Annotated in this window: 55 protein-coding genes and 3 pseudogenes (1 of these 58 running past the window's edge); 48 read left to right on the top strand and 10 right to left on the bottom strand. The window is 49.5% G+C overall.

Translation table 11 applies throughout. From position 1 onward, the window contains the following. The 33 genes and pseudogenes from I8U21_RS12640 to I8U21_RS12480 form a co-directional block, all read left to right on the top strand. A protein-coding gene (locus I8U21_RS12640; protein ID WP_181732596.1) for a 2-oxoacid:ferredoxin oxidoreductase subunit beta crosses the window boundary here: on the top strand, positions 1-287 show its 3' portion. The gene continues 580 nt to the left of window position 1, outside the view; only the last 287 of its 867 coding nucleotides appear in the window; the start codon falls outside the window, past its left edge; it ends in the stop codon at positions 285-287. A gap of 95 nt (positions 288-382) precedes the next feature. Next, positions 383-1,123 (top strand): MBL fold metallo-hydrolase, encoded by a 741-nt coding sequence (locus tag I8U21_RS12635; RefSeq protein ID WP_181732595.1) that lies wholly within the window; start codon positions 383-385, stop codon positions 1,121-1,123. Between the two features lie 80 nt (positions 1,124-1,203). Beyond that, positions 1,204-1,779 (top strand): xanthine phosphoribosyltransferase, encoded by a 576-nt coding sequence (locus tag I8U21_RS12630; protein WP_198054029.1) that lies wholly within the window; start codon positions 1,204-1,206, stop codon positions 1,777-1,779. Positions 1,780-2,058: 279 nt separating this feature from the next. Beyond that, a complete protein-coding gene (gene miaB, locus I8U21_RS12625; protein WP_198054028.1) occupies positions 2,059-3,540 on the top strand; it encodes a tRNA (N6-isopentenyl adenosine(37)-C2)-methylthiotransferase MiaB in 1,482 nt (493 codons plus the stop codon). Between the two features lies 1 nt (position 3,541). Next, a complete protein-coding gene (locus tag I8U21_RS12620; protein ID WP_181732592.1) occupies positions 3,542-3,964 on the top strand; it encodes a YlbF/YmcA family competence regulator in 423 nt (140 codons plus the stop codon). Positions 3,965-4,088: 124 nt separating this feature from the next. Beyond that, on the top strand, positions 4,089-4,661 hold the full coding sequence (cotE, locus tag I8U21_RS12615; protein ID WP_232334012.1) for an outer spore coat protein CotE: 573 nt from the start codon (positions 4,089-4,091) through the stop codon (positions 4,659-4,661). Between the two features lie 165 nt (positions 4,662-4,826). Further along, the gene (locus tag I8U21_RS12610; RefSeq protein ID WP_198054027.1) at positions 4,827-6,218 is read left to right on the top strand and encodes a putative amidoligase domain-containing protein; all 1,392 of its coding nucleotides are present in this window, start codon (positions 4,827-4,829) and stop codon (positions 6,216-6,218) included. A gap of 74 nt (positions 6,219-6,292) precedes the next feature. Next, a pseudogene (locus I8U21_RS15350) lies at positions 6,293-6,394 on the top strand (MutS N-terminal domain-containing protein); the annotation flags it as partial. A gap of 568 nt (positions 6,395-6,962) precedes the next feature. Continuing rightward, entirely contained in the window at positions 6,963-8,465 is a 1,503-nt protein-coding gene (locus I8U21_RS12600) for a reverse transcriptase/maturase family protein (RefSeq protein WP_198054026.1), read from the top strand. A gap of 89 nt (positions 8,466-8,554) precedes the next feature. Then, entirely contained in the window at positions 8,555-11,095 is a 2,541-nt protein-coding gene (gene mutS / locus I8U21_RS12595; protein WP_232334009.1) for a DNA mismatch repair protein MutS, read from the top strand. Positions 11,096-11,124: 29 nt separating this feature from the next. After that, on the top strand, positions 11,125-13,098 hold the full coding sequence (gene mutL / locus I8U21_RS12590) for a DNA mismatch repair endonuclease MutL (RefSeq protein WP_181732587.1): 1,974 nt from the start codon (positions 11,125-11,127) through the stop codon (positions 13,096-13,098). A 2-nt stretch (positions 13,099-13,100) separates the two neighbouring features. Next, on the top strand, positions 13,101-13,883 hold the full coding sequence (locus tag I8U21_RS12585; RefSeq protein ID WP_181732586.1) for a class I SAM-dependent methyltransferase: 783 nt from the start codon (positions 13,101-13,103) through the stop codon (positions 13,881-13,883). Then, on the top strand, positions 13,880-14,809 hold the full coding sequence (miaA, locus tag I8U21_RS12580) for a tRNA (adenosine(37)-N6)-dimethylallyltransferase MiaA (protein WP_181732585.1): 930 nt from the start codon (positions 13,880-13,882) through the stop codon (positions 14,807-14,809). The genes I8U21_RS12585 and miaA overlap by 4 nt, the downstream gene beginning before the upstream one ends. A gap of 42 nt (positions 14,810-14,851) precedes the next feature. Then, positions 14,852-15,094, top strand: a complete 243-nt coding sequence (gene hfq / locus I8U21_RS12575) for an RNA chaperone Hfq (RefSeq protein WP_037996856.1) — start codon at positions 14,852-14,854, stop codon at positions 15,092-15,094. Positions 15,095-15,292: 198 nt separating this feature from the next. Continuing rightward, positions 15,293-16,285, top strand: coding sequence for a stage V sporulation protein K (gene spoVK / locus I8U21_RS12570; RefSeq protein ID WP_181732584.1), 993 nt, complete (start codon positions 15,293-15,295; stop codon positions 16,283-16,285). A gap of 11 nt (positions 16,286-16,296) precedes the next feature. Further along, positions 16,297-17,565, top strand: coding sequence for a GTPase HflX (hflX, locus tag I8U21_RS12565; protein WP_309544826.1), 1,269 nt, complete (start codon positions 16,297-16,299; stop codon positions 17,563-17,565). A 22-nt stretch (positions 17,566-17,587) separates the two neighbouring features. After that, complete coding sequence (locus tag I8U21_RS12560; protein WP_198054043.1) at positions 17,588-18,868, top strand: methionine gamma-lyase family protein; 1,281 nt, start codon at positions 17,588-17,590, stop codon at positions 18,866-18,868. A gap of 16 nt (positions 18,869-18,884) precedes the next feature. Continuing rightward, complete coding sequence (locus I8U21_RS12555) at positions 18,885-19,364, top strand: DUF456 domain-containing protein (protein ID WP_181732583.1); 480 nt, start codon at positions 18,885-18,887, stop codon at positions 19,362-19,364. Between the two features lie 150 nt (positions 19,365-19,514). Beyond that, complete coding sequence (locus I8U21_RS12550) at positions 19,515-19,919, top strand: MerR family transcriptional regulator (protein ID WP_181732582.1); 405 nt, start codon at positions 19,515-19,517, stop codon at positions 19,917-19,919. A 54-nt stretch (positions 19,920-19,973) separates the two neighbouring features. Further along, entirely contained in the window at positions 19,974-21,287 is a 1,314-nt protein-coding gene (gene glnA / locus I8U21_RS12545; protein ID WP_181732625.1) for a type I glutamate--ammonia ligase, read from the top strand. Positions 21,288-21,393: 106 nt separating this feature from the next. Then, entirely contained in the window at positions 21,394-21,828 is a 435-nt protein-coding gene (locus I8U21_RS12540) for a hypothetical protein (RefSeq protein WP_181732581.1), read from the top strand. A 142-nt stretch (positions 21,829-21,970) separates the two neighbouring features. Further along, positions 21,971-22,735: a MurR/RpiR family transcriptional regulator gene (locus I8U21_RS12535; protein ID WP_198054024.1), complete on the top strand. Its 765-nt coding sequence runs from the start codon at positions 21,971-21,973 to the stop codon at positions 22,733-22,735. A 112-nt stretch (positions 22,736-22,847) separates the two neighbouring features. Next, positions 22,848-24,449: a PTS transporter subunit EIIC gene (locus tag I8U21_RS12530; RefSeq protein ID WP_181732580.1), complete on the top strand. Its 1,602-nt coding sequence runs from the start codon at positions 22,848-22,850 to the stop codon at positions 24,447-24,449. Positions 24,450-24,466: 17 nt separating this feature from the next. Then, positions 24,467-25,798 (top strand): 6-phospho-alpha-glucosidase, encoded by a 1,332-nt coding sequence (locus I8U21_RS12525; RefSeq protein ID WP_220215053.1) that lies wholly within the window; start codon positions 24,467-24,469, stop codon positions 25,796-25,798. Between the two features lie 336 nt (positions 25,799-26,134). After that, the gene (locus I8U21_RS12520) at positions 26,135-27,001 is read left to right on the top strand and encodes an HAD family hydrolase (protein ID WP_198054023.1); all 867 of its coding nucleotides are present in this window, start codon (positions 26,135-26,137) and stop codon (positions 26,999-27,001) included. A 100-nt stretch (positions 27,002-27,101) separates the two neighbouring features. Further along, entirely contained in the window at positions 27,102-27,911 is an 810-nt protein-coding gene (locus tag I8U21_RS12515; RefSeq protein WP_220215051.1) for a DeoR/GlpR family DNA-binding transcription regulator, read from the top strand. A gap of 14 nt (positions 27,912-27,925) precedes the next feature. After that, positions 27,926-28,354 (top strand): galactose-6-phosphate isomerase subunit LacA, encoded by a 429-nt coding sequence (lacA, locus tag I8U21_RS12510; protein ID WP_181732577.1) that lies wholly within the window; start codon positions 27,926-27,928, stop codon positions 28,352-28,354. Between the two features lie 11 nt (positions 28,355-28,365). Continuing rightward, positions 28,366-28,884, top strand: a complete 519-nt coding sequence (gene lacB / locus I8U21_RS12505) for a galactose-6-phosphate isomerase subunit LacB (protein ID WP_181732576.1) — start codon at positions 28,366-28,368, stop codon at positions 28,882-28,884. A 28-nt stretch (positions 28,885-28,912) separates the two neighbouring features. After that, positions 28,913-29,404, top strand: coding sequence for a PTS sugar transporter subunit IIA (locus tag I8U21_RS12500; RefSeq protein ID WP_181732575.1), 492 nt, complete (start codon positions 28,913-28,915; stop codon positions 29,402-29,404). Then, complete coding sequence (locus tag I8U21_RS12495) at positions 29,397-29,702, top strand: PTS sugar transporter subunit IIB (RefSeq protein WP_181732574.1); 306 nt, start codon at positions 29,397-29,399, stop codon at positions 29,700-29,702. Before I8U21_RS12500 ends, I8U21_RS12495 begins: the two co-directional genes overlap by 8 nt. A gap of 24 nt (positions 29,703-29,726) precedes the next feature. Then, positions 29,727-31,145 carry a PTS transporter subunit IIC gene (locus I8U21_RS12490; RefSeq protein ID WP_181732573.1) on the top strand — a complete coding sequence of 473 codons (1,419 nt, stop codon included), beginning with the start codon at positions 29,727-29,729 and terminating at the stop codon, positions 31,143-31,145. A gap of 28 nt (positions 31,146-31,173) precedes the next feature. After that, positions 31,174-32,130 carry a 1-phosphofructokinase family hexose kinase gene (locus I8U21_RS12485; RefSeq protein WP_181732572.1) on the top strand — a complete coding sequence of 319 codons (957 nt, stop codon included), beginning with the start codon at positions 31,174-31,176 and terminating at the stop codon, positions 32,128-32,130. After that, the gene (locus I8U21_RS12480; RefSeq protein ID WP_181732571.1) at positions 32,127-33,131 is read left to right on the top strand and encodes a tagatose 1,6-diphosphate aldolase; all 1,005 of its coding nucleotides are present in this window, start codon (positions 32,127-32,129) and stop codon (positions 33,129-33,131) included. The genes I8U21_RS12485 and I8U21_RS12480 overlap by 4 nt, the downstream gene beginning before the upstream one ends. A 35-nt stretch (positions 33,132-33,166) precedes the next feature. On the opposite strand, the gene I8U21_RS12475 is transcribed toward I8U21_RS12480, so the two are convergent. Both I8U21_RS12475 and I8U21_RS12470 read right to left on the bottom strand, forming a co-directional pair. Further along, positions 33,167-33,487, bottom strand: coding sequence for a cupin domain-containing protein (locus I8U21_RS12475; protein WP_181732570.1), 321 nt, complete (start codon positions 33,485-33,487; stop codon positions 33,167-33,169). Positions 33,488-33,584: 97 nt separating this feature from the next. Beyond that, positions 33,585-34,268 (bottom strand): Crp/Fnr family transcriptional regulator, encoded by a 684-nt coding sequence (locus tag I8U21_RS12470; RefSeq protein ID WP_181732569.1) that lies wholly within the window; start codon positions 34,266-34,268, stop codon positions 33,585-33,587. A gap of 277 nt (positions 34,269-34,545) precedes the next feature. Here I8U21_RS12470 and I8U21_RS15225 point away from each other — a divergent pair. The 7 genes and pseudogenes from I8U21_RS15225 to I8U21_RS12435 all read left to right on the top strand — a co-directional run bounded on the left by I8U21_RS15225 (position 34,546) and on the right by I8U21_RS12435 (position 41,681). Then, positions 34,546-35,643: pseudogene (locus I8U21_RS15225) on the top strand (FAD-binding oxidoreductase). A gap of 340 nt (positions 35,644-35,983) precedes the next feature. Continuing rightward, positions 35,984-36,886 (top strand): ubiquinol oxidase subunit II, encoded by a 903-nt coding sequence (locus I8U21_RS12460; RefSeq protein ID WP_232334010.1) that lies wholly within the window; start codon positions 35,984-35,986, stop codon positions 36,884-36,886. Between the two features lie 62 nt (positions 36,887-36,948). Then, the gene (locus tag I8U21_RS12455; protein WP_198054042.1) at positions 36,949-38,853 is read left to right on the top strand and encodes a cbb3-type cytochrome c oxidase subunit I; all 1,905 of its coding nucleotides are present in this window, start codon (positions 36,949-36,951) and stop codon (positions 38,851-38,853) included. Beyond that, a complete protein-coding gene (locus tag I8U21_RS12450; protein ID WP_181732568.1) occupies positions 38,854-39,474 on the top strand; it encodes a cytochrome (ubi)quinol oxidase subunit III in 621 nt (206 codons plus the stop codon). After that, positions 39,471-39,764, top strand: coding sequence for a cytochrome C oxidase subunit IV family protein (locus I8U21_RS12445; protein WP_181732567.1), 294 nt, complete (start codon positions 39,471-39,473; stop codon positions 39,762-39,764). The genes I8U21_RS12450 and I8U21_RS12445 overlap by 4 nt, the downstream gene beginning before the upstream one ends. A 15-nt stretch (positions 39,765-39,779) precedes the next feature. Further along, on the top strand, positions 39,780-40,700 hold the full coding sequence (locus tag I8U21_RS12440; protein ID WP_198054022.1) for a heme o synthase: 921 nt from the start codon (positions 39,780-39,782) through the stop codon (positions 40,698-40,700). Between the two features lie 33 nt (positions 40,701-40,733). Next, positions 40,734-41,681 (top strand): COX15/CtaA family protein, encoded by a 948-nt coding sequence (locus I8U21_RS12435; RefSeq protein WP_181732565.1) that lies wholly within the window; start codon positions 40,734-40,736, stop codon positions 41,679-41,681. A 52-nt stretch (positions 41,682-41,733) separates the two neighbouring features. Here I8U21_RS12435 and I8U21_RS12430 read toward each other — a convergent pair whose 3' ends face one another. Continuing rightward, on the bottom strand, positions 41,734-42,219 hold the full coding sequence (locus tag I8U21_RS12430; RefSeq protein WP_370527090.1) for a cupin domain-containing protein: 486 nt from the start codon (positions 42,217-42,219) through the stop codon (positions 41,734-41,736). Positions 42,220-42,375: 156 nt separating this feature from the next. Then, complete coding sequence (locus I8U21_RS12425; protein ID WP_181732564.1) at positions 42,376-42,531, bottom strand: hypothetical protein; 156 nt, start codon at positions 42,529-42,531, stop codon at positions 42,376-42,378. A 353-nt stretch (positions 42,532-42,884) separates the two neighbouring features. On the opposite strand from I8U21_RS12425, the gene I8U21_RS12420 reads away from it, so the two are divergent. Together I8U21_RS12420 and I8U21_RS12415 are read left to right on the top strand one after the other, a co-directional pair. Beyond that, positions 42,885-43,655, top strand: coding sequence for a class I SAM-dependent methyltransferase (locus I8U21_RS12420; RefSeq protein ID WP_181732563.1), 771 nt, complete (start codon positions 42,885-42,887; stop codon positions 43,653-43,655). Between the two features lie 115 nt (positions 43,656-43,770). Beyond that, positions 43,771-44,868, top strand: coding sequence for a TIGR04053 family radical SAM/SPASM domain-containing protein (locus I8U21_RS12415; protein ID WP_181732562.1), 1,098 nt, complete (start codon positions 43,771-43,773; stop codon positions 44,866-44,868). Here the strand turns inward: I8U21_RS12415 and I8U21_RS12410 are convergent. The 4 genes from I8U21_RS12410 to I8U21_RS12395 form a co-directional block, all read right to left on the bottom strand. Further along, complete coding sequence (locus I8U21_RS12410) at positions 44,835-45,866, bottom strand: multicopper oxidase domain-containing protein (RefSeq protein WP_181732561.1); 1,032 nt, start codon at positions 45,864-45,866, stop codon at positions 44,835-44,837. The genes I8U21_RS12415 and I8U21_RS12410 overlap by 34 nt on opposite strands. A gap of 191 nt (positions 45,867-46,057) precedes the next feature. Then, positions 46,058-46,357 carry a metal-sulfur cluster assembly factor gene (locus tag I8U21_RS12405; RefSeq protein WP_198054021.1) on the bottom strand — a complete coding sequence of 100 codons (300 nt, stop codon included), beginning with the start codon at positions 46,355-46,357 and terminating at the stop codon, positions 46,058-46,060. Continuing rightward, entirely contained in the window at positions 46,348-47,616 is a 1,269-nt protein-coding gene (locus I8U21_RS12400) for a heme-copper oxidase family protein (RefSeq protein ID WP_181732559.1), read from the bottom strand. The genes I8U21_RS12405 and I8U21_RS12400 overlap by 10 nt, the downstream gene beginning before the upstream one ends. Before the next feature lie 5 nt (positions 47,617-47,621). After that, positions 47,622-48,152, bottom strand: a complete 531-nt coding sequence (locus tag I8U21_RS12395; RefSeq protein ID WP_181732558.1) for a DUF2249 domain-containing protein — start codon at positions 48,150-48,152, stop codon at positions 47,622-47,624. Positions 48,153-48,329: 177 nt separating this feature from the next. On the opposite strand from I8U21_RS12395, the gene I8U21_RS12390 reads away from it, so the two are divergent. Then, on the top strand, positions 48,330-48,569 hold the full coding sequence (locus tag I8U21_RS12390) for a DUF2249 domain-containing protein (RefSeq protein WP_181732557.1): 240 nt from the start codon (positions 48,330-48,332) through the stop codon (positions 48,567-48,569). A 78-nt stretch (positions 48,570-48,647) separates the two neighbouring features. On the opposite strand, the gene I8U21_RS12385 is transcribed toward I8U21_RS12390, so the two are convergent. Beyond that, on the bottom strand, positions 48,648-49,937 hold the full coding sequence (locus I8U21_RS12385; protein ID WP_181732556.1) for a hypothetical protein: 1,290 nt from the start codon (positions 49,935-49,937) through the stop codon (positions 48,648-48,650). A gap of 170 nt (positions 49,938-50,107) precedes the next feature. Next, the gene (locus tag I8U21_RS15005) at positions 50,108-52,273 is read right to left on the bottom strand and encodes a nitric-oxide reductase large subunit (RefSeq protein ID WP_309544824.1); all 2,166 of its coding nucleotides are present in this window, start codon (positions 52,271-52,273) and stop codon (positions 50,108-50,110) included. 458 nt (positions 52,274-52,731) lie between these two features. Here I8U21_RS15005 and hemE point away from each other — a divergent pair, with 458 nt between their 5' ends. The 5 genes and pseudogenes from hemE to I8U21_RS12355 all read left to right on the top strand — a co-directional run bounded on the left by hemE (position 52,732) and on the right by I8U21_RS12355 (position 57,549). Further along, positions 52,732-53,763 (top strand): uroporphyrinogen decarboxylase, encoded by a 1,032-nt coding sequence (hemE, locus tag I8U21_RS12375; protein WP_198054020.1) that lies wholly within the window; start codon positions 52,732-52,734, stop codon positions 53,761-53,763. Beyond that, positions 53,763-54,698: a ferrochelatase gene (gene hemH, locus I8U21_RS12370; RefSeq protein WP_181732554.1), complete on the top strand. Its 936-nt coding sequence runs from the start codon at positions 53,763-53,765 to the stop codon at positions 54,696-54,698. Before hemE ends, hemH begins: the two co-directional genes overlap by 1 nt. A gap of 14 nt (positions 54,699-54,712) precedes the next feature. After that, positions 54,713-56,119: a protoporphyrinogen oxidase gene (hemY, locus tag I8U21_RS12365; RefSeq protein ID WP_198054019.1), complete on the top strand. Its 1,407-nt coding sequence runs from the start codon at positions 54,713-54,715 to the stop codon at positions 56,117-56,119. A 21-nt stretch (positions 56,120-56,140) separates the two neighbouring features. Then, positions 56,141-56,899, top strand: a complete 759-nt coding sequence (hemQ, locus tag I8U21_RS12360; protein WP_181732552.1) for a hydrogen peroxide-dependent heme synthase — start codon at positions 56,141-56,143, stop codon at positions 56,897-56,899. A gap of 307 nt (positions 56,900-57,206) precedes the next feature. Next, positions 57,207-57,549, top strand: a pseudogene (locus tag I8U21_RS12355) (DUF4064 domain-containing protein). Positions 57,550-57,671: the final 122 nt, after the last annotated feature.

Genomic DNA, 57,671 nt, shown 5'->3' with positions numbered 1-57,671 from the left:
ATGTTTACAGCCCGTGTGTGACGTACAACAAAATCAACACGTATGACTTTTTCAAACAAAATCTGGTCAGCTTGGATGATGATCCGGATTATGATCCATCCGACCGCCAACTGGCCATGCAAAAACTGATGGAACATCAGGGATTGGTCACGGGAATCATCTACCAAAACAAAGAGCAACCCTCCTATGAATCCGTGATCAAAGGCTTTAAAGAAGAACCGTTGGCAAAACAAGACCTGAAAATTTCCGAACAAGAATTCGAAGAATTGGTTGCCGAATTTGCATAAAGAAAAAAAGCTGTGCAGACTAAGGTCTGTACAGCTTTTTTTGTGGAATGGATGAAAAATTTGTTGTGATCATGGAATGCGAAGGAGGATGCCAGATGAGATGGACAGTGCTTGGTTGCCATTCTCCCTATCCGGCACCGGGGGGAGGGACGCCCGGTTATCTGTTGGAGGCGGAAGGGAAAAAAATTCTGATTGATTGCGGTAGCGGAACACTGGCCCGGCTGGCCGGACGGGTCGCCGTCGAAGCGTTGGATGCCGTTTTGTTGTCGCATTTGCATCACGACCATCTGGTTGACTTTTTTGTCTTGCAGTACGCGGTCATGACAGCCCGAAAACAAGGGAAAAGGAAACACCCCCTTGCGGTCTGGTCACCGGAGAAACCGGCCGGTTGGTTTGAAAAGCTGCGTTACAAAACAGAGATTGAGCGAAGCGGGATCCGGGAAGGGATGAAAATTCATTTGGGCGGTCGGCTGACCGTGCATTTTTTCCGCACTGATCATGCCGTTCCTTGTTTTGCCATGCGGATCCATGACGGTCAACACACCATCTTGTACGGGGCAGACAGTGGCCCGGGGACAGATTGGGAAAAGATGGGAGAAAGCCCCGATCTGTTTGTTTGTGAAGCAAGCTTTTTACATAAAGATTTGCCGGATCAGCCAACAGGGCATCTTTCGGCCAGACAAGCCGGGCTCGCTGCCGCCCGTCTCAAGGCCAAGCGGTTGATCTTGACCCATTTGTATCCCGGGTATGATCCGGATCAGCTGAAAGAGGAAGCCATGGCGGTTTTTGACGGTGTTTGCCAGACCGCTTATTCCGGCATGACGATCGATTTGTAGCTTTTGTTTGGGCGGTGCATCCATTATCATGGAGAGACAAGCACAGTTTTGAATCAACCGATGGAAAGAGGGGAGAGCGGTTGCAGAAACTGAAGGAGTATATTGTCAAAGAAGGATTGGTGTTGTCTGACGACATTTTAAAAGTGGATGCATTTTTGAATCATCAAATCAATCCTTTTTTGATCCGGGAAATCGGGGAAGAGTTTGCCAGGCGTTTCCAAGATGCATCCGTCACCAAAATTTTAACCATCGAGTCGTCGGGCATTGCGCCAGCGGTCATGACCGGATTGGCATTGAACGTTCCCGTGGTTTTCGCCCGGAAGAAAAAGTCACTGACACTGAAGGATTCGTATTATGAAGCCAAAGTTTATTCATACACCAAACAAGAGACGACTTCCGTGGTGGTGTCGAAAAAGTTCTTAACCCCGGAGGACCGGGTGTTGGTGATTGATGACTTTCTGGCCAATGGACAAGCGGCGGAAGGTTTGATTCAAGTGATCCGCATGGCAGGGGCCCGGTTGACCGGATTGGGGGCGGTGATTGAAAAATCTTTTCAGCCTGGCGGATCCAATCTTCGTAAGCAGGGAATCCGTGTGGAATCGCTGGTGAAAATCGTATCCTTGGCCGATGGGAAAGTTCATTTCGAAGAAAACTGAGGCGCAAGCCGGATTTCCTTTTCACAGAAGGGAGATCCGGCTTGATTGTTTGTTTATTCAAATAAACAAGTTTGCAGCACAAACAATTTGCAAAAATTCACTTTCCCCGGCTGGGAAATTTGCAACAACATGTTATAATGGGGGAGAATCATCCGAGGATCTTTATTGAACACATGTCATTCATCGTGTATAATAAAAAAATTGCAGTATTCGTGTTCAGCCATCGAAATCATGGATTCATTCATTATAGAAGCAATCTCACCAGAAAGGGTGAATGAAATGGAACGAAAAGAGAAAGATTACAGCCAATATTTTGTTGCACCCGATCTGAAAGCCGCCAAAAGACGGGGGAAGTCGGGTGTGGAAGTGATTCAATTTGATCAGATCCCCGATAACATGCGTGGTGTCGGCGCGGGGAAGAAATATTTGATCCAAACTTACGGATGCCAAATGAATGTGCATGACAGCGAAACGATCGCCGGGATTCTGGAACAAATGGGCTATGAACGGACAGACCGGGAAGATCAAGCGGACATTATTTTGCTGAATACGTGTGCCATTCGCGAAAATGCGGAAGACAAAGTGTTTGGCGAACTGGGACGCCTCAAACACCTGAAGTTGGAAAACCCGGATTTGATCCTCGGGGTATGCGGTTGCATGTCCCAGGAAGAAGTGGTTGTCAACCGGATCTTAAAAAGTTATCAGCATGTGGATTTGATCTTTGGCACACACAATATCCACCGCTTGCCGGTCTTGTTGCAAAACGCCTTGTTCAGCAAGGAAATGGTCGTGGAAGTATGGTCCAAAGAGGGCGATGTGGTTGAAAACATGCCCAAGAAGCGTGAAAACGGACTGCGTGCCTGGGTCAACATTATGTACGGATGTGACAAATTCTGCACGTACTGTATTGTTCCTTATACACGGGGGAAAGAACGCAGCCGCCGTCCCGAAGACGTGTTGAATGAGATTCGCGAATTGGCGCGCAAAGGCTATCAGGAAGTGACTTTGCTCGGACAAAACGTGAATGCTTACGGAAAAGATTTCACTGATATCAATTACCGGTTTGGTGACTTGATGGATGATGTCCGCAAAATCGGCATTCCGCGTGTCCGGTTTACGACAAGCCACCCTCGTGATTTTGATGACCATCTGATCGAGGTTCTGGCCAAGCGCGGAAATCTGGTCGAGCACATTCATCTGCCGGTTCAATCCGGAAGCTCGCAAATTTTGAAATTGATGGCACGCAAATATACCAGGGAGTCTTATCTCGAATTGGTCCGCAAAATCAAAAAAGCCATCCCCGATGTGGTGTTGACCACCGACATTATCGTGGGCTTCCCCGGAGAAACGGAAGAACAATTTGAAGAAACGCTGTCCCTTGTCCGGGAAGTGGAGTTTGATTCGGCGTTTACGTTTATTTACTCTCCGCGTGAGGGAACACCGGCCGCCAAAATGAAAGATGACGTGCCGATGGAAGTGAAAAAAGAACGCTTGCAACGTTTGAACGATCTGCAAAACGAAATCAGCCGCCGGAAAAACGAAGCGCTCCGCGGCCAGGTGGTGGAAGTTCTGGTGGAAGGCACAAGTAAGAAAAATCCGGATGTTTTGTCGGGGCGGACCCGTACCAACAAGCTGGTGAATTTCACGGGACCGAAACATCTGATCGGGAAATTTGCCCATGTCCGGATCGATGAACCGCAGACCTGGACGTTAAAAGGAGTTTGGGTGGAAGAGGAACCTCTGACGAAAGTGGGAGGATAAAATGAACACCTCATTTGAAAACCATCCCGTGTTGGTGCAAGCCCGGCAGTTTGCGGACTTGATTTTAAAAAGCGAAGAAATCCAACGGTTTCGTGCCGCAGAAGCGCAGGTGAAAAAAAGCAAGACCGTCCAGAATTATATTGACACCATCAAGCGAAAGCAAAAAGAATTGGTCCATGCCAAGCATTATCAGAAAACCAAATATGCCCGCATCTTGGAAAAAGAACTGGAACAGTTGAATCAGGAGCTGGAAAACCTCCCCATCGTCCGGGAGTATCAGCAGACGCAAGTGGGAGTGAATGATCTTTTGCAAACCATCCAGCAAGTGATTGGCACCACCGTTTCCAAAAAAGTGTCCGTTGAAACCGGTGGTGAAATCCGGCAGGGATGTGGAAGCGGCGGGCCTTGTGGCTGTTCGCGGTAAAAAAAATTTTCCCCCGGGATGATTTCCCGGGGGTTTTTTTGCACCCTAGACAGTTGCCCTGCATACACTTGTTATTGAATGATGCTTGGAGGAGGGAAGTATGGTGTCATATCCAGATAGAGCCATGGAATACCGACAAATTATCACCAAGGCTGTATGCGGAAAAGGACGCAGATTCTTACAGTCCACGCACACAGTGAAGCCGCCGGAAAATATCCATACGATTTTGGGGGCATGGGTGATTAATCATCAGTACGAATGCACAAAAGTAGGGGAAGCCGTGGAAGTCAGCGGCAAGTACGATGTGAACATCTGGTATTCCACCAAAGGGAACACCAAAACCGATGTGATAAAAGAAACCGTTTATTACACCGAGCAAGTCCCGCTGAGCTATTATGACCGCAACACCCGTGATTCCACCGTTACCGTCAGCGCCACGGTGACGCAGGCTCCCAACTGTGTGGAAGCATCCATCGCTTCGCACACGGATGGAATCGCTGACGGCATTGTCGTCCGGGTTGAAAAAGAATTTGCAGTTGAAATGGTGGGACAAACGAAGATATGTGTACCGGTCTATCCGTTAGAATATGCAGAAACTGATGATAAAGATTTGGCGGGAAGCTATGAAGAACATGTGGATGAAGATTCTTTTGATGAACTGGATCCGGATTTGATCATCGATGACCTGGAAGATTAATCAACGGATATTCCTGCTGATACCGGGAACTGCTGGCACCCAGTCAGCAGTTTATTTTTGTGTTTGGATCCGAAAAACAACATTTAACCAATTGAGAAGCCAAGACATAACATAGATCATAATGCTCTTGACAGAAAAAGGGGATGCACAGAAAGGGGAAAGGTTATGGGAGCCGTCACCCTTCCATATATGGATGTGAACAATCAGCAATCCATCAGAAATCTTTTGATTGAACAACAAGGAAGACTTGCCTCAACCATTCATCTGGAAAAGAGCGGATCGGTGGCCGTGTCTGAGCCGGTTTTGATATTAAATGATGAAAGATATGTCCAAAGGACAAAAAATCCTTCGACTTGCCACCGGATCTTGCGGATGCACGGAATTCCCGTGCATTCCCATCATCAGCCGGTCTTGCGGGAGTACATGGTCGCCGTTTTCCAAACCAACGTGCTGGCGGTTTATTGTTCCAATCAACAAGGGGCCTGGTTGGCGGAGCCGAAGAGGAAACGGAAAAACAGTTTCCGGCGGGTCTCTTTGCAGGATCCGTCGCGGGAAGTGAGGAAAATCAAAGAATGGGCCGTCCGGGCTTTGTATGCGTTGGGGTTGGATTACGGACTGGTGCGCCTGGCCGTGGGGCCCAACCGGAAATATTTTGTCCGGCAGGTGGTTTGTGATCCCAAGTTAAACAAAGAATTGAAACAAAGCTTTGTGAAAGCCGTACAAGAATATGTGAAAGAGTGTGTAAATCTTCCGGCCATATCCTGGAACCAGGTGGTGCTGGGAGCCGATCCGGAGTTTATCATGGAAGGAAGGTCCGGGGGATTATTGATTGCATCCCGGTATTTCCCGGTGAAAGGGAGGGTGGGGTGCGATGCGATCTGGATGAACCAAAACCGTTCCTTAAAGCCGCTGGTGGAGATCCGGCCGGAGCCGACTTCAGATCCGCGCGCACTGGCTATCAACATTTTTAAAGGGCTGTTGTACGCAGCCAAAAAAACAGGACGCGCACCGGCAAAATGGCTGGCCGGCGCATTGCCGCGCCATGCTTTCCCGTTGGGAGGGCATATCCACTTCAGCGGTGTTCAACCAAACTTTAAATTGTTGCGGGCTTTGGACAACTATTTGGCGTTATTGTTGGCGATCGTGGAAGATCCGCAGGGGATCGGGCGCCGCCCCAAGTACGGGTTTTTGGGGGATTTCCGGTATCAGGACCACGGCGGGTTTGAATACCGGACGTTACCCAGTTGGCTGATTTCCCCCACCCTGACCAAAGGGGTTTTTGTCGTGGCGAAGTTGATTGCCATCCACTACCGGTATTTGAATTATTATCCGCTGGACGAGGAAGAAGTCCAAGAAGCGTATTATCAGGGGGATAAAGAGGTGCTGGCCGAGTGGTTGCCCGTGTTGTGGAGCGAATTGAAGAAATGCCCTTATTACGTACGTAATAAGGAATATCTGGATAAATTCTACAGATACCTGACTTCGGGATCCACCTGGAACGAATCGCAAGATATCCGAAAAGTGTGGAAATTGCCGCCCTACCACAAGAAAAAATAATGGAAAAGTGGGACGGTGCCCTGATTCATGTTAAAATATTGCAGTGAAAAATATTGTAACGGAGGCAGAGAACTTTGGCAAAATATACTCCGATGATTCAGCAATACTTGTCGATCAAGGCACAATATCCGGATGCTTTCTTATTTTTTCGTTTAGGCGATTTTTACGAGATGTTTGTGCGCCCATAAGGACTTATAGGGAATCTGCCCTTGGCAAGGCAGTGGGTGAGGGACGCGGCAAACACCCATCATCGACCAACTGACCCGGAGGGGAAACCTGAAGGGGAGTGTAGCATGTTGGTAAAGTCACGAGTCACGAAGCTGCCATCGTGCGACTGAGTGGCTAGATGAAAAGTTGTGAATGAGGATGAAAGCTGGATTGCTTGAATGACAGCCCGAGCCGGTTGATCGTAGCCCATGGCGGAAGGCAGCTGTATACGCCATGCAGCCGTGATGATTCGCAGAAAGACATGGCGGTCATCGGTGCGTCCTGCGGCTGGGCAGCCTCTGTCAGAGGAAAAGGGCGAACGTCACATCCGACATCACAACGTGCCTGTCTCTATAAGTCTAAATGGGGATCACCTGAGTCGGAATGCCTGCCTGTCGGGCTATGGCCATCAGGGCCTGAATATCCGATATGGTGACGGAGCCCCCGTAGTAGTCTGAGCCGGGGAAAGCCCGGTACACGGCGAAGGGGGGCAGCTTGCTCGGGTTTTATACGACAAAGGAAGAAGCGTGAGGCTTTATGAGAAATCCTGAGTACGTATTAAACAGTCTGGCCGCAAAGTCCGGCGATTCAACCTATTTGTTCCAAAGGATTTACCGGAATTTGTACAACCCGCGGTTTTATCAAAAGGCATACCAGGAACTGATCCGCCGGTTCCCTCAGGCAAGACACCGGAAACTCCTTCCCGGACAGCTGGAAGCCTTGATAAAGGAATTGAAAAACGAAACCTATCAGCCGGCACCCTTTCCCGGCGCCGGGAAGACGGAACCGCTCCGGGATTGCCTGGTGGCATGGATTGTCCGCATGCTACTCGAGGCGATCTACGAGGGTTCTTTTTCGGACTTGTCCCATGGTTACCGTTCTCACCGAAGCTGCCATACCGCTTTGTTGCAAGTAAAGAAAAATTTTTCCGGTGTCAAATGGTTGCTGCACGGAAGCCTGCATTCTTTTTTTCCTTCCATTTCCTTTGAAGTGCTGCGTTCCCTTCTCAGAAAAAGGATTGAGGATGAAAAGTTCATCCGGCTCATCAACAAGTTTTTGCGGGCAGGATGGTTTGAGGATTGGCAATTTCACCGCACCTTCAGCGGGGTTCCCGTGGGCGGATGGATCAGCCCGGTTTTGGTCAATATTTATTTCCATGCGTTGGACCGTCACGTGGAAACGCTGATCCGTGAGTTTTCCAAAGGAAAGAAGCGCAGGGTGAATCCGGCTTACGAGAAGCTTCTTGCCCGGATCAAACAGGTGGAACAAAGAAGAAGGGATGCAGAAAACGAAGCGGAAAAAGAGGATTTGAAACGGCTGCAACAACAATGGACAAAGCAGTTGAAACAAATTCCCCGGGAAGATCCGTGGGATCCGGCTTATAAACGGCTCGTGTATACGCGTTATGCCGGGGAGATCTTATTGGGGGTGACCGGTTCCAAGAAGGAATCCTCCGCCATCGGGAATGAGATTGTCCGGTTTTTGCAACAGGAATTGAACCTTCCTTTTTCCCGCGAAGCACTCGATTTAAAACATGCCAAAAAACATGTGCGGTTTCTCGGATACGACATCACCGTCAAAGAGCAGTGCAAACTGCTTCTTCCCAAAGAGGTCCGGATCAAAAGGCTGTATCAATTCGGGGCGGTGAAAGAACAAAACGGCAAGCTGAAGCCGGTACATAAGAAGGAACTGGTTCATCTTTCCGATGCAAAGATCCTGCACGTTTATAACCGGGAGATCCGGCGCATGTACCGTTATTACCAATTGGCGGAGAATGTCAGCACTTTGTCGCGGTATGCCCATTTGCTGAAATTCAGCATGTATAAAACGTTGGCCATGAAATACAGGTGCTCCGTGCACCAACTTTTGAAGAAGTACATGCATGCGGGGGTCTTTCGGGTACCGGTTGAAACCGGAGACGGGGAAAAAGCGTTTGCCACCTTCCATGACGAAGGGTTTCAATGCAAGGACGATCCCGTCTGCCATGGCGATGTCGACCGGATGGACGGATCCGAACCGCCGGACCAAGGCCGGATTTGAGCAAGCGGAGAGCCGTATACGCCGAGAGGTGTACGTACGGTTCGGAGAGGGGTTCAGAGAAACCTGCCGTCAGAAGGCGGCAAGGCGCTTTGTTCCTACTCTACTTCGAAGATGCCGAAAAAGCAGCCGAAGAGCTCGAGATTACATTGACCAGCCGGGATGGCGGCAGTGAACGCATTCCCATGTGCGGGGTTCCTTATCATTCGGCTCACACCTATGTGGAAAAACTGATTGATCAGGGATATAAAGTCGCCATCTGTGAGCAGGTGGAAGATCCTTCCGCTGCCAAAGGGGTGGTCAAGCGGGAAGTGGTTCGCGTGATCACGCCCGGGACCATCATGGAAGAAAACATGCTGGTTGACCAGGAAAACAATTTCTTGGTGACACTGACCGGAAGCGCGAATCAAATGGCATTGGCAGCAGTGGATCTGTCCACGGGAGAGTGCCACATCACGGAGATGGGCGGTTCGCTGGACGGAATTTTGGATGAAATTTCTTCCTATCAGCCGAAGGAAATCGTGTTGGATGTATCCCTGGCAGAGCAAGCGGCGGTGAAAGAACAAATTGAAACCCGCTTAAAATGTTTGATCACGCCGCATGACCTGGATGCCGGTTCCGAAAAGAAATTGTCCGAAGAGTTGCCGGCGCAGTTTCCGCAATATCCCGAGTTGTGCGATACCCCGTTTTTGCGAAAAGTGGTCGCTTTGTTATTCTCTTATCTGAAACAAACACAAAAGCGGGCTTTGCATCATTTGCAGCGGTTGCACCGGTATGACGCCAAGCAGTATATGATGTTGGATGAAGCGGCGAGAAGAAACCTGGAATTGACGGCAACGCTTGGCGAAGGAAAGAAAAAAGGTTCGCTTTTGTGGCTGTTGGATCAAACGGCCACCGCAATGGGAAGCCGTTTGTTGAAAAAGTGGCTGGACAAGCCGCTTCTGTCACTGGAAGAGATCACCCGGCGCCAAAATATGGTGGAAGCATTGCTTTCTGATTTTTTGTTGCTGGATGAAGTGCGGGACCGGATGAAGCAGGTTTATGATTTGGAACGGCTGGCAGCGCGCATTTCTTACGGATCGGCGAATGCGCGGGATTTAAACAGCGTGAAAAGATCGCTTTCCATCATTCCTGAACTGAAAGAAAAATTGTTGCAATCCGACTCCCGGCCGCTGAAGGAATTGGCGGAAAAAATGGATGAGTTGACGGATGTCAAAAACCTCATCGACGAAGCGTTGGTGGAAGAAGCACCGGTTTCCGTCAAGGAAGGCGGCATCATCCGCGAAGGCTTCCATGAAAAATTGGATCAATTGCGGAAGATCCAGAAAGACGGGAAAAGCTGGATTGCCGAGCTGGAGCAAAAAGAAAGAGACCTGACGGGAATCAAGTCGTTAAAAATCCGTTATAACCGGGTGTTCGGCTATTATATCGAGGTCACCAAGTCCAATCTGCATCTGGTTCCCAAAGACCGGTATCACCGCAAGCAAACGCTCGCCAATTCGGAACGGTATATCACGCCGGAATTAAAAGAACGGGAACAGCTCATCTTAAATGCCTCGGAACGATCCGTGGAACTGGAATATGAACTGTTTACAAAAGTCCGGGATCAGGTGGCGGCCCAAGTTCAACGTTTGCAATCGCTGGCCGGGCGGGTGGCCGAGTTGGATGTTTTGCACGCCTTTGCGCTGATTGCCCAAAAGTATCAGTATGTCCGTCCGAAAGTGCATACGGGCAGTCAGCTGAAAATCAAAGCAGGCCGCCATCCGGTCGTCGAAGCCGTGAACCATACGGGGGAATTTGTTGCCAATGATGCGGAGTTGGACCAGGAAAACCGCCAGGTCCTGTTGGTGACGGGACCGAACATGGCCGGAAAAAGCACATACATGAGACAAGTGGCTTTGATTGTGATCTTAAGCCAGATCGGAAGTTTCGTTCCGGCGGAAGAAGCGGAAATTTCCATAGTGGACCGCGTGTTTACCCGGATCGGGGCGGCAGATGATTTGACCGGCGGGCGGAGCACGTTTATGGTGGAGATGTCTGAAACCTGCCATGCCCTGAAGGAGGCCACCCGGCGGAGCTTGATCCTCTTGGACGAAGTGGGCCGGGGGACATCCACTTATGACGGAATGGCGCTCGCGCATGCCATCGTGGAATACATTCATGATCATGTGGGGGCCAAGACATTGTTTTCCACCCATTATCATGAGTTGACAAAGCTGGAAGAATCGTTGTCCCGGCTGAAAAATGTGCATGCCCAATGCATCGAGCGGAACGGAAAGGTGGTCTTTTTGCACCGGATTGTCCCGGGAGGGGCGGACCGCAGTTACGGGATTCAGGTGGCCGAGCTGGCCGGGCTGCCAAAAGAAGTGATCACAAGAGCCAAGCAGCTGTTGGCCGAATTGGAAAACGGCACCCCCGGAGCTTCAAACACGGGTGTTTCCCCGGATTCGTCGGGGCAGTTGTCCTTGTTCGATCCGTTGGAAATTCAGCCGGCAGCCCGGGAGACAGCCGCTTCGTCTTTGACCCCCGAAGAACAAGAAATTTTGGAGGCCGTCCGCAAGTGGGACTTAATGAATAAGACTCCGTTTGAATGCATGCAGTTTTTGCATGAGATCAAACAAAAATTAAATTAATCAACGCGGAAAAAGGAGGGGAGTGGATCGTGGGCATCATTCAAGTGCTGGATGATCATTTGACGAACCAAATCGCCGCGGGAGAAGTGGTGGAAAGGCCGGCATCGGTTGTCAAAGAGTTGGTGGAAAACTCCATCGATGCCGGCGCCACCCGGGTGCAGGTCATGATAGAAGAAGGCGGGATTTCGTTTATTCAGGTGTCGGATAATGGTTCGGGCATGGACCGGGAAGATGCCGTGTTGGCCTTTTCCCGCCATGCCACCAGCAAAATCAAACGGGAACGGGATCTGTATTCCATCCGGACGCTCGGTTTTCGGGGAGAAGCTTTGCCGAGCATCGCTTCAGTTGCCAGAGTGGAAATGGTGACCACGCAGGATCCTTCACAGCTGGCGACCAAAGTGAAAATCGCCGGGGGCGACATTGAAGCGGTGGAGGAAACCTCCCGTTCCAAGGGAACCGATGTGATTGTCCGGGATTTGTTTTATAACACTCCCGCCCGTTTAAAATATTTGAAAACGGTCAATACCGAAGTCAGCCACGTTGCCGATGTGTTGGGAAGGTTGGCCTTTGCCCATCCGGAAATTTCGTTCTCCCTGACCCACAACCGGAGGAAGTTGTTTCAGACCGCGGGAGACGGAAATTTGAAGCATGTACTCCTTTCCATTTACGGGAAACAGGTGGCCGGTCAGGCAGTTTCGATCGAAGGAAGCGATATGGACTTCCGGGTTTACGGATGGATCACCAAACCGGAAATTACCCGTTCCAACCGGTCTTATTTGACCATCATCTTAAACGGGCGCTATGTGCGTTCCCTGCCGATCACCCAAGCCATTTTGCGTGCTTTCGGCACCTTGTTGCCGACGGGAAGGTTCCCGGTCGGGGTTTTGCATTTGGAGATGGATGCGCAGCTGTTGGATGTCAATGTCCACCCTTCCAAGTTGGAAGCAAGACTCAGCAAGGAAAAAGAATGTTGCCGGCTGGTTGAAGAAACGGTGCGGCAAGCCTTGCAAAAAGAGCGGTTGGTTGCGACGCCCAAAGCGGAATCAGCGGTGAAAAAACCGGAGTATAAGCAGGAAACGTTGCGGTGGAACCAAGGGAAAAGACCTGCCGTGAATCCCTATCCGTCCGACCGGCCCGATTCGTCATGGCAACTGCGTGAAAGCCCGGTTGCGCCGGTCAAGAAAGAAGAGCCGGCCAAGAAAGAGGAAGCGAAGGAAACAAATCCGGCGCCGGTCTTTCCGGATCCCTCCCCGTCCCAAAGCGAACCGGAACCCAAAGAGTCGGGATATCAATCCTCCTTGAGTGCGTGGTCGGAGCAGAATCCGACCCGGGAAGAAGCAAAGGAAAAGACACCCATTCCCGCTCCGGCGGTTTTGGAAGAAGAAACGGAGGCGGAGGAGGCGGAAGCAAACGGGGAAGATCGGTTGCCGCCCATGACCCCGTTGGCGCAGGTCCACGGCACTTATATCGTGGCGCAATCGGAAGACGGATTTTTTTTGCTGGATCAACACGCGGCACATGAGCGCATTTATTACGAGATTTATTCCAAAAAGCTGGGGGAAGCAAATCATCACCAGTATTCCCTTTTGATTCCCATGACGATCGAGTGCACGCCGGCCGAAGCCGAAATATTAAACATGCATCTGGATTATCTGAATCAGTGGGGCCTGGAAATGGAGCCTTTTGGCGGAACCACGTTTGTGATCCGCGCTTATCCCGCGTGGTTTCCGAAAGAGGATCCCCAACAATTGATTCATGAGATCATTGATTGGCTGAAAGAACACGGGAAAGTGGAGACTGCTCAACTGAGGGATGCCACCGCCAAAATGATGTCATGCAAAGCGGCGATCAAAGCCAACCGCTATTTGCGCAAAGAAGAGATGGAAGAACTGTTGAACCAGTTGAGCCGCTGTGAAAATCCGTTTACTTGTCCGCACGGACGGCCCATTTTTGTTCATTTTTCAACTTATGAATTGGAAAAAATGTTTAAAAGGGTGATGTAATATTGTTTGTCACAACATCTTTTCACCCGGGAGACCAGGAAACAAACGAAGCAAAAGAATTGGCCCGTGAGTGGAAGGTGCCGTTCGTCCGGCGCGGTCGCCGGTCTCTTCAAGCGCTTTTCGAGCAGACGGCATCAGGTCAGGCGGTCATTGTCAGCAAAGATGGATGGCGCTATGAAGACAAAAAAGGCCACGCCTTCTTTTTTCATCCCAACATGTCCGCCCTTCGCATCAAACATTTGGCTGCCGGGCAGCCGGACAGCATGGTGACGGCGGCGGGACTGAAAGAAGGGGATCATGTCCTGGATTGTACCTTGGGGATGGGGGCGGATTCCATCGTGGCCAGTTATGTGGTCGGGGAAAAAGGCCGGGTTGTGGCGTTGGAGAGTGAGCCGGTCATCGCGGCGATCGCCGGGCACGGCCTGCAAACCTACCGGACCGGGCGCAAAGCTTTGAATGAAGCGATGCGGAGGGTTGAAATCGTTCAGGCCCGTTATCAAACCTATTTGAAACAATTGGAGGATCAATCCTTTGATGTGGTGATGTTTGACCCGATGTTCCGGGAAACGGTGAAACAGTCGTCAGCCATGCAAATGTTAAAGCCCCTGGCCAACCCGGAACCTTTGGACCCGGAGTCGGTGCAAGAAGCCGTGCGGGTGGCCAGGAGGGCTGTTTTGTTGAAAGAACGGCCGAAAAGCGGGGAGTTTGAACGCCTGGGCTTTACGATTGTAAAAGCCTCATCCAATTATGCTTGGGGTGTGATCCGGAAAGGAGGGCACCGGTGAAAGAAAAGCTTGTTGTCATTGTCGGACCGACGGCGGTCGGAAAAACCGGTTTGAGCGTCCGGCTGGCCAAACGGTTTCATGGCGAAGTTATTTCCGGAGATTCCATGCAGGTTTACCGGGGAATGGACATCGGGACGGCCAAAATCATGCCGGAGGAGATGGAGGGGGTTCCTCATCATCTCATTGACATTCTTCCTCCGGATCGAAATTTCTCGGTTCAGGAATATCAACAGCTGGCCCGGGAAATAATCACCGGGATCAACCGGCGCGGGCATCTGCCCATCCTGGTGGGTGGGACCGGTTTGTACATCGAAGCGGTGGTCCATGATTACCTGATGCCCCATGTCAAAGAGGACCCCATGCTTCGCGAAGAACTGCATGCGTTTGCCCGGCGGGAAGGCAATGAAGCGTTGCACCGGCGGTTGGAAGAAGTGGACCCGGTCCAGGCCAAAAAATTGCATCCCAATGATCTCCGACGTATGATTCGGGCTTTGGAAGTTTATCATGTTACTGGAAAGCCATTTTCCGAGCTGAAAGGAAAAGGAACCTCCCCTTACGACGTGCTGTGGATCGGTCTCACCATGCCGCGGGAACAATTGTACGAGCGGATTAACCGGCGGGTGGACGAGATGATCCAAAAAGGCCTGGTGGAGGAAGTGAAAAAACTGTGGGAGCAAGGATACGGGCTTCATTTGACTTCCATGCAGGCAATCGGGTATAAAGAGATTGTAAGTTATTTGAAAAACGAAATCACGTTGGACGAAGCGATTCATCTCATCAAGCGAGGATCGCGGAAATACGCGAAACGACAGCTCTCCTGGTTTCGGCGTTTAAAAGAAATCCATTGGTTTGACGTGACAAATTCCCAATCTTTTCGAGAAATTGAAGAACTGGTGGCAGGAAAGTTTCCTTTGGCCAGAGAATAGAGTACAATAACGTTAAATGTAAATACATAGGAGGTACGGGTTTTGAAACAAACAATCAATATTCAAGATACATTCCTCAACCAAATCCGTAAAGAATCAGTACCAGTTACCATTTATTTGGTGAACGGGTTTCAATTGCGCGGTGTGATCCGCGGCTTTGACAACTTCACCATTGTGATTGACAGTGACGGCAAGCAACAAATGGTATATAAGCATGCGATCTCCACGTTCACCCCTGCACGTCCCGTTTCTTTGATGCCCGCCAGTGAAGAAAGAGAAAGCTGAGTTGTTCGTTTCACTTGTTTTGCTGCTGACCGGACCGGCCGGCAGCTTTTTTTATTGCCACGGTTTTTGATATCGGCTGTCAAGGGGGCCGGGCGGTACCTGCCATCAATCCCGATGCCGTGTTTTCCACGATTTTTCACCAAAAAATGGGCGGATGCGTATACTGGGATCAGCGATTAAGGACGAAGAGGTGAAACAATGAGCAGAAGGGTGATGACAGTAAACGCCAAGCATCAGATTCATGTGGTTTTTGACCATCCGGAAAGAAAACACACGCTTTTGTCGCGGACGGAGCCGTTGAAGCCGGCTTGTCCGGCCGGTGAACCGGGGCCTTTGCAGGAGTGCTTTGACCAATTGGACCGGCTGGTGGGGCTGAATAAAATCAAGGAGTTTATCAAAGAGATTTATGCATGGCTGGAGATCGGAAAACAGAGGAGAGCGGCCGGTTTAAGCGCCGAACAACAAGTGTTGCACATGATTTTTTCCGGGAGTCCGGGAACGGGAAAAACCACGGTTGCACGGATTTTGAGCCGGTTATTAAAAGAAATGGGCGTGCTGTCCAAAGGGCATTTGATCGAAGTGGAACGGGCGGATTTGGTGGGAGAGTATATCGGCCATACGGCGCAAAAAACAAGAGAACATGTGCGAAGGGCGTTGGGCGGTGTTTTGTTTATTGACGAAGCTTATTCGCTCGCCCGGGGAGGGGAAAAAGATTTCGGCAAAGAAGCTGTTGATACGATGGTCAAATCGATGGAAGACTATAAAAATGATTTCATTTTGATTTTGGCGGGGTATCCCAATGAAATGGACGCATTTTTGCGTTTGAATCCCGGTCTTCCTTCCCGCTTTCCGATTCATTTGCATTTTCCGGATTTCAAATTGGATGAATTGATGAAGATTGCCGAGCAGATGCTGCAAGAGCGGGAGTATTTCTTATCCCGGCCGGCCAAAGATAAATTGCGAAACCACTTGCAACAACAGCTTCACCTCGCCAAGGACGGTTTTGGAAATGCCCGGTACGTCCGCAATTTGATTGAAAAATCGATCCGGAATCAAGCGGTGCGCCTGATGAAAAAAACGCATGTGACCAGAGAGGAATTGATGACGTTAAGAAGTGAGGATTTGCGGTTTGACGATCTGAAAAACAGTTCATGGTATAATGAAAAAATGCCTCATCAGTATCTGGTGTAAGAAAGGGTTGAGTGCGTATTCAGGAGTTGGAAGGAAAAGAGAAAGCGATTTTGGTGGGGTGCGGCACGAAAAAACAGGAATGGTCCTTGCGCTCCACTTTGGAAGAGTTAAAGAGTCTGGCGGAAACGGCGCAAGCGGTTCCGGTCAGCCAGGTGCTTCAATTCAGGGACCGGATTGACCCGGCTTGGTATATCGGGCGGGGAAAAGCAGAAGAAATCGCCCGCATGGCGGAAGAAAACGAGGCAGACCTGGTGATTTTTGACCAAGAGCTTTCCCCTGCGCAGCTTCGAAACCTGGAAGAGTTGATCCCTTGCAAAGTGATCGACCGCACGCAATTGATTTTGGATATTTTTGCGCAACGGGCCCGGACCAAAGAAGGAAAAATTCAGGTGGAACTGGCCCAGTTGAAATATTTGCTGCCCCGCCTGGCCGGAAAAGGGAAAGCGATGTCCCGTCTGGGCGGCGGCATCGGAACCCGCGGCCCCGGGGAAAAGAAACTGGAAACGGATCGCCGCCACATCCGCCGCCAAATCAGCGTTCTGACCAAACAGCTTGCGGAAATTAAAAAACACCGCAAGTTGCATCAGGAACGCCGGAAAAAGAACGGCATCCCGCAGGTGGCCTTGGTGGGATACACCAATGCCGGAAAATCGACTTTGTTAAATCAACTGACAGGTGCGGGCGTGCTGTCCGAAAACCGGTTGTTTGCCACATTGGATCCGACATCCCGCCAGCTGGTGCTTCCCTCCGGCAAGGAAGTGATCCTGACGGATACCGTCGGGTTTATCCGGCAACTGCCGCACCATTTGATCGCCGCTTTCCGCTCGACGTTGGAACAGGTGAAGGAAGCGGATTTGTTGTTGCATGTGGTGGATGCTTCCCACCCGGAAGCAATGGAGCAGGTGGAGGCCGTGGAGCAGGTCTTGACTGATCTGAATGCCGCGGACATCCCGGTTTTAATGGTCTGGAACAAAGCGGACCGGCTGGAGCGGAGAGTGCCTGAAGGCTGGGATCCGGATCATCTCTTGATCTCTGCTTTCAACGAACAGGATCTGAACCGGTTGAAGGCACGTGTGGAGCAGGCGTTGCAACAAGAGATGATCATCGGTCAGGCGGAAATCCCGGTCATGCGGGGAGACTGGATTTCGCTGTTGCATCATAAAGCGGAAATGATAGAATCGAATACGGACGATTTGATGATGGTTATAAAGTTTCGCCTTTCTCCCGCTGATTTTGATCAGTTGCCCGGGGAGTTGAAAAGCCGGATTCAAATCCAATAAACGAGTAACAGGAATGATGACTGTGTTTGAAACATTGAAACATGGAGCATGGATTGAAAAAAAAGTCCAAACTGCAGAGGAAAAAATTGAACCGGTGCTTAAAAAGATCGGTCAAAATGCCGATTTTATGCAGTGGAAGGTGCTGGAAGCCTTCCGGGAAATGAAAGTGAGTGAAATTCACCTTCATTCTTCAACCGGTTACGGGTATGATGATCTGGGCAGAGAAACGTTCGAAGCGGTATTTGCGCGGGTCTTCGGTGCAGAAAAAGCTTTGGTCCGTCCGAACATCATTTCCGGCACCCATGCCATTGCCGCTTGTTTGTACGGGGTGTTGCGTCCGGGGGACGAGCTGATCTATTTGACGGGCCGTCCTTATGACACGCTGCATCAAGTGATCGGTTCATATCAAGACGGTTCCGGTTCACTCAGGGATTACGGCATTGAATATCGGGAGATCCCGCTGGCAGAAGGACAACGGATTGATTGGGACACCTTTCGTGAAGCGGTCAGCCCGAAAACCAAGATGGTTGCCATCCAGCGATCCCGGGGTTATGCCGACCGTCCGTCTTTTTCCATCCGGGAGATTGAAACGATGATCCGGAAAATCCGGGAAATCTGCCCGCAGGCGGTTGTTTTTGTGGACAATTGTTACGGTGAGTTTGTTGAGTCCAAAGAACCGACTGCAGTGGGAGCGGATCTGATCGCCGGGTCTTTGATCAAAAATCCGGGCGGAGGGATAGCGAAGTCCGGGGGATACATCGCCGGAGCGGAAAAGTGGGTGGAACGAGCCGGATCCCGGCTGGTGGCACCCGGCATCGGAACCGAAGGGGGAGCCACCCACGGCTATATGCACGATTATTATCAAGGATTGTTTTTGGCTCCGCACGTGGTTGCCGAAGCATTGAAAGGAGCCGTTTTTGCCGCGGCATTTTTGGAGGAAGCCGGTTTTCAAACCACGCCGGGATGGGAAGAGCCGCGCACGGATATCATTCAGCAAGTGTATCTGGGAACGCCGGAGTTACTGGTGGCTTTTTGCCAGGGGATTCAATCGGCATCGCCCGTTGATGCGCATATTTTGCCGGTGCCTTCGCCAATGCCCGGCTATGAGGACGAAGTGGTCATGGCGGCCGGAACGTTTGTGCAAGGTGCCAGCATTGAGCTGTCGGCGGATGGGCCCCTCCGTGCACCATACATTGCTTACATGCAGGGAGGACTCACCTATTCGCATGTGAAGATCGGCATGGCCAAAGCCATGGATTTCATGTTGGAAACCGGACAGATAGACGGAACACTGCAGGTGTGAAGGGAGAGCTTGTTATATGGACATGCTTTGGTGGGCAATTATTATTTTGCTCTTTATTCTTGCTTATGTCGGTCTGGTTGCCCCCGCTTTGCCGGATGCCCCGCTGATGATTGCAGGGTTTGCGGTTTATCACTTTTTGATCGATTCCGAACCGTTGGGGTTCGGGTTTTGGATTACCACTTTGATCCTCGCCATCTTGCTGATTCTGGTTGATTATTTTTCCAGCAGTGTGGCGGTGAAAAAATACGGCGGCAACGCGGCTTCCGTCACCGCCGCGATTGTGGGGGTCGTTCTTTTCCCGTTTATCATGGGGCCTGTCGGCGTGATTGTCGGACCTTTTTTGTGTGTGTTTGTACTAGAATTGCTGTTTAAAAAATCTTTTTCCAAAGCACTCCAAATCGCCTATGGAACCTTGGTCGGTTTTTTGGGCGGGATTTTGACAAAGTTGATTGTCATGACCGGATTGATGATCTGGTTTTTGGTGTTGGTGTTTTGATGAAAAATCGTTCTTCCTCCGGGGAGAACGATTTTTTTATACCTGCCTGAAAACCATGTAAGAAAAACTGACATGTATTGACTAAAAAAGCTGACGTGAATAAAATAGGATTATGAGGTAACAATCCCGAGAATGAAGGGAGCGTTTCCCATGGATTTTCGTGATGAAAAAAGACGGAACATGCCGCTTTTTTCGATGGGGATCGTGACGAAACTGACGGAGCTGAGTCCGAGACAAATCCGTTATTACGAGCAACAAGGATTGATCCGTCCCCAGAGAACCAAAGGGAACCAACGATTGTTTTCTTTCAATGATGTTGATCGGTTGTTGCAAATCAAGTCTTATCTGGAAAAAGGGGTCAACATCGCGGGAATCCGGGAACTCTTCAGTCAGTCTGAACGGGTTCAGGAAGCGGAGAAAGAAGCGCGTAAGGCAAGAAAAGAGCTGTCGGAAAAAGAATTGAGACGCCTCTTGAAAAGACAGATCATCGAACCCGGGCGTCCCGGGCGTTTCCTGCTTAATCACGGGGAGCTGAGCCGTTTTTTCCGACATTGAACAATTTCTCAGAAGGGAGAATAAACTGTGGCGAAGCATACCAAAGAAGACATTATGCAAATTGTTGAGAAGGAAAATGTCGCTTACATCCGTCTGATTTTTACCGACTTGCAGGGAACCATTAAAAACGTGGAAATTCCCCGGAGCCAATTGGAAAAAGCATTGGACAACAAAATGATGTTTGACGGTTCCTCCATTGAAGGGTTTGTGCGAATTGAAGAGTCGGATATGCTGCTTTATCCGGATTTGGATTCATTCGTGATTTACCCGTGGGGAAATGATGTGAACGGCAGCAAAGTGGCCGGAATCATGTGTGATATCTACAATCCGGACGGCACGCCTTTTGAAGGGGATCCCCGGGGTATCTTAAAGCGTGTTCTCAAAGAAGCCGAAGAAATGGGATTCACCTCTTTCAACGTGGGAACCGAACCGGAATTTTTCCTGTTTAAAACCGATGAAAACGGAGAGCCCACACTCAATTTGAATGACAAAGGCGGATACTTCGATCTGGCTCCGGTGGATCTCGGGGAAAACTGCCGCCGCGATATCGTGTTGACGCTGGACAAAATGGGCTTTGAAGTCGAAGCTTCCCACCATGAAGTGGCACCCGGGCAGCATGAAATCGACTTCAAATATGCGGATGCGGTGACAACGGCCGACCATATCCAATCATTCAAACTGGTGGTCAAAAACGTGGCACGCCGCTACGGATTGCATGCGACTTTTATGCCCAAGCCGCTTTTTGGCGTCAATGGTTCCGGTATGCACTGCCATATGTCGCTGTTTCGCGGCAAGGAAAATGTCTTTTATGATCCTTCCGATGAATTGGGCCTGAGTGAAACTGCCCGGCATTTCCTGGCGGGGATTTTAAAGCATGCCCGTGCATTTACAGCGATCACCAACCCGATTGTCAACTCTTACAAACGACTGGTTCCGGGTTATGAAGCGCCTTGTTATGTCGCATGGTCGCCGAAAAACCGCAGTCCCTTGGTGCGGATTCCTTCTTCCCGCGGTCTGAGCACCCGCATTGAGGTTCGTTCCCCCGACCCTGCGGCTAATCCTTACCTGGCTTTGGCGGTGATGTTAAAAGCCGGGTTGGACGGAATCAAAAATCAGCTTCCGCTTCCGGAACAAACGGATCGGAACATTTATGTCATGGATGAACAAGAACGGCGTGAAGCCGGAATCGAAGATCTGCCGGCCAGCCTGAAAGAAGCCCTGATCGAATTGCAAAAAGATCCGGTCATGGTGGAAGCATTGGGCGAACACGCGCTTACGCACTTTTTGGAAGCCAAGGAAATTGAATGGGATATGTTCCGGACCAATGTCCATCCTTGGGAACGTGAACAATATATGCATTTGTATTGACCGAATGCCCCCCGTGGTGGAACCCGGGGGCAACCCATTTTTCTTTATTTTCTGAATAGAATGTCTTATAATGAGGGATGTATCCGGTAATGAAGGGAGCGGAACGGTGAACAAAATCAAAAATCTTCTGTTCTTGTCGTTGGCTTTGGCGTTGTGTCTGATCGGGGCACCGGTGGCGGCAAAAGCAGCCGGAAATCAGTCAGGAGTCCTGGCTTGCACTTTTCAAGGGACTTGGCTGGAAGATGCCAATTGCACTTCCAACCGGTCCACGGTGTACACCGTTGGAAACGGTGAGCTTCGCACAGGATACTACAATGGCGTTCAGTATGGATGGGGGAGATTGGAAGCAGGGGATTACGAATTGTTGCACTTCCAAGTGGATTTGGATGGCGACCGGGTTCCGGATGAATTTCAGGCAACCAGTGGCGCCGGAAATTTCACATGGGCCTATCCGGCTTCCGCTAGTTCGGACAGAGCGTTCAGAGTTTGTGTCTACGATGAGGATTATCAGTTGGAAACCCGTTGTACCCCCTGGTGGTGATTTATTCGTTTTTTCAGGCACCTGTTTCACCCGCGGACAGGTGCTTTTTTGTCGGCTTCTTGCCAAAAACGGCGGGGGGACAGGCTTGTGCTATAATGAAATTTAAGCAACAAACCACCCGGATGAAGCGAGCTGAAAATCCTTGATCGATCTTCGTAAAATGTTTCATGGAAAAAATCTGACGGAATTGGATAAACAAATTTTGCAATACATCATCGAACATATTGACACGGTCTTGCAAATGGGTGTCCGCAAGGTGGCCAAAGCCAATTACACTTCGCCCGCCACGGTCATCCGTTTGTCCAAAAAGTTGGGCTACACCGGGTTTGTCGATATGTATTACCAACTTCTGCCACAAGTGAAAAAGATGGAAGTCCGGCCGGGCGGGAGGAGAAAGGATTTTCCGGAAATCCGTCCGCAAGATTTTTTTCAGTACAACACCATGGAGGATATTGAACGGTTTATCGACCGGGTGCTCCAATTGCGGAAAAAATTGATTTTTATTTATGCCACCGGATTTTCCGCGATTGCGGCGGAATATTTGTACAAAAAGCTGTTGGTGTTGGGAAAGAAGACGATTATCGCCAGCGGGACGGACTCTGTCGGGGTGTTTGAAAACAATTTGGAAGACATCGGAGCGTTGGTGGCGATTTCCAAATCCGGCGAAACCCAGCTGGTGATCGATAAACTGCAGGCGGCCAAAGAACATCAAATCTTTACCGTGTCGTTCACCAAAGAAACGGAGAACCGGGCAGCGGAACTTTCGGATCTCAATTTTAAAATCGTGGATAATTATGAGCTGGATGACCGGAATATGTTGCCAAACATCTTTTTTCCCCGGTTGCTGATGCTGTTTGAACTGATTTTCAAGGAGTATTTCGACCGGATGGCACCCAAAGAAGGATGAAACGTGTTTCAATTTGTGAAACACGTTTTTTTCGTTTGCCAAAACATATACAAGGAAGCGCTTACGCTATAAACTGGAGTCAAGTCCGAACCACTGAACTGGAGGTGTCACCATGAAGGCAAAGCTGATGGAAGCCATGCAGCGGTTTTCCAAAGCGATGTTTATCCCCGTCTTGATTCTGCCGATCGCGGGGATATTGATCGCACTTGGAAATTTGTTGACCAATCCCAAACTCTTGGAAACCGTTCCTTTGATGAACAACCCGGTGACAACCGGATTTGGCTCCATATTGGCCGGATCCCTAGTTTCCATTCTGGGCAACCTGGGACTCATTTTCTGTGTGGGAATCACCGTCGGCCTGGCCCGGAAAGAAAAGCCGGTCGCAGGGTTCACCGCCTTGTTGGGGTATTTGGTTTTTGTTCATGCGATGAACAAGTTTATGGAATTGAGCGGCCGGCTGGTGGAGGCGGAATCGCTGCAAGGAACGGGGCAAACCCTGGTTTTGGGCGTGCAAATTCTGGATATGGGTGTATTTTTGGGAATTATTCTCGGAATTGTAACCGCTTTTATTCATAACCGGTGGATCGATACGGAATTCAAAGGCGCTTTTCAAATTTACGGCGGATCCCGTTTCGTCTTTATCCTCCTGATTCCGACGGTGGTGTTGTTGGCCGGTGTCTTGATGTACATCTGGCCTTTTTTCCAAAGCGGGATCCACAGTTTGGGGACGCTGATTCAACGGAGCGGGAGTTTTGGGATCTTTTTGTACGGGGCGTTGGAACGCCTGCTCATCCCGACCGGATTGCACCACTTGGTGTATACCCCGTTTTTGTACACTTCGCTGGGGGGAGTGGCCGAAGTCGGCGGGCAAATTTACGAAGGAGCCCGGAACATTTATTATGCGGAGATTGCCAATCCGGGGGTTACCCGGCTTTCGGAGAGCGTGATCTGGGATGCGCGGGGCATTTCCAAGATGTTTGGGTTGATCGGGGCGTGCCTGGCGATGTACCACACGGCCAAGCCTGAAAACAAAGCCAAAGCCAAAGCCGTGTTGCTTCCGGCGGCGTTTACTTCCTTCATTGCCGGGGTGACCGAACCGATTGAATTTTCCTTTATGTTTGTGGCGCCGTTGTTGTTTGCGGTGCATGCCGTCTTTAGCGGGCTCAGCATGGTGGTTCTCAACCTGCTGGATGTGCGCGCCATCGGGCCCAACGGGATGATTGACTTTTTGCTTTACAACCTGCCGCTTGGCATTCAGAAAACCGGTTGGCCGTTGTATGTGTTGGTTGGACTGTTGTTCTTTGTCATTTATTACGTAGTTTTCCGTTTCCTGATTGTCAAATTTAATTTTCAAACGATCGGCCGGGAAGAAAAAGGACAGGAAGTCCGGTTGTATTCCAAAAAGGATTACCAGGAGAAAAAGAAGCGGAACCGGGAGGAAGGACAAGCATCCAAGGAGACATCTGATGTGGCCGGTGTCATTGTCCGGGCGCTTGGCGGGGCGGAAAACATCCAAACGGTGACCAATTGTTACACACGTCTCCGGTTGACATTGGTTCATCCGGAGAAGGTGGATGAAACGGTTTTGAAAAATGAAACCGGTGCCAGCGGAGTGATTATTCGCGACCAAAACGTGCAAGTGGTTTACGGATTGCAGGTGACAAACATCCGGAAAGCCGTGGACCGGTATTTGGGACGCGCCGGTCAAGAATGACTCACAGAAAGGAAGAGATGGTGATGAAAAAGTTTTCCATTGTGATTGCAGGCGGAGGAAGCACTTATACACCGGGAATCGTCATGATGCTGTTGGATCATTTGGAAACGTTTCCGATTCGGAAATTGAAATTATACGATAACGACGAAAAGCGGCAACACATGATCGGGGAAGCCTTGAAAATCGTGTTGAACGAACGTGCGCCGGAGATCGAGTACACTTACACCACCGATCCGGAAGAAGCATTCACGGACATCGATTTCTGTTTTGCCCACATCCGGGTCGGGAAATATGAAATGCGCGAGCTGGATGAAAAAATTCCGCTCAAACACGGGGTGGTCGGCCAGGAAACGTGCGGTCCCGGAGGCATTGCTTATGGCATGCGCAGCATCGGACCGATGATTGAATTAATCGATTGGATGGAAAAATACTCCCCGGATGCATGGATGTTAAACTATTCCAATCCGGCCGCCATCGTGGCCGAAGCCTGCCGGATTCTCCGCCCGAACGCCAAAGTGCTGAACATTTGCGACATGCCGGTGGGAACCCTCCGGAGAATGTCCCAGATTATCGGCAAAACGCCGAAAGAGTTGGATGTTCGTTATTTCGGGTTGAATCACTTCGGTTGGTGGACCAGCGTCAAAGACAAGGAAGGCAATGAATACCTGCCGCAAATCCGCGAATATGTGAAAGAAAACGGTTATTTGACCCAGATCGAAGTCGATACCCAGCACATGGATCCCAGCTGGCAAGAAACGCATAAAAAAGCAAAAGATTTGTTGGCGGTCGACCCGCGGTTTTTGCCCAACACGTATTTAAAATATTATTTCTATCCCGATGAAGTGGTTGAAAGCGCCAACCCCAAATACACGCGAGCCAATGAAGTGATGGACGGAAGAGAGAAGAATGTCTTTTCCGCCGCCAGAGAAATAATTGAAAAAGGGACGGCGGAAGGAAGTGAATTTGCCATCGGCAGCCATGCAACCTTCATCGTCGATCTGGCCCGGGCCATTGCATTCAACACCCATGAGCGGATGATCATGATTGTCGAAAATAACGGTTCCATTGCCAACTTTGATGATGATGCCATGGTTGAGGTCCCGTGCATTGTCGGCTCTGACGGCCCGGAACCGCTCAGTCAGGGGAAAATTCCCGAATTCCAAAGAGCATTGATGCTTCAACAAGTTACCGTGGAAAAAATGGTGGTCCAAGCCTACATCGAAGGCAGTTACCAAAAGTTGTGGCAGGCGTTGATCCTGTCCAAAACCGTCCCCAGTGCCAAAGTGGCGAAAAAAGTGCTGGATGACCTGATGGAAGCCAACCGGGGATACTGGCCGGAATTAAAATAACGTTTGTGGCCCGGATTTTGGATCCAAGTCTTTTCAGGCTTGGATCTTTTGGTTTGCTGTGGTTTTTGAAACAAATGCTGATGCTGTCGGAGAGGATGGAAATTTTCAAAGAGAGAACGGACGGATGCGACTGAAGCGTCCAATGTCCGTGTGCAAAACGCATTTCAGTTCGCCTGACATCACAAATCAGTTTGCAACACAAACAAACTTTAACCAGGATGATTCGCACCAAGCAAGGAATGAAGATGCAGGGGGATGCAGGCGCAAAGTTGAGCAAACTGCCGGGGATGTGTATGATAGCATGTATGTACCAACAGAATGAGAAAGGGGAGGGCCATGGAAAGAAACCGGTCAGAGATCAAAGCGATTGCACTGGACATGGACGGGACGATGTTGAATGTAAACAGTCAGGTGGAGCCGGAATTGGTCGATCTGTTCAGACAACTCAAGCAGGCGGGGATCCGGATTTTTGTTGCGACCGGCCGGACTTTTCCTGAAGTCCGGCGGGTTCTTCCGGAACATCTGGAAATCGACGGGGTGGTGACGGCCAACGGGGCGGTGACTTATATCGGGGACCAGATCATTTCCCGCCGCACCTTGGATCCGTCCGTCGTGAGAGAGGCTGTTTTTCAAGCCGGACAGGAGAATATCTATTATGAAGTTCATACGGCTGAAGGCGTCCGTTTTGCCCTGGCAAAAGAGAAAGAGCGGATGATGGAGGAAGTGTTCAAGGAAAAGCCTGACACGTTGTTTGAAAATGAATGGCTCTCCCGGAAAGCCGCTTTAAAAGAAAAAATGGTCTGGCTGGATCATTTGGTGGATGAAGATATCGTCAAAATTTATTTTTTCAGTATGGAGCCCGGGAACATCCGGAAATGGCGGAATGCATTGGAGCGGATGAAAAACCGCACGCCGTTTACCCTTTTGTCTTCTTCCAGGCATAATTGTGAAATCATGGCGGACCAGGTGTCGAAGGCATACGGGTTGAGTCTGGTGTTAAAAGAATATCAGCTTGCGCCCGCCCATTTGATGGCCGTTGGCGACAGCGAAAATGACCTTTCGATGTTTAAGTTAGCATCTCGTGCGGTGGCCATGCAAAACGCCGCGGATGAAATCAAAGAGCATGCGGATGAAGTGACGAAACTTCCGTATGACGAGAATGGATTATACCATTTTTTGCAGGAAGAGTTTTTTGGTTCGTAGGTGCAAAAGGGTTGTTGGCAGGAGTGTCTGCCGGCGACCTTTTTTGTGTATATAATTTTCTTAATTTTTTATATTGAAAAAATATAATTCCGATTATATAATGATAAATGAAAACAAAAAAGAACATTTTCGAACAATAGAAAGCGGGGGGATCCGAATTCTCAAGCAAGAGAGGCATAAGCGGATCTTGGAAATGATTGAGGAAAACATGTTTTTAAAAGTGAATGAAGCCGCCAGGCGCTTGGGCGTAACCGAAATGACGATCCGGCGCGATTTTCAATTTTTGGAGGAACAGGGCCGGATCATCCGGGTTCATGGCGGTGCCAGGAAAAAGCCCCCGGGCGGGTATATCGAGCTGTCCCATGACGAGAAGAAAACGTTGAATATCAGGGAGAAAAAGTATGTGGCCAAGAAAGCCGCCGAATTGATCAAACCGGATGATACCGTTTTTATCGGACCCGGAACGACGACCGAATTGATTTATGATTATATCCAGGCTCCTTCTCTGAACGTCATTACCAACTCCATCACCATTTTTAACAAATTTCAGGAAAACAAAAATTTTCACGTGGTGTTGGTGGGCGGCCGGCTGCGGGAAAGGACAAAAACGTTTGTCGGGTATTTTGCCGGCAAATGGATCCGGGATATCAAAGTGCAAAAAGCTTTTATCGGGACCAACGGGATTGCGGACGAACACATCACCACTGCGGATGAGGAAGAAGGGGCGCTTCAGCGGATCGTGCTGGAAAATTCCGCAGAGAAGTATGTAGTGGCAGACAGCAGCAAATTCGGGGTCCGGGCTTTCCAAATCATCTGCCATGTTCAAGAGATTACGGGAATTATCACGGATCCGGACATTCCGCCCCTTTATCAGAAGTTATACAAAGATCAGTGCCAAATCATTTGCTGACGGGAGGTTGCCGCATGAAAATTGCCATCGGCAGTGATGCCAAGGGGTTTGAAATGAAACAAGACCTGATCGCTTATTTCCAAAGCTTGGGATATCCGGTCCGGGATGTGACGCCGGAACCGGATCTGGATTTTGTGGATGCGGCGGTCCGGGTTTCCAAAGCGGTCCGGGACCAACGGGCAGACCGCGGCATCATCATTGATGAATACGGGATTGGTTCATTCATGGCCGCCAATAAACACAAAGGCATCATTTGCGCCCATGTATGCAATGAACATTCGGCCGAGATGACCCGGAGACACAACAACGCCAATATCCTTGCCATCGGAAGCGGCATGGTCGGGAAAACGCTGGCCCGAAAGATCAGCCGGGTTTTTGTGGAGCAGGAATATGACGGCGGAAGACATCAAATCCGAGTCGACATGCTGAACCGGCAGTGCTGAGGAGGGGAACGATGAAGATATCCATCGGCTGTGATCACATTGTCACGGAGATCAAAGACCATCTCGTGAAATATTTGGAAGCAAGAGGGCACGAGGTGACCGATAACGGCACTTATGACAAGAAGCGGACCCATTATCCCGTATACGGGGTGAAAACGGCGAAAAAAGTTGCCGATGGGGACGCCGATCTGGGCATTGTTCTTTGCGGCACGGGAGTGGGGATCACCATCAGTGCCAACAAATTAAAAGGCATCCGGGCAGCTTTGGTGGAGGATGTGGAAGCGGCCCGATATGCGAGGGAGAAGCTGAATGCCAATGTGCTCGGCATCGGCGGGCGGATTGTGGGAATCGGGCTGATCGAAAGAATTGTGGATGCATTTTTGGAAACGGAATATGAGCCATCGGCAGAAAATGAACAAACGAATCAACAAATTGATGCATTCCTTGCCGGAAAGGATCCGGCGCAAGATGAACGCCTCTTTGACGACTTGATTGAGAAGTGGAACCGGGGGGAATATGCCGACCGGTGAAACCGGCGGAAATGGAGGGTCTGAACCGATGCCATCATTCTTTCGCCAAGACTTGATCTTTTTTTGTGACCCAAAAACACCGGAAGAAGTTTTTCGCCATATTGGCGGCATTTTGTGCGGGAAAGGGCTGGTAAAGCCCGGGTTTGTCCGATCGTTGATCCAACGGGAGGCCGATTACCCCACGGGGCTGGATTTGAGCCCGGTGGCCGGGGATTTGCCGAATGTTGCGATACCGCATACGGAAGCCGAATATTGTGCGGATCAAGCCCTTGCGGTTGTCAAACTGAATCACGAAATCCCGTTCAGGAACATGATGGCGCCGGAAAAGGAAATCAAGGTGAGATATCTCTTTTTTATCGTGAATCATGAAAAAGAACAGCAAAGCCGGATGTTATCCTATCTGATGGAGATTTTCACCGATGAAAAGCGGATGAGACGATTGGACCAATTGGAGGATCCGGCGGAAATTTACCGTTTTTTCACCAGTCATGAAAGCGGAAGGAGTGTTTCCGATGATTAAAATTTTGGCGGCCTGTGGTGCCGGGATCAATTCCAGTCACCAAATCAAAACCGGCATTGAAGAGGAGATGAAAAAACGCGGATATGACGTCCAAGTGGATACGATGGTGATGAAAGACATCACGGAAGAGATCTTGGCCAAATATGATATTTTTGCACCGATATCCAAACCGAAACTTCCTTTTGAGATTTCCATTCCCATCGTGGAAGCCGGGCCGATTCTCTACCGGATTTCTCAAATGGCGGATCCTGTCTTTGAAGAATTGGAAAGCGTTATCAAATCGTTGAAAAAACGTTGAGTCAGGGAGAAAGGGGGAATCGGGTTGGATTCGATCATCCGGTTTGCCAATCTTATTTTTGAACCGGTCATTGATTTGGGAGCCGCGCCCATGATGTTTATCCTGTTAACGCTTTTGGCGGTTCTCATGCGCGTTCCGGCCGGCAAGGCGGCAGAGGGCGGATTGAAATTGGCGATTGCGTTGACCGGCATGGGGATTGTCATTGACATTTTAACCAGTCATTTTTCTCCAGTGCTGGAGAGTTTTGTAAAATCAACCGGGATTGAACTTTCGATCACGGACGTGGGTTGGGCTCCTTTGGCAACGATTACATGGGGTTCGGCATACACTTTGTATTTTTTGTTTGTCCTGGTGGTGGTCAACCTTGTCCTGCTTGCTTTGAACAAAACCAACACGCTGGACGTGGATCTGTTTAATGTATGGCACTTGTCGGTGGTCGGTTTGATTGTCATGCATTATTCGGATAACCTGCTGTTGGCCACATTGCTTGTCATTTTGCTGGGTGTGATGAAATTGATCAATGCCGATATCATGAAACCAACGTTTAATGAGTTGTTGGACATGCCCCGGACCAATCCGACCACGACCACCCATTTGAACTTCATGTTGAACCCGTTGATCATGGTGATTGACAAAATCTTTGACAAATGGTTTCCGTTTATCGACCGGTTTGATTTTGACGCTGCCACTTTAAATAAAAAAATCGGTTTTTGGGGAAACAAATTTGCCATCGGAATCTATCTGGGCTTTTTTGTCGGCCTGTTGGGACAACAACCGGTAAAAACCATCTTTACCTTGGCTTTTATCGGCGGAGTGGCCCTCGAACTCTTTTCGGTCATCGGGCAATGGTTCATTTCGGCGGTGGAACCGTTATCACAGGGCATCACCAATTTTATGAGCAAACGGTTAAAAGGGAGGACTTTTCATATCGGAATCGACTGGCCCTTTCTGGCGGCCCGGCCGGAGATGTGGGCGGCGGCCAATGTGCTGGCTCCGATTATGCTGTTGATCGCCTTGATTTTTCCCGGCAACAAAATCCTCCCGTTGGGAGGAATCATCGCCATCGGTTTGACACCGGCTTTGCTGGTGGTGACACGCGGGAAAATCATCCGCATGATTTTGATCGGATCAGTCATGATTCCGGTGTTTTTCTTGTCAGGAACGGCGATTGCCCCGTTTTTTACACAAACGGCCAAAGCGGTCGGTGCATTTCCGGAAAATGTGGCCGCCAATGTGATGATCACGCATTCCACGTTGGAGGGACCGGTGGAAAAATTCCTGGCGATCTTGGTCGGCAAGCTGGGCGGGAATTGGAACATGCAAAATTTATTGCTGACCGCACTCGCATTTGCGGCTTACATTCTGTTGTTTGTCTGGTATCTCAAGCAAATGAAAAAACGGAACCGGCAATATGAAGTAGAAAAAGAAACCATCGCCGGATAACCGGTATAAAAACGGGAAGGGATCGCGATTGATTTTGACAATTACATTAAATCCTTCGGTCGATATCCGGTACACACTGGATTCGTTCCGGACGGGGACCGTCAACCGGGTGGAGCATGTTTCGAAAACGGCCGGGGGAAAAGGATTGAATGTGGCGAGGGTTTTGCGGCAATTGGGAGAGCCGGTGGCTGTGTCCGGATTTCTCGGCGGGGAACTGGGCGCTTATATCCGTTCGGAGATCGCGCAACTGGGCATCCGGGATGCTTTCGTTCCCATCCGGGGCCGGACCCGCAATTGCATTGCCATCCTTCATCAAGGGCTTCAGACGGAGATATTGGAAAGCGGACCGGTGATTGAAAAAAGCGAGCAGGAGCGGTTTTTAAGGTGTTTTTCGGAATACTCGGTCAAATCGAAGGTGATCACGATCTCCGGAAGTTTGCCCAAAGGGGTGCCGGAGCGCTTTTATGAACAATTGCTGGACAAAGCCCGGGGTGTCCCGGTCTTGCTAGACACCAAAGGAAGTTTGCTGAAAAAAGTGTTGGCATCGGGGAAAAAGCCTTACCTGATCAAACCCAATCAGGATGAACTGAACGATATGCTTGGCACCGGGTTGGATTCTCTTTCCCGTCTGACCGGGGCGTTGAAATCGCCCCTGTTGGCAGGAGTTCCCTGGATTGTCGTCACCTTGGGGGAAAAGGGCGCCGTGATCAAACATAAAGGGGTTTTTTACCGGGCCAAAGTCCCCCGCATCGAGCCGAAAAACCCGGTCGGATCGGGCGATTCGGTCATTGCCGGTTTTGCGGCGGGGATGGCCCGCGGCTTCGACGGTGAGCGGCTGATCCGGTTCAGCTTGTCCATGGGCGTGTTGAATGCCATGGAAGAAAAAACGGGTTATATCGATCCGCGGAAATTGAACGGTTGCATGAAAGAGATCCGAATCGAAACCGTTCATGAGGGACTGGCAGACGAGGAGGGAAACCGATGAGAAAGTTATCGCCCGGGAAACAAAAAGGGTTGGAAGCCATTTCAGACGAAAATCAGATCATTTTTGCAATGGCGATGGATCAGCGCGGCTCGTTGGGAAAAATGATCCGGTCATTCAATCCGAATGTTCCTTATGCCGAAGGATTAACCCGGTTTAAAGCAGCGGTCAGTGAAGTGCTGGGCAACCGGTCTTCTGCGCTATTGCTGGATCCGGAATACGGTTGGGAGGCAGCCGGAAAGTTAAATCAAGAGACCGGTTTGATCATGGCTTATGAGAAAACGGGTTATGATGCCTCGCAAAAGGGGCGCCTGCCTGCATTGGTGGACCGGTATGCCGTCCAAGATTTTGTGCGTGAAGGCGTCGACGCGCTGAAACTGTTAGTCTATTATGACCCGTATGAAGAAAAAAAAGTGAATGCCGTGAAAAAAGCCTGGATCAAACGGGTTGGCGACGAGTGCAAGCAAAACGATCTGTTGTTTATATTGGAGCCCGTTTCTTACAGTGCCGGCGGAATTCCGGAGAAAAGCAGGGAATTTGCCAAAATCAAACCCCGGATGATTGAGTATTTCATGGAAGAATTTTCGAAAGCGTGTTACGGGGTGGATCTGTTAAAAGTGGAAGCGCCGGTGCCTGTTTACTATATTGAAGGTTGCTGCGGCGGGAAGGCGGAGCCTGTATTCAGGCAAGAAGAAGCGGCCGAAGCCTATGACCGATGCTCTGAAAAAAGCGGCGTTCCTTTTGTTTATTTAAGCGGAGGGGTATCCCATGATCAGTTTATCGAGACGCTTCATTTTGCCAAACAGGCCGGATCTCGCTTTTGCGGATGTTTATGCGGGAGAGCGGTCTGGAAAGAAGGGGTGCAACCGTTTGCGGAGGAAGGGGAAGCCGCTTTCCATCATTGGCTTTCCACCGAAGGGCTGGACAACTTGAACCGCGTTGCCAAAGCCATCCGGGAGACGGCGACTCCTTGGAGCCGTTATTATGCAGTTTCCGGACAATAAAAAAGGGCGGCTGATGGCCGTCCGTTTTTTTATGATCATAAACTGCAACGGGGATTGGAGCCGATTTTAAACACCAGCAGGCTCGCATCCTGAAGCGCTTCAATGTCATGCTTTTCAAAGGGTTTCATATGCAGCAACGATCCTTCTTTCATGTGGTGCCGTTTTTCTTCCACACCAAAGAGGACTTCCCCGCTTGCCACATAAACAATCACATCGGTGTTGGCATGGTGGCGGGGGACAGTTTCCCCGGCTTTGATTTGCAGGTTGATCACCAGTCCTTGATCAAAGTCGAGCACTTTGTTGCGAGTGACTCCTTTATCAATCGGTCCTTCTTTTTTGATTTCAACTAAAGACACAGGCGGAGCCTCCTTCTTTCAAAACTTTATTTGAGTATGCCATAATATCGGGGACCGTGATGTGACATATATCACAAAAAATGTTTCGGTCTCCCGGTCACGAGAGTTTGGCCTGCAGGGTTTTTAAGTCCAGAATTTTGATTCCTTTCCGGCTCACATCAATCAGGTTTTCCTTTTTTAACTGGTTTAACACCCGGTTGACGGATTCCCGCGACAATCCCAGCATATTGGCAAAATCCTGGTGGGTTAAAGGCAGGGAAATGAATATGCTTTCGTCTTTGGAGACGCCGTATTCATCGACGAGCCTCAGCAAAGTCATGACCACCTTGTGATAAACATCGCCGGAAATGACTTCCTGAAGGCGTCTTTGCAGTTGCAAAATTTTAACGGCCATGATTTTCATGACGGATTTGGCAATTTGGGGATTGGAATCCAGCAGGCGGTCAAAGTCATGGATGGGGATCGCCAGGAGTTTGCTGTTTTGGATGGTTTGCGCGGTTCCGGGGTAGGGGGAGTCGTCAAAAAAGCCCACGTGAGGAAACATATCACCTTTTTGGAGGATCGAAATCACTTGCTCGTTTCCCTGATTATCCACCTTGGTGACTTTGATGATCCCCGACTCAATGAAGTAGACCGTTGTTCTTGGTTGCGCTTCCATAAATATGGTGGAATGTTTGGGGTATTCCTTCAAGGTGGCGATTTGTGCGATTTTCTCCAGCTCTTCGTTGTTCAGGTCCCGGAAGAGAGGCACCCGTTTCAAGATTTCAACCTTGCGGTTCATACTTACCGCCTCCAGAAATGAAAATAATTGGTGTTTAATTTTATTCAAAGGGATGCGTTTCCTGTTCGTCAACAACAAAGCGTTTACGGTTCTGTCGACGTTCTGTGAACACCGGCGTTTTTGTGATCCAGATCACATTTTGTTCATCTGACAACGTTTTATAATGTTTAATAATTCATTTTATATACTTTATCATTTTTTATGTTGTCATTTATGAAGAAAAACATGAGGTTGCGCATCTTAAAAGGGAATTTTCGCTAGAGGAGTCTTTTCATAGATGCTCGATGCAAAGACGATGGAAATCATTAAAAAGCAACGGCTCCGGTACTGAAAGAAAACAGCGAAGCGATCGGAAAAACGGTTTTATGAATTATTGTTCACCCGTCATTCGGAGTTGATCCATATTTTTTATCACAGTCGGGCGTTCGGGGGCAAACCGGAACAATATCCCATGGTGGGCGAAACGCTGATTGAGGACGTCAAAGATGCGTTGGGGGACGGAGCGACGGGCGAGATCATCCAGGCTTGGGTGATGGCTTATGATTCAATCAATTCATCGGAATCGAACAATAGTTGTATGAACAAACGAAAACGAAAGAAGGTAATTGGTAAGGTTTCCGGGAATTTGTGGTGGTGAAAAAAGTGAAAGAAAGCGAGGCGATCACCTCCTGCTATTTAAAACCCAAAGACAATAAGCCCTTTGCTTCTTTCCGTCCCGGACAGTATCTGACCATCCGGAAGAAGATCCCGGGTGAAAAATACATGCATCACCGCCATTACAGTTTGTCCGATGTTCCCGGAAAGGAACACTTACCGGATCAGTGTGAAACGGGAAGATGCCCGAAACGGAAAGCCTCCCGGTGCGTTTTCCACTTGGTTGCATGAACAGGTGCAGGAAGGGAGTGTGCTTGAATTCAGTTCGCCGGCCGGTGACTTTGTTTTGGACACCGAATCCATGAACCCGGTCGTGTTGATCAGCGAAGGTGTCGGGTTCACCCCCCTCATGAGCATGTTGAACACCTTGGTGGAAAAACAGCCGGACCGGGATGTAACCAACATTCATGCGGCCATAAACGGCAAACATCATGCGATGAAAGAGAATGTGGCCCGTTTGGCGGAGACTTGCGACCGGCTGAAATCTTTATGTGATTTATGAATTGCCGACCGAAGAGCGGAAAAATCGTTTGACAAAAAGGGATGGATTGACAAGGAGTGGCTGGAGTCCGTGGTGGACCATCCCGGTGCCGATTTTTATTTGTGCGGTCCGGTTCCGTTTATGGAGGTTGTTTATTCGGCGCTCCGAAAAATGAATGTGGATGAAAGCCGCATTCAATATGAAGCTTTCGCCCGCTTGACACCATGGATACCGGTTTAAGATGGGACAAAAGAACAGAACACCATCCGTTACGGGTGGTTTTTTTGTTTGCGGGGCTTTTTGGTCCGTGGCAAGGAAAAGAAAGTGACAAAGCGTCAAACATTTTGTTGCTATTTTGTGAACGACGTCCGTTATGTGATTTGAATCACAAAAGCGGTGCAACCCCCCGTTTAAAGTGAAGATGTAACAAAAAAATGAAATACAGGTAGGAGGAATTCATACCAGAGAAACAAGAACATGAATCATTTTTATGAACCCTTATTTGTGATATTTATCACAAAACCTGGAGAATTGGACTCATCAGCCAGTAACATTCCAAGTGTTATGGGAGGGAGAATTGTTGAAGAAATTGCGGGCATCCAACAGACTGAGAAAGCTTTTGCCGGTGCCGGGATTTGTTCTCATTTTATTGCTGACCGGATGCGATGACCGTTATGTCATGTTTAATCCGGCCGGGCCGGTCGCCATGACTCTGTATGATCTGATCAAGTTGTCCGTTCTCATGCTGTCCTTGATTGTGATCCCGGTGATGCTGTTCTTCTTCTATGTGATTTACCGGTATCGGGACAAACCGGGAAATAAAGCTTCCTACCGTCCGGAGTGGGATGACAGCAAAATCATGGAGATCATTTGGTGGACCATTCCCGTGGTGATTGTCGCCATCTTGAGTGTGGCCACGGTTCGGGACACGTACGGATTGACGAAAAAACCTTCACCGAACAAGCCAATCACCATTGAAGTGGTTTCATTGGACTGGAAGTGGCTTTTCTTGTATCCGGAACAAAACATTGCCACAGTGAACCATGCACCCGTTCCGGCAGGAGTTCCGGTTCAATTTGTGCTCACTTCGGATGCGCCCATGAACTCCTTCTGGGTTCCGGAATTGGGCGGGCAATTGTACACCATGCCGGGAATGGAGATGCCGCTTTGGTTACAAGCCGACAAACCCGGTGTGTATGAAGGGAAAGGAGCCAACTTTACCGGAAAAGGCTTTGCCCACATGAACTTTGAAGTGATTGCAAAACCGCAGGCGGAATTTGATGCATGGGCAGAAAGCGTGAAGAAATCCGCACCTGTTTTCACCCAGGAAAAATATGATCAATTGAAACAGCCGGGTTTGGCAAAAGAGCAGTCGTATTCGTCTTATCCGCCCAAACTTTACAAACAAATTGTGGATAAAAACGGAGGAATCTATTGGGACAAACATGATATGGACGTTCGCCATGAATCTGTTCATGAATAACGGAAAGGTGGGATCCAACAGTGATTCAGCAAATCGTTGATTACCTGAAAAACGCCCACCCCATGATTCAAATGTCAGCGGTTGCTTCCTTGGTTGTTCTGCTCGGAATCATCTTTGTGCTGACATATTTTAAAAAGTGGGGATGGTTGTGGCGCGAATGGCTGACCACGGTGGACCATAAAAAAATCGGGGTGATGTATCTGATTTGTGCCCTGATCATGTTGTTTCGCGGTGGCGTGGATGCGCTGTTGATGCGAATTCAGCTGGCGGCGCCCAATATGCACTTTCTCGATCCGCAGCATTATAACGAAATTTTTTCCACGCATGGAACGATCATGATCTTGTTTGTGGCCATGCCGATGATCTTTGCCATGATGAACATTGCGGTTCCCCTTCAAATCGGGGCGCGCGATGTCGCATTTCCTTTTTTGAACGCACTCAGTTTCTGGTTGTTTTTCTTCGGTGCGATGTTGTTTAACCTGTCCTTTATCCTGGGCGGCGCGCCGGACGCCGGATGGGTGGCTTATCCGCCGTTATCCGAGGTGGATTTCAGTCCGGGGCCCGGAATCAACTACTACCTGATGTCGCTCCAGATCTCAGGGATCGGAAGCATTGCAACCGGTGTCAACTTTATCGTCACGATCCTGAAAATGCGTGCACCCGGCATGACCTTGATGAAAATGCCGTTGTTTCCTTGGTCGGTGCTCGGGTCTTGCATCATCATCATTTTCGCTTTCCCGGCCTTGACCGTGGCTTTGGCGCTTCTCGGGTTGGACCGGATTTTTGATACCCATTTCTTTACGATGGACGGCGGCGGAAATCCGATGATGTACATCAACCTGTTCTGGATTTGGGGTCACCCGGAAGTATACATTGCCATCCTGCCGGTATACGGAATTTTGTCGGAAGTGATCAGCACCTTCAGCAAGAAACGCATTTTTGGTTACAAATCGATGGTGATGTCGCTGATGCTCATCAGCGTGATCAGTTACTTCGTCTGGGCACACCATTACTTTGTGATGGGGGCCGGACCCGGAGTCAACAGTTTCTTTGCCATTGCTTCCATGGCGGTCGGAATTCCGACGGGTGTGAAGGTGTTTAACTGGCTGTTTACGATGTTCAGGGGACGGATCCGGATGACCCTGCCGATGATGTGGGCACTTGCTTTCATTCCTTGCTTTGTCGTGGGTGGAGCCACCGGAATCATGCTGGCGGTGGCACCAGCGGATTACCAGTTCCACAACAGTTATTTCCTCATTGCCCACTTCCATCAAGTCTTGATCGGGGGAGCGGTCTTCGGACTGTTGGCCGGAATGTATTACTGGTGGCCGAAAGTGTTTGGCTTCAAATTAAACGAGAAGCTTGGAAAATGGGGTTTCTGGTTCTTTAACATCGGCTTTTATGTCTGCTTCATGCCGCAATACGCTTTGGGATTCATGGGCATGACCCGGCGCGTGTACACTTACCCGGCTGAATCGGGTTGGGGAGATCTCAACTTTGTCTCCACCATCGGTGCCTTTATGATGGGAGCCGGCTTCTTGTTCATCGGTGCTCAAATTGTCTACAGCTTGTTCCATAAAGAGCTGGACACAACCGGAGATCCGTGGGACGGACGCACCCTCGAATGGTCGATTCCTTCCCCTGCGCCGCATTACAACTTTGCCCAAATCCCGGAAGTGGGAAGCTTTGACGCTTGGTGGGAGAAAAAACGGGGCAACCGGGACAGTTTGAAAACCGGTTCAAAACTCAAACCGATCCACATGCCGAAAAACACACCCATTCCGTTCCTCATGTCGATCGCTTTCTTTATCGGCGGATTCGGATTGGTGTTCAGTCAATTCACCATTGCGATGATCGGGTTGATCGGGATCATTGCATGTATGTTGTGGCGCTCGTTGGAAAAGGATGACGGTTATTTCATTCCCGTCGATGAAATCAAAAAAGCGACTGCCAAGGGGGTGTCGTAAATGGGAGCGACGGAACAACGCGCCGTTTTGGATCACCAAGCGCATGACCATGAACATCATGAGGATCAAGACCGTTATGTTCTGGGCTTTTGGGTGTTTCTTGCGTCGGATTTGGTGCTGTTTGCCAGCATCATTGCCACTTATTTTGTCTTGCGCACGCATACTGACGGGGGACCAACCACGGCGGAACTGTTTGAAATTCCGCTGTTCACGCTGGAAACGCTCCTGCTTTTGACCAGCAGCTTTACTTGTGGTTTGGCGATGCACGCGATGAGAAACAACCGCTTGAATGCCATGATCGGGTGGATCGCCGCCACGATCGTCCTGGGATTGGCGTTTGTCGGGATTGAGGCCAGCGAATTTGTCAAATACGTGGCGGAAGGCGCCACCATGCAGCGGAGCGCGTTTTTGTCCGGATTTTATACACTGCTTGGGACCCACGGACTTCACGTGTGTCTGGGCATGGTTTGGCTTTCCTCTGTGATGGTTCAGCTGAAGCGCCAATCCATCAATCCGACCACGGCAAGGAAATTCACAAATGCGGGGCTCTACTGGCACTTTTTGGATGTGGTGTGGATCCTGATCTTCACGTTGGTTTATCTGGTGGGGGTGATTGAATGAAGAAACCAAGCAGTTTCCCCTGGTCTCATGTGATCGGATTTATCGGATCGATCGTGCTCACGCTTTTGGCGATCGGGTTTGCCGTCCGTTCCCCGCTTTCCATGGTTGGAACCCTGACGGTTTTGCTGGTGTTGGCCGCTTTGCAAATTTTGATTCAGTTAATCTTCTTTATGCACATTAATGAAAAAAGAGGACCGGCTTATCATACCATTGCCATCTCGCTGGGATTTGTGTTTACGTTCGCCGTGATTGCCGGATCCATTTGGGTGATGACCTTCAGTTACTTTTAATAAGGGGTGAGGAAAATGCCGGCTCCATCGGTTCATGCGGTTTCATCGGACCCCCGGTTTCTCTCCGTGGTGATCAATAAGGTCAAGGCGTATGTGGCCTTGACCAAACCGCGGATTGTTCTCCTGATGGTTTTTTCGGCGCTTTGTTCCGCCATCGTTGCCGAGGGGGGATGGCCGGAGGTTTGGACCTTGGTTCATATGTCGGTCGGTTTGGCGTTGTGTGCCGCGGGGGCGTCCGCTTTTAACATGTGGTACGACCGTGACATGGATCAACTGATGAAACGCACCATCCATCGTCCGCTTCCAACCGGCCGGATCCGTCCGCAATCGGCACTTTGGTTTGCAATGGGTCTGGGAATGTTGTCCCTGATTTGGTTGGCCGTTTTCGTCAACGGGCTTTCCGCACTCTTGGCACTGGCCGGCTATTTGTATTACACCGTGATCTACACGATGTGGCTCAAACGGAGAACGCCGCTGAACATTGCCATCGGGGGCGGAGCCGGCGCGCTTCCCCCAATGGTGGGATGCGCTGCAGTGACGGGGGAAATCGGTTGGACAGCCGTGTGGTTGTTTGCCATTATCTTCGTTTGGACGCCGCCTCATTTCTGGCCGCTGGCCATGGTGAGAAATGAGGAATATTGCCTGGTCCGCGTTCCCATGATGCCGGCAGTCCGGGGCTTTCGTGTCACCAAACAGCAATGTTTGGTCTATACGGTGCTTCTTTTGCCCGTCTCTTTGGGATTGGCGATGACCGGATCCGTTGGCGGTTTTTATCTGGTCACGGCCGTCCTGGCCGGATTGGCTTTTTTGGCGGTTCAGATCCTGATGTGGCGGGAGCCGGATGATGAGATCCTGTGGGCAAGACGGGCTTTTCGGGCTTCGTTGGTTTATTTGACGGTTTTGTTTGCTGCCATGGCCATGGATGTATTGATATAATTTCTCCTTTTTCTTTAAGAAGGGAGGGAGAGGATGCAAATGGCAACCATCTGCCGCCATCGGAATAAACTTTATCCGTTGGCGCTCATCACGCTGATCGGGTTGTTTTTGGTCAATCTCATCGGTTTTGTCGACACCAAGACAGGGTCCACTTTTGGTTGCGGCGAAGAGTGGCCCCTGTGTAACGGAGAATGGATTCCAAGCCAATGGAATAAGCATGTTGCCATTGAATACACCCACCGGGTGAGTGTCCTGGTTGACATGATCCTTTTGTTCGTGTTGACCGTTCTCTCCTGGACACGATACCGGGACCAAAAAACGATGCGAATCATTATCGGCGTTTGTTTTTCGGGATTTATCGGGGAGTCAATATTGGGCGCGCTGACGGTTCTTTTTGACAACCCCCCGTGGGTGCTGGCGTTTCATATGGGGATGGCCCTCACCTCGGTGGTGGGATTGTATTTGTGGACGGGATGGTTGTACCGGAATGAGGCGGACCCGTCACGCCGCCAACCGGAAGCGGATCCCGCCGGGATGAGAAAGCTGGGGCAATGGGCCTGGTTTGCGGTGATTTATTTCTTCTTCGTGGTGTATTTCGGGGCGTATGTTTCATTTACCGGTTCCGGTTCTTTCTTTCAAGGATGGCCCGTCCCGACGGAACCTTATGATATTGCCCGGCATGCGCTGGTGATCGACTGGGTTCACCGCCTTTCAGGCTTTGTTCTTCTTTTGTTGATCCTCCGGCTGAGCGTGTTGGCTTACCGGATGCGTCATGAAAGAAAGGATTTGTGGGGCATATGCCGGGCCATGTTGATCCTGATCGTCTTGCAGTTTTTAAGTGGCGGTTTGTTGATTTACACCGGGTTGAGTCTGGCGGCCTTCCTGCTCCATGTCACCTTTCCCAGCCTGGTCATTTGCCTGTTGAGTTGGCTGGCCTTTAAAACCGTACCGCAAAGAAGAAAAGGGGCTTTCAAATATTAGACAAGAGCAACAGGCCACCAGGATAAGGTGGCCTGTTTTGATTTTGGGAAAATCATCTTTCTCTTTCCATCGCATCCCGCTTGGTCCGGTGAACCGTGCCGAACGGATGCTCCGGCGGTGCGTAAATGCTGTAGAGTTTCAAAGGTTGATATCCCGTATTGATGATGTTGTGCCATGTACCGGCCGGAACCATGATGGCATCATCTTCAAACACGGCTCTTTGAAAATTTAACCGGTCTCTTTGCGGCCCCATTTGCACCCAGCCTTGGCCTTCCTCAATGCGCAAAAACTGATCTACATCGCGGTGAACCTCCAAGCCGATATCCTCTCCGGGGTTAATGCTCATCAACGTCACCTGCAAATGATCTCCTGTCCAGATGGCCGTGCGGAACGTTTGGTTTTGTTCAGCCGCTTGTTCGATATTGATGACAAAGGGTTTTTTTCCCTGATCGTTGAACCGGCCCCCGTTGGGATTGGACGGATCAGGGATTTGAGCATAATAAGGATACGGATAAGGGGGATACAGGTAGTGATACACATTGCTCATCCCTTTCAAAGAGTTTCATGCTTTTAAAAGGTAATTTCACCTTATACATATGGGGATCCGTGGGCAGATGTTCCGTTCTGATCAAATCAAAGAATGAACGAAAAAGAAAAAGACCTCATCAGGAGGTCTTTTTTCTGTCAAAACGCTTCAAATTAAATACAAAATGATGAAAATGATGATCAATACACCATCCAGGATACTGGCCAATATATAGGCCGATTTGGGTTCCCATCCCAACTTTTTTCCCAAAGTGATGGCCCCGAAGAGGAAGACCGTTGACAATACGGCATAGATTAAGATCAAATATAAGATTTCTATTTTGATCCCTCCGTTTTCCTATACAGATTGATCAGCGATGATACCAGTTCCCGAAGAGTTATTCGGAAAAGCATCGGATTTTTTGTCAGAATACTTTCTGTTTGGAAAGAAAACCATTTTGTTCATTTTTGGGGGCTTCCGGGACGTTCATGGTGCATGGGTTTACGGACTTGTTCTCCTTTTGTTAAACTGAAAGTGGCGGCATTTGCGAATGTTCACGGAACGGGGCTGTATCCATTGTATCGTGCCAACAGGGATCGATCAAATTTTCATTTTTTTGCAGAAAATACAGAATTAAAAAACCGGTTTATCAGTGATCTGGTTTGGGAGGCGGAAAGATGAAAGTGGATTTTGGCCTGACTGCCGGCGATTACCGAAAGTACCGGGCGGGCTATCCGGATGAATTGTATGACCGTCTGAAAAGGTACGGGGTGGGGCTCAAGGGACAATCCATATTGGATCTCGGGACGGGAACCGGGTATCTTGCCCGGAAATTTGCGAAGCAAGGGGGCCGGGTAACCGGCGTTGACATATCCAAAGAGCTGATCAAAGAAGCCCGGGAGTTGGATGAACAAGAAGGGGTCCATTCCCGGTATGTGATCGCCCGGGCAGAGGCGTTGCCTTTTTCGGATTCCGAATTTGATGTGGTGACTGCCGGGCAGTGTTGGCACTGGTTTCAAGCGGATCAAGTGTTAAAAGAAGTGCGCCGTGTTTTGCGCCCGCACGGAAAACTGGCGATCGTCCATCTGGATTGGCTGCCGCTGAAAGGAAATATTGTGGAAGAGACGGAAAAGCTCATCTTGTCGTATAATCCGGATTGGCAAGGGGCCGGGGGAACCGGGGTTTATCCGGCGTGGTTCACGCAAGTGGCCATCGGCGGATTTTCCGGTATCGAATCATTCACATTTGATCTTATGATACCATACAGCCAAGAGGCATGGCGGGGGCGGATCCGGGCAAGCGCCGGGGTGGGGGCCAGTCTTCCGCCGGATGAAATTGCCAGGTTTGACCATGAATTCAAAGAGTTCCTGGAAAAGAATTATGAGGAGAGGCTGAAGATACCGCATCGCGTTTTTTGTTTGGTTTGCACACTGAAAAAGGAACCGTGACGGTTTGCCTGGAAAGAAGAGCTTTCCCGCGGGGAAGCTCTTTTTTTGTTTGTGATCTTATTCACAAAAAGAAATCGGTTTTTTGGCTAAGATGAAGCTGGAAGGATGTGATGGAATGAAAGCATGGGCAAAACCAAGAGATTACAACGTGAATCCGTTTATTGTGATATGGGAAGTCACCCGCGCTTGTGCGTTGAAATGTTTGCATTGCCGTGCGGAGGCTCAGTACCGCCGGGATCCGAGAGAGCTTACTTTTGAAGAGGGGAAACATTTAATCGATGAAATCGCGATGATGGATTCGCCCTTGTTGGTCTTCACCGGCGGCGATCCGTTTATGCGCCCGGATTTGTTCGAATTGGCCAAATATGCCATTGAAGAAAAGAACTTACCCGTTTCCATCACCCCCAGCGCCACCCCCAGGGTGACCCGCCGGGCGGTGGAAAAAGCCAAAGAAGCCAAATTGTCCCGCTGGGCCTTCAGCCTGGATGGTTCTTGTGCCGAGATTCATGATTTTTTCCGGGGGACCAAAGGATCTTATGATTTGACCATGAGAGGAATTCAATACCTGAAAGAATTGGAGATTCCGCTTCAAATCAATACCACCGTTTCCAGATACAATCTGGAAGATTTGCCGGAGATTGCAGCCAAAGTCAAAGAGATGGAAGCGGTGTTATGGAGTGTCTTCTTCTTGGTTCCCACCGGAAGGGGATTAAAAAAAGACATGATTTCCCCGGAGGAGCATGAATCGGTGATGAAATGGCTTTACAAGCTCAAAAAAACGATGCCCTGTGATATCAAAGTGACGGAAGCGCCGCACCATCGCCGTGTCTTTTTGCAGGAGTCCCGGAGACAGCAAGAAACGGGAGTTTCACAAGCGGACAAACGAAAAGATGTTTTGGGAAGAGCGCCGAAAGCCGTGAATGACGGAGACGGATTTGTGTTTATCAGTCATATCGGCGAAGTGTATCCCAGCGGTTTTTTGCCGGTGGTTTGCGGAAATGTCCGCCGGGAACCCTTGTGGAAAATTTACCGCGAGTCGCCCGTCATGAAAAACTTGCGGGATAAATCGAAGCTGAAAGGCAAATGCGGGGTTTGTGAATTCAAGGAGATTTGCGGAGGGTCCAGATCACGGGCTTATGCGTTGACCGGGGATTATCTGGAGAGCGATCCCTCCTGCAGTTACATTCCGGCGGCATTTCGGCCGGAAACATGAAAAAAACCAAAGGAAAAGGGACTTCCAAGGCCGGAAGTCCCTTTCTTTTTCCGGGTTACCCGGATGATTCCTTTGGCGCCTTTGGAAGCTTGCCGGAGTTGATGGCTGATGAAAGGATAGTTTCCTTCTTCCGTGACGGTCAATTCGACCACGGCGCCCGCGCTTGGCGAAAGTTGCACGGTTTGCAAACCATGGAGCTGGTTGCGGGGATTTCCGTCCAAATAGACGGTATCCAGGGTGGTGCCGATCACATGGAAGGAAGAAACTTCATTCGGTCCGGCGTTTAGCACATACAACCGGATCCGCTCTCCGGCTTTTGCATGAAGCGGTTGTTCTTTCAAGGCATAATCGTTGCCGTTGAACACATTGTATTTCGGCATGCCGTTGATCATGGCGCCAAGGTCATTTTCTTGATACCATTCGCTCTGGACGATGACATATTCGCGGTCGATCATGGCGTCGGTCGGATAACCGTTTTTGGGTTCAACGATGATCATGCCGAACATTCCGTTGGCAACGTGTTGCAGGACCGGGTCAGTTCCGCAGTGGTACATGAAAACGCCGGGGGTATCGGCGGAATAGGTGAAAGTGTTCTGCTGACGGGGCATCACGTTGGCAAATTTTTTGTCGGGGGCGGCATGGACGGCATGAAAGTCCATCGAATGCGGCAGATTCGGATCTTTGTTTTTTAAGGTGAAGAAGAGCGTGTCCCCTTCTTTGACCCGGATCACCGGGCCGGGAACCGTGCCGTTAAAAGTCCAGGCGTTGTAAGTCACGCCTTTGGAGATTTCGACGTCCGTCACTTGTGCCGTCATTTCAATACGGACCGTTTTCCCGTCCCGGGTGATTTTCGGCGGGACCGGCGATGCATTTTCCCGTTGCGCGGCAGGTTCGGTTTTCTCTGAATGTGTTTCCGGTTCTTTTTTTGGCCAAATGGAACAACCGGACAGGACAAGCGATGAAATCAAAAGAACAGAGAGAAAGTTTATTGCTTTCATTGATGATCACCACGTATTCTTTGGTCATTTCAAACACCGTAACCGTAAATGTGCATAATTTCACAAATGAGCCGTTGAGTTTTTCAAAGGTTCCCGGGTTTCCTGTGTGATGCTTTTTTGGTGCCCCGGGAGGGGATGAACAGCGTTTGCCGGAAGACAAACGCTGTAGTGATGCGTTGGTGAAGGTTGGGTCAAAAGCCAAGCCATTCTCTTCCTTCCGGGGAAATTTTCTCCGGTGTCCACGGGGGATCCCAAACCACGTTCACTTCCACGCTTTCCACGGACGGCAATGAATTTAATGCGGATTTTACCCCGTTGACGATGGTGTCATGAAGCGGGCATCCGGGGGTGGTCAGGGTCATTTCGATGAAAATATGACCGTTTTTGATATCCATGCGGTAAATCAGCCCGAGATCCACCACATTGACGCCCAACTCGGGATCATAAACTTCTTTCAGCCTTTCGATAACGGTTTCACGGGTTAAACACATGCTTTTTCCTCCTTTGACCTGAAAGTGAAGACGTTGCCGATGATGGAGATGGCATACAGGCTGGAAAGCGAAAACAGAAGGAATCCGGCTTGAAAAAGAAAGGCGGATGACGTGACCATCCCGGGCACCGTTGTCAAAAAGGCAAAGCCTGCAACATGGAGTGCCCGTTTCAATTTCTGCTCCTGAATCATTTCAGACAGAAGGGGCACTTTGTTCTTTCCGACCTGGTTGCCGTATTGAAAGGTCCACCATAAAAAAGGCACGATTTTTGACAAATAACCGATGATGGTTAAGAATACCCATCCCCATAACCCGGTCCAGATGGTCAGGATGAAAAAGGCCGGTTGGGAAACGAAAAAAGAACAAACGGCAATCCCAAGAAGACAGAGCGCCGCCAATAAATTGACGCGCAAGGTGAAAAGAATGCCGGCCCCCGGATTCTTCTTGATCCCGGATTGGCGGATCTGGTGCAATGCGTAAACGTAAAGGCAAAAAGCCACGGCCAACAACATGATGGAAAACCGGCTCCACAGACCGATCCCGGTCAGGTTGCTCAAAGCCCCGCCGGCCACGGCCAGATTGAAGAGAAACAACGTCCGGTTTTGCCATTGGACCGGATGGCTGTGGGAGATGGAAAACATCGGCAACAGTTTGTAACTGAACCCGATGATCAAATTGCCGAACCACCCGGCAACCCCGAGCCAGATATGGGTGTAAAGAAGCTGGTCATGGCTGACGCCCAACTTCCCGAGGATAAAATCAAAGCCCATGAACATGCCGCTGAAAGCGGCCAAGATCAGGTATACCAGCGCACTTCCCGCATGCAGGGTGACCGGATTCCATTGCCTTGCCCGTAGCAGCGTGATGCCGATGTTGAGCACAAAAAGCAAAATGGCCAGGAAAAGGAGAGTGCCAAAAACGGCAATCCAGCGGGGATGAAAAAAGAAAAAGCCGAAGATCAAACCGGCATGGCTGATCAAATAAATGGCATAATGAAACATCCCCATCTTTTGGCTGAAGAGCGATTGGTTGAGAACCACCGGAACCAGCTGGTACACTGCTCCCATGGCAATCATGGATGCCCACCCCAGAACAAAAAGATGTGTCAGTCCCCATCCGTACGGGGTGCGGGGTGCCGTCACGGGAAGATCCGGCAGGAGCAGAATCGCTGCGATGAAAAACGCGGCCATTTCCAAGATCCCCGTGATGATAAAACACAGCGGAATTTTCAGTGATGACGAATCGGCGTGGATTTTCATCCTTTTCACTTCCCGTCCGTCCGGGGTTTGAAGATGGTGACTTCTGCGGAGCCATCCTCTTTTTGTTCCACTTCACAGGTGTAGCCGAGACGGTCCAATTCTTCCAACAAATATACGGGAACCCGGTCGTTGTGAATGATCACTTGATCACCGGGGGCGGCTTTTTCCAATTGATTCAGGGTCCGGACCATCGGTTCCGGAGGTTGGAGTCCCCGGTTGTCCAAACGGTACACCTGAGGCTCATTGTTTTCCACGGTTCGGGGCGGATGTTCCGCCTTTTCCTTTTTCGGTTTCCCGTTTTTCTTATAAAAAAGGCAAGTCCAGTGATCCGGAGCCAGCTTGGTGGCATCACACTGAAAACCTTTCATTTTTAACACCCGGATCAATGGAACCGGTTTGAAAGTTGTATGCAAAAGCAACTGTTCTTCCTCTTTCAATGAGGCCACAGCGCCCATGATTTTTTGAAAAGGCTCTGTTTTTTTCCTTAAGTCCTCACGGACATCCAATTCCACAACGGGTTGATTCGGTTGTTTCATCAGTGAATCCCTCCTTTGGTTCCCACTATATAGAAGGACCGGTGGGGAGGTTGTGACCAAAGTCACATCAAAAACCGGGTTTCGTTTTTTCGGGAAAAAGTGGGAAATATCACAGAAATCCCGGAGGAAGCGGACTAAAATAAATGCCGAATCCGATCAAAAAAGGAGGGTTAAGCATTGGAACAGTCTTTTGCGGCAACCGTCGATGCAAGAGAATATGAACCGAAGGACAAGCACCGGATCATTTTTGAAACCTTTGACGGGTTAAAGCCCGGACAAACGATGTTGTTATACAACGACCACGATCCGAAACCACTTTATTATCAGTTTCAAATGGAAAGGCCGGAGGCTTTCGGGTGGGAGTATTTGGAGGAAGGCCCGGAGGTCTGGCGTGTGGCGATCAGCAAAAAAGGTTAATATCTTCATGTTTTTAATATTTCAATTCTTCTTGATGATGTGCCAAAGGGGATCACTGCTCGCAAGCGTGATCCCCTTTCAAGCAGATGTCACCCCGCTTTTAAAAATTATCACGGCTCCCGTCGCATAAAGAACGAGGATCAGCGACGTCAACAGAAGTTGAACCGGTACGAGGTTAAATCCGCTGATTTCCAGCAGGTAATAAAAAAATTCATACAAGTTGGGCGTGATTTCGATAAAGGCGATGGTATACAAGGCCAGTGCGGCATTTTTGGCAAATTTCTTTTGTGCTTCTTCTTTGCGCTGTTCAGCCCGGCGCATTTCTTCATTGGAGAGAAGTTCAATCCATGAATCGAGTTTTTCGCTCAGCGCTTCCAACAATTGATGGATACGGCTTGTCTCGCTTAAACCGTCGACCATGGGTTTAAACCGCTCGGGCAAACGGGATTCGTCCGTATATTGGATGATCAGCGGGATATCATCGATCTCCACTTTTAAATTGATGCATTGATCAATGGATAAATTCAGTTGTCTAAATTCATCTTTTTCAACGGGCAGCCATTGATCCAGGCAATACAAGTAGAACCAGTAATGTTGCAAATTTAATTCAATTAATTCGTAAATCTCTTTGTCTGATTCATCAAATTCGCCAAAGACGATGACAGCGGCCCAGCTCATAAAAATCATCAGTTGTTTCCGGTCATCGTAATCCACGGGCGTCGAGTGGATGTTTTCCAGGTATTCCAAGACTTTCTCTTTTTTTGCATCCATTTTTGAAAGTTCGTTGGAATCGTCATAACCGATTAAATCCGGTTTTAAAATGGCGGGAATCCCTTTTTGCAAAAAGCGGGGCAGACGGTCAAAGCGGGAGGTGTCCACATGGCCTTGCAGCGGGCTGAAAAAAACCATGGACATGACGTAAGAAAGCCCGTTGTATTCCCAACCCGATGAAGCGCTGGGACGAAGCTCTTTCTTGTGTTTTCTTGCCAACTCCCTCAACTCTTTGGTGATCACATAGATGACGGGAGAAATGTCATGAGTCCAATTGAGAATTTTTTGGTGGGCTTTTTTTCTTTTTTCCAGATACCTGGCGGCAAAGGTCATGTTTCCGATGTAAATTTGTGGTTTGGAATAGTATTTAAACAGCCCGATTCCGGTTTGAAATATATATAAAAATAATCGCCCGGTGATTTTGGCACAGATACATTTTTCATACAAAATCACTTTTTCCTTTCCGGTCAACGGGGACACTTGAAAATTTTTGGACAGATAACCGCTGATTTCTTCGAATAATTCCGGGGAAAGCCGGGTTCCGAGATCAAACGGGATGTATCGGACCGGTTCTGACAAAATTTGATAGAAAGCCAAATCCGCTCCTCCTTTCATTCGGTTATAAAAATAAACAAAAATTGCATAATATTACCTTTATTTATTAATTATAAATAGAATTACATAAAAGATTCAATGGATGATTTTAAAATAAAACGACATTGAACAAAAAAACCCCTGCTGCGGGTGGAAGCAGCAGGGAGCCGGGTTTATCCATCTTTTGTTTTCTCCGCATAAGGAAGGCGTTTGCCCGTCAGGGACCATCCGGTTTTCAGCCCCAGGACAAACCAGCCCAGGACGAGTGCGCCGATGGCAAAGAGGGTGTCTCCGATGGTCCGGAGCCAGACGAAGGTGTGAATGATCCCCCGCGACATGAATTCGGCGGAACGGGCGTACCAGGTTCCGTGTTCGACGCTGGCCCATGTTTGCATCAAGCCGATGGGGAGCAGGCTTAAAAGAACCATGAGCGCCAGTCCGATGTTGATGGCCCAAAACGAGAAAGACAACGCTTTGGTCTTCCAAATGGATTGTTGGGTCAAACCGCGCAAACAGAAGAGCATCAAGCCGATCCCGAGCATTCCGTACACACCGAACAAAGCGGTATGCCCGTGCACGGAGGTGGTGTTCAAACCTTGCATGTAATAAAGCGCGATCGGGGGATTGATAAAAAACCCGAACAAACCGGCGCCGGTCAGGTTCCAGAAAGCAACGGCAATGAAGTAGTAAATGGGCCATCGATAGGCTTGCACCCAGGGACGGACCCGGGTGAGGGTTAAATTTTGATACGCTTCAAACCCGATCAGCACCAGCGGGACGACCTCAAGTGCACTGAAGGTTGCCCCCAACGCCAGAACCCCGATCGGCGTTCCGCTGAAATACAAATGGTGGAATGTGCCGATAATCCCGCCGAACAAGAAAACAATGGTCGAAAATAAAACGGAAGCGGTTGCGGTGGTTGTTCTTAAAAGCCCCATGCGCGTGAACAGGAAGGCGATGACAACGGTCGCAAACACTTCAAAGAATCCTTCCACCCACAGATGGACGACCCACCAGCGCCAGTATTCGGCGATGGCCAAATGCGTGTGTTGCCCCCACATCAGGGCGGGGATGTAAAACAAGGGAATGGCGGTGGATGCAATCATGAACAAAATGAGCAAATGCCTGTCGTTTTGTTTCTTTTTCAGGGCCGGCCAAATCGCCCGCAACATCAAAAACAACCAAAGGAAAAGCCCGATGGTCAAAAATAACTGCCAAAACCTTCCCAGATCGGTATACTCATATCCCTGATGGCCGAACCAGAAGTTGGTCTTCAGCCCGAACCGTTCTTGGACGGCATACCACTGTCCGGCCATTGAGCCGATGACAATGATCACTAAGCAGACAAACAAAATGTTGACCAACAGACGTTGATGTTTCGGTTCACGACCGGAGACCGCCGGGGCCACAAACAAGCCGGTGGCGATCCAAGCCGTGGCAATCCAGAAGATCGCCAGTTGGGTGTGCCATGTGCGGGTGATGGAATAGGGAATCCATTCGGCAATGGGAATCCCGTAAAATCCGCTTCCTTCAATCTGGTAGTGGGCGGTGACGGCTCCCAACGCCACTTGAACCACCCATAAAATGCCGACCACCCAGAAATATTTCAGTGTTGCTTTCATGGATGGAGTGGGAGACAAGGCGAGCAATGGATCTTTCTCGGGAAAATGATCTTCCGATCCGGTTTCATCGTGTTGTTGCGTGGCATAATACCAAGCCAGAGCGCCCACGCCGGCCAGCAACAGGACGAAGCTGACTACCGACCAAAGCACCATTTCCCCGGTGGGATGATTGCCGATGAGGGGTTCATGCGGCCAGTTATTGGTGTAAGTGATGTCACTACCCGGGCGGTTCGTCGCACATGCCCAGGTTGACCAAAATAAAAAGGCGTTTAAGGATTTCATCCGCCCGGGATTTTTGACGGTCCCTTCGGGGATGGCATATTTTTCACGCAAATCATCCAGTTTCGGATCGCTGCCAAACAATGATGCATAGTGCCGGCTGAGGTGAGAAACTGCCTCGGCACGCAAAGGGGAGATGACCAGATTGCCGGTGTCCGGTTGATAGGTGTTGGTTCTGATTTCTTTTTTCAAGCGGGCTTGAAGCATGGCTTTTTTCTCATCGTCCAATTGCTGATAAGGTTTTTTGAATTGGTCCGACGCATACCGGTTTAACATCCACATGGCTTCCCGGTGCAGCCAGTCGGCATTCCAGTCCGGGGCCACATAAGCACCGTGTCCCCAGATGGTTCCCAATTCCTGTCCGCCGATGGATTGCCAAACGTTTTGCCCGTCTTTAATTTCTTTTTCGGTGAATAAAACCTTGCCGGTTGTGGTCACGACCTTTTTGGGAACCGGGGCATGGTTTGATAAATTCTTCCCCCGTAATATCCCAAAATGGCGAATGAAATGAGAATCACCAGTCCCAGACCGGTCCAAAGCCGGGAATATCGCATAACAAACTCCTCCTGATCTGTTTTTTTAACTGGTACCATTTTTTGGAAACAAAGCGTTTTTATTCAAAAAACAAAAAGAGGAAAAAGGACGGCAGAGAAGACAGAATCTGGACATTTTATGAAGAAACCCGGGAAACGCTTGGCAAAAAAATATATTGTGATATCATTAACAATGTGCAGATGCAAACACTCTTTCGCTATGTTTTCATCAGGAAAATATTGGGATGGATGTTCAGGGAATATATGATCTGTTATTGCCGTTATGCTTATGTGAAAGAGTTGGTTTGGGTAAAAACTTAGTAAAGAGGTTTGCAGTATTGAACCATAAAGAGGTAGATAGATATGGGTCAAATGAATGATGTTTTTTTGAGAGCTTGTCGGAAAGAGCACACCCCTTATGTACCTGTCTGGTATATGCGCCAAGCAGGGAGGTACCAGCCGGAGTACCGGGAAATCCGCCGGAAATATTCTTTTTTTGAGATGAGCGAAAATCCCGAGGTCTGTGCGAAAGTGACCTCGCTTCCGGTCGAACAGCTGGGGGTGGATGCCGCCATTTTATTTGCGGATATTATGACGCCGCTGAAACATATCGGGGTGGAGGTTGCCATTCAACCGGGAACCGGTCCCGTGATTTCCAACCCGGTCCGGGGCGAAGAGGAGATCGGCCGTTTGGGAGAGCTGGATCCAGAGAAGCATGTGCCCTACATTTTAGAAGCGGTTCAGATCTTAAATGAGCAGCTTTCCGTTCCCTTGATCGGCTTTGCCGGTGCGCCGTTTACGCTTGCCAGTTACATGGTGGAAGGCGGACCGTCCAAAAATTATCACAAAACGAAAGCATTGATGTATTCGGCACCTTCTGCTTGGGATCAGTTGATGAAGAAACTCGGTGACATGACCGTGAATTACCTGAAAGGACAAATTGAAGCAGGTGCCCATGCCGTCCAAGTGTTTGACTCCTGGGTCGGTGCCTTGAACCAACAGGATTACCAAACCTATGTGGCTCCGGTCATGGAGCGGATCTTCCGCGAATTAAAGGAAGACACCGATGTCCCCGTCATCTATTTCGGAGTCGGAGCCGGTCATCTCCTGGAGGCATGGAATCAACTGCCGGTGGATGTGATCGGTCTGGATTGGCGGACGCCGATCCGTTTTGCCAGGGAACAAGGGGTCGAAAAAGCTTTGCAAGGAAATCTTGACCCGTCGATTCTCATGGGTCCTTGGGAATTGATCGAAGAAAGGGCCAAAGAAATTTTGGATCAGGGAATGAAACAGCCGGGCTATATTTTTAATCTGGGCCACGGTGTGTTTCCGGATGTTCGTGTGGAAACGCTTCAAAAATTGACTGAATTTGTCCATCAATATACAAGAAGGTGATGACCATCGCTAAGAAAACCGGTTTGCTCGTCATGGCGTATGGAACCCCGAGAAGTCCTGAGGAAATCGAACCTTATTACACCCATATCCGCCACGGCAGAAAGCCGCCTGCCGAACTGTTGGAAGATCTGAAACAGCGATATGAAATGATCGGCGGGGTGTCCCCGCTGGCACGCATTACGGAAGAACAGACGAAAGCTTTGGAAAAGGAGTTAAATTCCAGGTCAAAGGACCGGACTTTTCAAGCGTACTTGGGATTAAAACACACGTACCCGTTCATTGAAGAGGCGGTCCGGAAAATGAAAGAGGATCAGATTGAGGAAGCGGTCAGCATTGTGCTGGCACCGCACTATTCCACCCTCAGCATTCAAACTTACAATGACCGCGCAAACCAAGAAGCCGAAAAACTGGGCGGTCCGAAGATCAAAACGGTGGACAGTTGGCATGACCATCCGGGATTTATCCGTTTGTGGGCAAAACGGGTTCAAGAAACCTTGTCGGCCATCCCGGAAGAAGAGCGTGACCAAACGGTGGTAATTTTCACGGCGCACAGCCTGCCGGAGAAAATTCTTAAAATGGGGGACCCCTATCCGGATCAATTGAAAGAAACCGCCAAGCTGATTGCCGAAGAAGCAAAAATTCCGCATTACGCGGTGGGCTGGCAAAGCGCGGGACGGACGCCGGAGCCATGGCTGGGTCCGGATGTGCTGGATTTGACCCGGGAATTGTATGAGCAAAAAGGATATCGTTCGTTTGTTTATTGCCCGGTCGGCTTTGTGGCGGATCATTTGGAAGTGCTTTATGACAACGACATTGAGTGCAAACAATTGACGGATGAGTTGAACGCCAATTATTACCGTCCGCCGATGCCCAATGTCGATCCGGAATTTATCCGTTGCCTTGCCGATGTGGTGGAGAAGCGCCTGACCACTTGAGGAGGAGATTTGCAATGAATGTGCAAACACCACATGTCGTCATAGCCGGAGCAGGGATGACCGGGTTGTCCGCTGCTTATTATTTACAAAAAACCTTAAAAGAGAAGGGGCAAAAGTGGCAAATCACTTTGTTGGAAGCTTCCGGCCGTCTGGGCGGAAAAGTGAAAACGTTGGTCCGGGACGGCTTTGTCATGGAGCAGGGGCCCGACTCCTTTTTGGAGCGGAAGAAAAGCGCGTTCGAGTTGGCCAAAGATTTGGGGCTTGAAGATCAATTGGTCCGGAATCAGACCGGACAAGCATATATCCTGCACAAAGATGAGCTGTTGCCGATTCCGGAAGGGGCTGTGATGGGAGTGCCGACCCGGATCATGCCGTTTGTCCTGACTCCTTTGGTGTCTCCGGCCGGCAAAGTCCGTGCCGCGGTCGACTTGGTTCTTCCCCGTTCCAATGTGGCGGAAGGAGAGGACCGGTCCGTGGGTGCATTTTTCCGCCACCGCTTGGGGAGTGAAGTGGTGGACCGGATCATCGAACCGCTGCTGTCGGGGATTTATGCAGGCGACATTGACCAGATGAGTTTGCTGTCCACCTTTCCGCAATATGCCGAGATGGAGAAAAAATATCGCAGCATGATCCTGGGCATGAAATCCATGCGCCCGCCGAAAACCAAATCCGACAAACCCAAAGGCGCGTTTCTCACGTTGAAAAACGGGCTCCAAGCCATGGTCGAAGAATTGGAAGCACAATTGCAGGATGTCCGGGTGATCAAAGAAGAACAATTGAAGCGGGTGGAAAAACAGGAGAAAAAGTACCGGTTGTATTTGGAGCAAGGGGAGCCTTTGGAAGCGGATGCGGTGATTTTGGCATTGCCGCATGAAGTGAACCGGCAAGTTTTGGGGCAAGCTGACTTTTTGAAGCCGCTGAATGACCGGCCCACTTCGGTGGCGACGGTGCTGCTGGCTTTTTCGGAGGAAACAGCCCCCAAAACCAAAGATGGAACCGGCTTTTTGATTCCGCGTGTCGAGCCTTACACCATCACCGCCTGCACATGGACGCACAAAAAATGGCCGCACACCACCCCGCCGGGCAAAGCGTTGCTTCGTTGTTATGTGGGGCGTGCCGGCGATGAAGAAATCGTGTACAAGTCGGATGAGGAAATCGTTGAGGTGGTTCTCTCCGATCTGAAACGGATCACCGCCTTTAACGGAGAGCCCGAGTTTACCCATGTGACACGTTGGAAGAAAGCCATGCCGCAATTTGTCGTCGGTTTCCCGGATTGGTTGAAGCAATTAAAGGAACAGATGTCCATCCATTATCCGGGAGTTTTCATGGCAGGATCCAGTTATGGTGCATCCGGGATTCCCGATTGCATCAGCCACGGAAAAAAAGCCGTTCAAGATGTGATAGAATATTTATCAGCTTGATCAGATGAGGAGTGAAAAAAGATGGCACAAGCAGTGGAAACGTATGAAGGCTGGTATGCTTTTCATGATTTTCGCTCAATCGACTGGAATCAATGGAGATCACTCAGTGCCGGCGAAAGAGAAGAAGCGGTGCGCGAGCTGAATGAAATCCTGAAGCAATATGAATCCGTTGAAGAAAATAAACAAGGAAGCTTTGCCTTATTTGCCATTTCCGGTTCCAAAGCGGATTTGTTGTTTGTGCATTTCCGTCCCACTTTGGAAGAATTGACCGATGTCAAAAATCAATTTAACAAAACGCGTTTCGCCGGAGTCACCACCACTCCTTATTCCTATATTTCCATCGTGGAACTCGGCGCTTACACCATTCCGCCCCATGTCGATCCGGAAACGGATCCGTCGGTGCAAAGACGCTTAAAACCGATGATGCCCAAATCCGGTTATGTCTGCTTCTATCCGATGAACAAAAAAAGAGACGGGGAAGACAACTGGTACATGCTCTCCATGGAAGACCGGAGAGAAATGATGAAAAGCCACGGCATGATCGGCCGTTCTTATGCCGGGAAAGTGCGGCAAATCATTACCGGTTCGGTTGGTTTGGATGATTGGGAGTGGGGTGTCACCTTATTCGGGGAAGACCCGTTGCAATTCAAAAAGCTGGTCTACGAAATGCGCTTTGACGAAGCGAGCGCACGTTTTGGGGAATTTGGCCCGTTTTATGTGGGGAATTATTTGACCCAGGAAGATTTGAACGCTTTGCTGTTGGAAGGTTTAAACGGATAAACCCGACCCGCTTGATCTTGTTATAAGGATGATGGACAAAGAGGTCCGTCATCCTTTTTTTGATGATGAAATGACTTATTTTGAACCAACAAACGGCATTCAGCATAACCACACTTAATCTAACCAAACAACAGTTATTAGGACATGTAAGGAAAAGGGGGAGGGATTGTGACAGAAAACTGCTCCCTTTCTGAACCCCAAGGCTGTCAAAGAAATCAAAATGGATTTAGGCGAAGTAATGTCATCCGATTTTATGAACACCAAAAAGGTTGAGTTTGAAATCAAAGTGCAATAAGGAGGATAAACAATGAGCCGGACAACAGAATTTGTCCTGGGGCTTATCGGTGGGATTTTCGGTTTTGGTGATGCACTGTTTGCTATCTTTTTTGGAGCTGTGGATGAGGCTGTTTCAGGCGGTACATCGGAGGTAACCGGTTAGGTTGGGGAGCTTTCCTTTTTTCCATCTTGGCAATCGTAGGAGCAATTGTAGTAAAGATTAATCCAAAGATCGGCGGCACTTTGATGCTGATTTCAGGGATCGGCGGATTAATTAGCATCTCGATGTTCTATGTATTAGCAACCGTGTTCCTTGTAATTGCAGGATTAATGGAATCTTCCGCAAGGATAAACAAAAAGAAATGTCAGCATGAATCTAAAGGTGGGATTTTCCTCTTCTGGAGGATTACAAAAACAGCCCTCTCCATTTTCCGGAGAGGGCTTTAATATTAGAACTGAAGGTTTACAAGAATTTTATTTTTTTGTAGACTGATAT

Origin of the sequence: Thermoactinomyces sp. CICC 23799 (assembly GCF_016055145.1) — a bacterium.
In the GTDB taxonomy this organism is placed as follows: domain Bacteria; phylum Bacillota; class Bacilli; order Thermoactinomycetales; family Thermoactinomycetaceae; genus Thermoactinomyces; species Thermoactinomyces intermedius.
Note: the sequence above shows the minus strand (reverse complement) of the source record. Positions and strands in the feature narration are given on the sequence as shown.

What these genes read in the sequence shown, in the direction of transcription:
- I8U21_RS12635 (WP_181732595.1), top strand. Translation starts at nt 383, where the DNA reads ATGAGATGGACAGTGCTTGGTTGCCATTCTCCCTATCCGGCACCGGGG.
- miaB (WP_198054028.1), top strand. Translation starts at nt 2,059, where the DNA reads ATGGAACGAAAAGAGAAAGATTACAGCCAATATTTTGTTGCACCCGAT.
- I8U21_RS12620 (WP_181732592.1), top strand. Translation starts at nt 3,542, where the DNA reads ATGAACACCTCATTTGAAAACCATCCCGTGTTGGTGCAAGCCCGGCAG.
- cotE (WP_232334012.1), top strand. Translation starts at nt 4,089, where the DNA reads ATGGAATACCGACAAATTATCACCAAGGCTGTATGCGGAAAAGGACGC.
- I8U21_RS12610 (WP_198054027.1), top strand. Translation starts at nt 4,827, where the DNA reads ATGGGAGCCGTCACCCTTCCATATATGGATGTGAACAATCAGCAATCC.
- I8U21_RS12600 (WP_198054026.1), top strand. Translation starts at nt 6,963, where the DNA reads ATGAGAAATCCTGAGTACGTATTAAACAGTCTGGCCGCAAAGTCCGGC.
- spoVK (WP_181732584.1), top strand. Translation starts at nt 15,293, where the DNA reads ATGAGCAGAAGGGTGATGACAGTAAACGCCAAGCATCAGATTCATGTG.
- I8U21_RS12555 (WP_181732583.1), top strand. Translation starts at nt 18,885, where the DNA reads ATGGACATGCTTTGGTGGGCAATTATTATTTTGCTCTTTATTCTTGCT.
- I8U21_RS12550 (WP_181732582.1), top strand. Translation starts at nt 19,515, where the DNA reads ATGGATTTTCGTGATGAAAAAAGACGGAACATGCCGCTTTTTTCGATG.
- glnA (WP_181732625.1), top strand. Translation starts at nt 19,974, where the DNA reads ATGCAAATTGTTGAGAAGGAAAATGTCGCTTACATCCGTCTGATTTTT.
- I8U21_RS12530 (WP_181732580.1), top strand. Translation starts at nt 22,848, where the DNA reads ATGAAGGCAAAGCTGATGGAAGCCATGCAGCGGTTTTCCAAAGCGATG.
- I8U21_RS12525 (WP_220215053.1), top strand. Translation starts at nt 24,467, where the DNA reads ATGGTGATGAAAAAGTTTTCCATTGTGATTGCAGGCGGAGGAAGCACT.
- I8U21_RS12520 (WP_198054023.1), top strand. Translation starts at nt 26,135, where the DNA reads ATGGAAAGAAACCGGTCAGAGATCAAAGCGATTGCACTGGACATGGAC.
- I8U21_RS12515 (WP_220215051.1), top strand. Translation starts at nt 27,102, where the DNA reads ATGATAAATGAAAACAAAAAAGAACATTTTCGAACAATAGAAAGCGGG.
- lacA (WP_181732577.1), top strand. Translation starts at nt 27,926, where the DNA reads ATGAAAATTGCCATCGGCAGTGATGCCAAGGGGTTTGAAATGAAACAA.
- lacB (WP_181732576.1), top strand. Translation starts at nt 28,366, where the DNA reads ATGAAGATATCCATCGGCTGTGATCACATTGTCACGGAGATCAAAGAC.
- I8U21_RS12500 (WP_181732575.1), top strand. Translation starts at nt 28,913, where the DNA reads ATGCCATCATTCTTTCGCCAAGACTTGATCTTTTTTTGTGACCCAAAA.
- I8U21_RS12495 (WP_181732574.1), top strand. Translation starts at nt 29,397, where the DNA reads ATGATTAAAATTTTGGCGGCCTGTGGTGCCGGGATCAATTCCAGTCAC.
- I8U21_RS12480 (WP_181732571.1), top strand. Translation starts at nt 32,127, where the DNA reads ATGAGAAAGTTATCGCCCGGGAAACAAAAAGGGTTGGAAGCCATTTCA.
- I8U21_RS12470 (WP_181732569.1), bottom strand. Translation starts at nt 34,268, where the DNA reads ATGAACCGCAAGGTTGAAATCTTGAAACGGGTGCCTCTCTTCCGGGAC.
- I8U21_RS12455 (WP_198054042.1), top strand. Translation starts at nt 36,949, where the DNA reads ATGATTCAAATGTCAGCGGTTGCTTCCTTGGTTGTTCTGCTCGGAATC.
- I8U21_RS12450 (WP_181732568.1), top strand. Translation starts at nt 38,854, where the DNA reads ATGGGAGCGACGGAACAACGCGCCGTTTTGGATCACCAAGCGCATGAC.
- I8U21_RS12445 (WP_181732567.1), top strand. Translation starts at nt 39,471, where the DNA reads ATGAAGAAACCAAGCAGTTTCCCCTGGTCTCATGTGATCGGATTTATC.
- I8U21_RS12440 (WP_198054022.1), top strand. Translation starts at nt 39,780, where the DNA reads ATGCCGGCTCCATCGGTTCATGCGGTTTCATCGGACCCCCGGTTTCTC.
- I8U21_RS12435 (WP_181732565.1), top strand. Translation starts at nt 40,734, where the DNA reads ATGCAAATGGCAACCATCTGCCGCCATCGGAATAAACTTTATCCGTTG.
- I8U21_RS12420 (WP_181732563.1), top strand. Translation starts at nt 42,885, where the DNA reads ATGAAAGTGGATTTTGGCCTGACTGCCGGCGATTACCGAAAGTACCGG.
- I8U21_RS12415 (WP_181732562.1), top strand. Translation starts at nt 43,771, where the DNA reads ATGAAAGCATGGGCAAAACCAAGAGATTACAACGTGAATCCGTTTATT.
- I8U21_RS12410 (WP_181732561.1), bottom strand. Translation starts at nt 45,866, where the DNA reads ATGAAAGCAATAAACTTTCTCTCTGTTCTTTTGATTTCATCGCTTGTC.
- I8U21_RS12405 (WP_198054021.1), bottom strand. Translation starts at nt 46,357, where the DNA reads ATGTGTTTAACCCGTGAAACCGTTATCGAAAGGCTGAAAGAAGTTTAT.
- I8U21_RS12400 (WP_181732559.1), bottom strand. Translation starts at nt 47,616, where the DNA reads ATGAAAATCCACGCCGATTCGTCATCACTGAAAATTCCGCTGTGTTTT.
- I8U21_RS12395 (WP_181732558.1), bottom strand. Translation starts at nt 48,152, where the DNA reads ATGAAACAACCGAATCAACCCGTTGTGGAATTGGATGTCCGTGAGGAC.
- hemE (WP_198054020.1), top strand. Translation starts at nt 52,732, where the DNA reads ATGGGTCAAATGAATGATGTTTTTTTGAGAGCTTGTCGGAAAGAGCAC.
- hemH (WP_181732554.1), top strand. Translation starts at nt 53,763, where the DNA reads ATGACCATCGCTAAGAAAACCGGTTTGCTCGTCATGGCGTATGGAACC.
- hemY (WP_198054019.1), top strand. Translation starts at nt 54,713, where the DNA reads ATGAATGTGCAAACACCACATGTCGTCATAGCCGGAGCAGGGATGACC.
- hemQ (WP_181732552.1), top strand. Translation starts at nt 56,141, where the DNA reads ATGGCACAAGCAGTGGAAACGTATGAAGGCTGGTATGCTTTTCATGAT.